The sequence below is a fragment of the Vulcanisaeta sp. EB80 genome, assembly GCF_002078205.2.
The window spans coordinates 1-55,579 of record NZ_LCWN02000006.1; the positions used below are offsets into that span (position 1 = coordinate 1).

The 55,579-nt window shown below is 44.9% G+C and carries 55 protein-coding genes, 2 pseudogenes and 2 CRISPR repeat arrays; of the genes and pseudogenes, 31 read left to right on the forward strand and 26 right to left on the reverse strand.

All coding sequences use genetic code 11. The annotated features are described in order from the left end of the window. The 3 genes from B7L70_RS02030 to B7L70_RS02040 all read left to right on the forward strand — a co-directional run. Nucleotides 1-215, forward strand: a 215-nt coding sequence (locus B7L70_RS02030; protein WP_369907330.1) for an oligopeptide/dipeptide ABC transporter ATP-binding protein, incomplete at its 5' end; no start/stop codon positions are given. A 117-nt stretch (nucleotides 216-332) separates the two neighbouring features. Further along, nucleotides 333-1,013 (forward strand): AroM family protein, encoded by a 681-nt coding sequence (locus B7L70_RS02035; protein WP_081226236.1) that lies wholly within the window; start codon nucleotides 333-335, stop codon nucleotides 1,011-1,013. A gap of 33 nt (nucleotides 1,014-1,046) precedes the next feature. Further along, entirely contained in the window at nucleotides 1,047-1,997 is a 951-nt protein-coding gene (locus B7L70_RS02040) for a DUF1177 domain-containing protein (RefSeq protein WP_202908666.1), read from the forward strand. A gap of 6 nt (nucleotides 1,998-2,003) precedes the next feature. On the opposite strand, the gene B7L70_RS02045 is transcribed toward B7L70_RS02040, so the two are convergent. Beyond that, nucleotides 2,004-2,372 carry a hypothetical protein gene (locus tag B7L70_RS02045; protein WP_081226237.1) on the reverse strand — a complete coding sequence of 123 codons (369 nt, stop codon included), beginning with the start codon at nucleotides 2,370-2,372 and terminating at the stop codon, nucleotides 2,004-2,006. Then, nucleotides 2,369-3,727, reverse strand: a complete 1,359-nt coding sequence (locus tag B7L70_RS02050) for a cytosine permease (protein ID WP_081226238.1) — start codon at nucleotides 3,725-3,727, stop codon at nucleotides 2,369-2,371. The genes B7L70_RS02045 and B7L70_RS02050 overlap by 4 nt, the downstream gene beginning before the upstream one ends. Before the next feature lie 81 nt (nucleotides 3,728-3,808). Here B7L70_RS02050 and B7L70_RS02055 point away from each other — a divergent pair, with 81 nt between their 5' ends. Together B7L70_RS02055 and B7L70_RS02060 are read left to right on the forward strand one after the other, a co-directional pair. Beyond that, nucleotides 3,809-4,909 carry a DUF917 domain-containing protein gene (locus B7L70_RS02055; RefSeq protein ID WP_081226239.1) on the forward strand — a complete coding sequence of 367 codons (1,101 nt, stop codon included), beginning with the start codon at nucleotides 3,809-3,811 and terminating at the stop codon, nucleotides 4,907-4,909. Next, a complete protein-coding gene (locus B7L70_RS02060; RefSeq protein WP_081226240.1) occupies nucleotides 4,906-6,477 on the forward strand; it encodes a hydantoinase/oxoprolinase N-terminal domain-containing protein in 1,572 nt (523 codons plus the stop codon). Before B7L70_RS02055 ends, B7L70_RS02060 begins: the two co-directional genes overlap by 4 nt. A gap of 655 nt (nucleotides 6,478-7,132) precedes the next feature. Here B7L70_RS02060 and B7L70_RS02065 read toward each other — a convergent pair. Next, the gene (locus B7L70_RS02065) at nucleotides 7,133-7,345 is read right to left on the reverse strand and encodes a hypothetical protein (RefSeq protein WP_143701490.1); all 213 of its coding nucleotides are present in this window, start codon (nucleotides 7,343-7,345) and stop codon (nucleotides 7,133-7,135) included. 330 nt (nucleotides 7,346-7,675) lie between these two features. Then, entirely contained in the window at nucleotides 7,676-8,455 is a 780-nt protein-coding gene (locus B7L70_RS02070; protein ID WP_081226242.1) for a sulfite exporter TauE/SafE family protein, read from the reverse strand. Between the two features lie 210 nt (nucleotides 8,456-8,665). Here B7L70_RS02070 and B7L70_RS02075 point away from each other — a divergent pair, with 210 nt between their 5' ends. From B7L70_RS02075 to B7L70_RS13835, 6 genes are all read left to right on the forward strand, one after another. Next, the gene (locus B7L70_RS02075; RefSeq protein WP_081226243.1) at nucleotides 8,666-8,893 is read left to right on the forward strand and encodes a hypothetical protein; all 228 of its coding nucleotides are present in this window, start codon (nucleotides 8,666-8,668) and stop codon (nucleotides 8,891-8,893) included. A gap of 76 nt (nucleotides 8,894-8,969) precedes the next feature. After that, complete coding sequence (locus tag B7L70_RS02080) at nucleotides 8,970-9,326, forward strand: hypothetical protein (protein WP_081226244.1); 357 nt, start codon at nucleotides 8,970-8,972, stop codon at nucleotides 9,324-9,326. Between the two features lie 63 nt (nucleotides 9,327-9,389). Beyond that, nucleotides 9,390-9,518: a hypothetical protein gene (locus B7L70_RS14075; protein ID WP_255408828.1), complete on the forward strand. Its 129-nt coding sequence runs from the start codon at nucleotides 9,390-9,392 to the stop codon at nucleotides 9,516-9,518. A gap of 374 nt (nucleotides 9,519-9,892) precedes the next feature. Next, nucleotides 9,893-10,090 (forward strand): hypothetical protein, encoded by a 198-nt coding sequence (locus B7L70_RS02085; protein ID WP_081226245.1) that lies wholly within the window; start codon nucleotides 9,893-9,895, stop codon nucleotides 10,088-10,090. Nucleotides 10,091-10,752: 662 nt separating this feature from the next. Further along, entirely contained in the window at nucleotides 10,753-10,968 is a 216-nt protein-coding gene (locus B7L70_RS13830) for a hypothetical protein (protein ID WP_238376046.1), read from the forward strand. 152 nt (nucleotides 10,969-11,120) lie between these two features. Further along, nucleotides 11,121-11,303: a hypothetical protein gene (locus tag B7L70_RS13835; protein ID WP_238376047.1), complete on the forward strand. Its 183-nt coding sequence runs from the start codon at nucleotides 11,121-11,123 to the stop codon at nucleotides 11,301-11,303. Nucleotides 11,304-11,551: 248 nt separating this feature from the next. On the opposite strand, the gene B7L70_RS02095 is transcribed toward B7L70_RS13835, so the two are convergent. Continuing rightward, on the reverse strand, nucleotides 11,552-11,965 hold the full coding sequence (locus B7L70_RS02095; RefSeq protein ID WP_143701491.1) for a hypothetical protein: 414 nt from the start codon (nucleotides 11,963-11,965) through the stop codon (nucleotides 11,552-11,554). Nucleotides 11,966-12,045: 80 nt separating this feature from the next. Here B7L70_RS02095 and B7L70_RS02100 point away from each other — a divergent pair, with 80 nt between their 5' ends. Next, a complete protein-coding gene (locus B7L70_RS02100) occupies nucleotides 12,046-13,389 on the forward strand; it encodes a hypothetical protein (RefSeq protein WP_081226247.1) in 1,344 nt (447 codons plus the stop codon). An 8-nt stretch (nucleotides 13,390-13,397) separates the two neighbouring features. Here B7L70_RS02100 and B7L70_RS02105 read toward each other — a convergent pair whose 3' ends face one another. The 11 genes from B7L70_RS02105 to B7L70_RS02160 all read right to left on the reverse strand — a co-directional run bounded on the left by B7L70_RS02105 (nucleotide 13,398) and on the right by B7L70_RS02160 (nucleotide 25,122). Then, nucleotides 13,398-15,278, reverse strand: coding sequence for a restriction endonuclease (locus B7L70_RS02105; RefSeq protein WP_162009071.1), 1,881 nt, complete (start codon nucleotides 15,276-15,278; stop codon nucleotides 13,398-13,400). A gap of 99 nt (nucleotides 15,279-15,377) precedes the next feature. Continuing rightward, nucleotides 15,378-15,584, reverse strand: coding sequence for a hypothetical protein (locus tag B7L70_RS02110; protein ID WP_143701492.1), 207 nt, complete (start codon nucleotides 15,582-15,584; stop codon nucleotides 15,378-15,380). Nucleotides 15,585-15,669: 85 nt separating this feature from the next. After that, entirely contained in the window at nucleotides 15,670-16,821 is a 1,152-nt protein-coding gene (locus B7L70_RS02115) for a hypothetical protein (protein WP_081226250.1), read from the reverse strand. After that, nucleotides 16,809-18,089, reverse strand: coding sequence for a DUF4129 domain-containing protein (locus B7L70_RS02120; RefSeq protein WP_143701494.1), 1,281 nt, complete (start codon nucleotides 18,087-18,089; stop codon nucleotides 16,809-16,811). Before B7L70_RS02120 ends, B7L70_RS02115 begins: the two co-directional genes overlap by 13 nt. After that, a complete protein-coding gene (locus B7L70_RS02130; RefSeq protein ID WP_081226253.1) occupies nucleotides 18,086-18,853 on the reverse strand; it encodes a hypothetical protein in 768 nt (255 codons plus the stop codon). The genes B7L70_RS02120 and B7L70_RS02130 overlap by 4 nt, the downstream gene beginning before the upstream one ends. 23 nt (nucleotides 18,854-18,876) lie before the next feature. Further along, nucleotides 18,877-19,470, reverse strand: a complete 594-nt coding sequence (locus B7L70_RS02135) for a hypothetical protein (protein ID WP_081226254.1) — start codon at nucleotides 19,468-19,470, stop codon at nucleotides 18,877-18,879. Then, nucleotides 19,467-20,819, reverse strand: coding sequence for a DUF58 domain-containing protein (locus tag B7L70_RS02140; protein ID WP_081226255.1), 1,353 nt, complete (start codon nucleotides 20,817-20,819; stop codon nucleotides 19,467-19,469). The genes B7L70_RS02135 and B7L70_RS02140 overlap by 4 nt, the downstream gene beginning before the upstream one ends. Before the next feature lie 5 nt (nucleotides 20,820-20,824). Then, entirely contained in the window at nucleotides 20,825-21,787 is a 963-nt protein-coding gene (locus B7L70_RS02145) for a MoxR family ATPase (RefSeq protein WP_081226256.1), read from the reverse strand. Nucleotides 21,788-22,102: 315 nt separating this feature from the next. After that, nucleotides 22,103-24,574 (reverse strand): hypothetical protein, encoded by a 2,472-nt coding sequence (locus B7L70_RS02150; protein ID WP_101940212.1) that lies wholly within the window; start codon nucleotides 24,572-24,574, stop codon nucleotides 22,103-22,105. Then, a complete protein-coding gene (locus tag B7L70_RS02155) occupies nucleotides 24,549-24,776 on the reverse strand; it encodes a hypothetical protein (RefSeq protein WP_081226258.1) in 228 nt (75 codons plus the stop codon). The genes B7L70_RS02150 and B7L70_RS02155 overlap by 26 nt, the downstream gene beginning before the upstream one ends. 112 nt (nucleotides 24,777-24,888) lie before the next feature. Further along, nucleotides 24,889-25,122 (reverse strand): hypothetical protein, encoded by a 234-nt coding sequence (locus B7L70_RS02160; RefSeq protein WP_081226259.1) that lies wholly within the window; start codon nucleotides 25,120-25,122, stop codon nucleotides 24,889-24,891. A gap of 63 nt (nucleotides 25,123-25,185) precedes the next feature. Here B7L70_RS02160 and B7L70_RS02165 point away from each other — a divergent pair, with 63 nt between their 5' ends. Continuing rightward, nucleotides 25,186-25,677 carry a hypothetical protein gene (locus B7L70_RS02165; RefSeq protein WP_081226260.1) on the forward strand — a complete coding sequence of 164 codons (492 nt, stop codon included), beginning with the start codon at nucleotides 25,186-25,188 and terminating at the stop codon, nucleotides 25,675-25,677. 386 nt (nucleotides 25,678-26,063) lie between these two features. Beyond that, a CRISPR array of direct repeats spans nucleotides 26,064-26,863; the repeat unit is 25 nt; unit sequence CCTTCTACTCCCTTTAGGGAGATTC. A gap of 157 nt (nucleotides 26,864-27,020) precedes the next feature. Here B7L70_RS02165 and B7L70_RS02170 read toward each other — a convergent pair. Next, nucleotides 27,021-27,833 carry a CopY family transcriptional regulator gene (locus tag B7L70_RS02170; RefSeq protein ID WP_238376048.1) on the reverse strand — a complete coding sequence of 271 codons (813 nt, stop codon included), beginning with the start codon at nucleotides 27,831-27,833 and terminating at the stop codon, nucleotides 27,021-27,023. A 56-nt stretch (nucleotides 27,834-27,889) separates the two neighbouring features. Here B7L70_RS02170 and B7L70_RS02175 point away from each other — a divergent pair, with 56 nt between their 5' ends. The 11 genes from B7L70_RS02175 (at nucleotide 27,890) to cas4 (ending at nucleotide 37,096) form a co-directional block, all read left to right on the forward strand. Continuing rightward, on the forward strand, nucleotides 27,890-28,234 hold the full coding sequence (locus B7L70_RS02175; protein WP_081226261.1) for a hypothetical protein: 345 nt from the start codon (nucleotides 27,890-27,892) through the stop codon (nucleotides 28,232-28,234). Nucleotides 28,235-28,244: 10 nt separating this feature from the next. After that, nucleotides 28,245-29,240, forward strand: a complete 996-nt coding sequence (locus B7L70_RS02180; RefSeq protein WP_143701495.1) for a DevR family CRISPR-associated autoregulator — start codon at nucleotides 28,245-28,247, stop codon at nucleotides 29,238-29,240. A 21-nt stretch (nucleotides 29,241-29,261) separates the two neighbouring features. Then, nucleotides 29,262-30,134: a type I-A CRISPR-associated protein Cas5a gene (gene cas5a / locus B7L70_RS02185; protein WP_143701496.1), complete on the forward strand. Its 873-nt coding sequence runs from the start codon at nucleotides 29,262-29,264 to the stop codon at nucleotides 30,132-30,134. After that, on the forward strand, nucleotides 30,134-31,270 hold the full coding sequence (locus B7L70_RS02190; protein ID WP_143701497.1) for a hypothetical protein: 1,137 nt from the start codon (nucleotides 30,134-30,136) through the stop codon (nucleotides 31,268-31,270). The genes cas5a and B7L70_RS02190 overlap by 1 nt, the downstream gene beginning before the upstream one ends. Beyond that, nucleotides 31,249-32,853, forward strand: coding sequence for a CRISPR-associated helicase Cas3' (cas3, locus tag B7L70_RS02195; RefSeq protein ID WP_081226265.1), 1,605 nt, complete (start codon nucleotides 31,249-31,251; stop codon nucleotides 32,851-32,853). Before B7L70_RS02190 ends, cas3 begins: the two co-directional genes overlap by 22 nt. A gap of 20 nt (nucleotides 32,854-32,873) precedes the next feature. Then, on the forward strand, nucleotides 32,874-33,548 hold the full coding sequence (locus tag B7L70_RS02200; RefSeq protein WP_162009072.1) for a CRISPR-associated endonuclease Cas3'': 675 nt from the start codon (nucleotides 32,874-32,876) through the stop codon (nucleotides 33,546-33,548). Between the two features lie 5 nt (nucleotides 33,549-33,553). Beyond that, nucleotides 33,554-34,366, forward strand: a complete 813-nt coding sequence (gene cas6 / locus B7L70_RS02205) for a CRISPR system precrRNA processing endoribonuclease RAMP protein Cas6 (RefSeq protein WP_081226267.1) — start codon at nucleotides 33,554-33,556, stop codon at nucleotides 34,364-34,366. 89 nt (nucleotides 34,367-34,455) lie between these two features. Then, complete coding sequence (gene cas4a, locus B7L70_RS02210) at nucleotides 34,456-35,259, forward strand: type I-A CRISPR-associated protein Cas4/Csa1 (RefSeq protein ID WP_081226268.1); 804 nt, start codon at nucleotides 34,456-34,458, stop codon at nucleotides 35,257-35,259. Then, complete coding sequence (gene cas1 / locus B7L70_RS02215) at nucleotides 35,252-36,247, forward strand: CRISPR-associated endonuclease Cas1 (protein WP_081226288.1); 996 nt, start codon at nucleotides 35,252-35,254, stop codon at nucleotides 36,245-36,247. Before cas4a ends, cas1 begins: the two co-directional genes overlap by 8 nt. Next, complete coding sequence (gene cas2, locus B7L70_RS02220) at nucleotides 36,248-36,523, forward strand: CRISPR-associated endonuclease Cas2 (protein WP_081226269.1); 276 nt, start codon at nucleotides 36,248-36,250, stop codon at nucleotides 36,521-36,523. Then, nucleotides 36,524-37,096: a CRISPR-associated protein Cas4 gene (gene cas4 / locus B7L70_RS02225; protein ID WP_081226270.1), complete on the forward strand. Its 573-nt coding sequence runs from the start codon at nucleotides 36,524-36,526 to the stop codon at nucleotides 37,094-37,096. Nucleotides 37,097-37,470: 374 nt separating this feature from the next. Further along, nucleotides 37,471-38,264: a CRISPR direct-repeat array (repeat unit 25 nt; unit sequence GAATCTCCCTAAAGGGAGTAGAAGG). A 21-nt stretch (nucleotides 38,265-38,285) separates the two neighbouring features. On the opposite strand, the gene B7L70_RS02230 is transcribed toward cas4, so the two are convergent. From B7L70_RS02230 to B7L70_RS02245, 4 genes are all read right to left on the reverse strand, one after another. After that, nucleotides 38,286-38,603, reverse strand: a complete 318-nt coding sequence (locus tag B7L70_RS02230) for a hypothetical protein (protein WP_081226271.1) — start codon at nucleotides 38,601-38,603, stop codon at nucleotides 38,286-38,288. A 324-nt stretch (nucleotides 38,604-38,927) separates the two neighbouring features. Further along, entirely contained in the window at nucleotides 38,928-40,472 is a 1,545-nt protein-coding gene (locus B7L70_RS02235) for a hypothetical protein (RefSeq protein ID WP_143701499.1), read from the reverse strand. Nucleotides 40,473-40,484: 12 nt separating this feature from the next. Further along, nucleotides 40,485-42,236, reverse strand: coding sequence for an AAA family ATPase (locus B7L70_RS02240; RefSeq protein ID WP_081226273.1), 1,752 nt, complete (start codon nucleotides 42,234-42,236; stop codon nucleotides 40,485-40,487). 196 nt (nucleotides 42,237-42,432) lie between these two features. After that, the gene (locus B7L70_RS02245; RefSeq protein WP_081226274.1) at nucleotides 42,433-43,398 is read right to left on the reverse strand and encodes a phospholipase D-like domain-containing protein; all 966 of its coding nucleotides are present in this window, start codon (nucleotides 43,396-43,398) and stop codon (nucleotides 42,433-42,435) included. A 298-nt stretch (nucleotides 43,399-43,696) separates the two neighbouring features. Between B7L70_RS02245 and B7L70_RS13175 the strand changes: the two genes are divergently transcribed. After that, on the forward strand, nucleotides 43,697-43,948 hold the full coding sequence (locus tag B7L70_RS13175) for a hypothetical protein (protein ID WP_162009073.1): 252 nt from the start codon (nucleotides 43,697-43,699) through the stop codon (nucleotides 43,946-43,948). A 443-nt stretch (nucleotides 43,949-44,391) separates the two neighbouring features. Continuing rightward, a complete protein-coding gene (locus B7L70_RS02255; protein WP_081226276.1) occupies nucleotides 44,392-45,138 on the forward strand; it encodes a hypothetical protein in 747 nt (248 codons plus the stop codon). A gap of 875 nt (nucleotides 45,139-46,013) precedes the next feature. On the opposite strand, the gene B7L70_RS12950 is transcribed toward B7L70_RS02255, so the two are convergent. The 5 genes from B7L70_RS12950 to B7L70_RS02280 all read right to left on the reverse strand — a co-directional run bounded on the left by B7L70_RS12950 (nucleotide 46,014) and on the right by B7L70_RS02280 (nucleotide 50,520). Beyond that, nucleotides 46,014-46,295 (reverse strand): hypothetical protein, encoded by a 282-nt coding sequence (locus B7L70_RS12950; protein ID WP_143701501.1) that lies wholly within the window; start codon nucleotides 46,293-46,295, stop codon nucleotides 46,014-46,016. 445 nt (nucleotides 46,296-46,740) lie between these two features. After that, the gene (locus B7L70_RS02265; protein WP_143701502.1) at nucleotides 46,741-47,493 is read right to left on the reverse strand and encodes a hypothetical protein; all 753 of its coding nucleotides are present in this window, start codon (nucleotides 47,491-47,493) and stop codon (nucleotides 46,741-46,743) included. 316 nt (nucleotides 47,494-47,809) lie between these two features. Then, complete coding sequence (locus tag B7L70_RS02270) at nucleotides 47,810-48,001, reverse strand: hypothetical protein (RefSeq protein ID WP_081226279.1); 192 nt, start codon at nucleotides 47,999-48,001, stop codon at nucleotides 47,810-47,812. A 294-nt stretch (nucleotides 48,002-48,295) separates the two neighbouring features. Next, on the reverse strand, nucleotides 48,296-48,889 hold the full coding sequence (locus B7L70_RS02275; protein ID WP_081226280.1) for a sulfite oxidase-like oxidoreductase: 594 nt from the start codon (nucleotides 48,887-48,889) through the stop codon (nucleotides 48,296-48,298). A 152-nt stretch (nucleotides 48,890-49,041) separates the two neighbouring features. Beyond that, complete coding sequence (locus tag B7L70_RS02280) at nucleotides 49,042-50,520, reverse strand: 4-hydroxyphenylacetate 3-hydroxylase N-terminal domain-containing protein (RefSeq protein ID WP_081226281.1); 1,479 nt, start codon at nucleotides 50,518-50,520, stop codon at nucleotides 49,042-49,044. Nucleotides 50,521-50,616: 96 nt separating this feature from the next. Between B7L70_RS02280 and B7L70_RS02285 the strand changes: the two genes are divergently transcribed. The 5 genes and pseudogenes from B7L70_RS02285 to B7L70_RS14245 form a co-directional block, all read left to right on the forward strand. Next, nucleotides 50,617-52,389 (forward strand): long-chain-fatty-acid--CoA ligase, encoded by a 1,773-nt coding sequence (locus B7L70_RS02285; protein ID WP_081226282.1) that lies wholly within the window; start codon nucleotides 50,617-50,619, stop codon nucleotides 52,387-52,389. After that, complete coding sequence (locus B7L70_RS02290) at nucleotides 52,389-53,345, forward strand: phosphotriesterase (RefSeq protein ID WP_238376049.1); 957 nt, start codon at nucleotides 52,389-52,391, stop codon at nucleotides 53,343-53,345. Before B7L70_RS02285 ends, B7L70_RS02290 begins: the two co-directional genes overlap by 1 nt. A gap of 296 nt (nucleotides 53,346-53,641) precedes the next feature. Then, the gene (locus B7L70_RS02295) at nucleotides 53,642-53,824 is read left to right on the forward strand and encodes a hypothetical protein (RefSeq protein ID WP_081226283.1); all 183 of its coding nucleotides are present in this window, start codon (nucleotides 53,642-53,644) and stop codon (nucleotides 53,822-53,824) included. Nucleotides 53,825-54,752: 928 nt separating this feature from the next. After that, nucleotides 54,753-54,947: pseudogene (locus B7L70_RS14240) on the forward strand (hypothetical protein); the annotation flags it as partial. A 312-nt stretch (nucleotides 54,948-55,259) separates the two neighbouring features. Further along, a pseudogene (locus B7L70_RS14245) lies at nucleotides 55,260-55,579 on the forward strand (family 1 glycosylhydrolase); the annotation flags it as partial.

Sequence of the window (55,579 nt, forward strand, 5' to 3'; positions counted from 1 at the left end):
ACCCATACACCCAGGCCCTGCTTTCGGCAATACCTGAGGTTGGGAGGAGAGGGTTACCAAAGATCATAGGTGGTGAAGTACCAAGCGCCATCAACATACCGAAGGGATGCCCATTCTGGCCAAGGTGTCCCTACACAATGGATAAATGCCGGGTAGAACTACCAAAGGAGGTTCACATTAACAATAGAACAATAATGTGTCACCTCTATAGTTAAGTCCATGAAGGTAAACTTTAGTAATCAGAGGATGAGGATACTGAGGTAGTAAGGCAGGTTTACGATATGGTCGGCACCACATCGTAAGGAATAAAAACCTCCATGGTTAATACTCATATGAAATCAAGTAAGAAGATTGTTGGATTTATAACGATAGGTGAGTCGCCCAGGACTGATATTACAAGCGAGATTAAGCCTTTACTTGGTGCTAATATTGAAATCATGGAATGCGGCGCATTAGATGGTTTAGGTAAAGATGAGATTAAGGACTTAGCGACTAAGCCTGGTGATTATGTACTCGTTACTAGGCTTAGGGATGGCACCGCGGTAAAACTTAGTAGGGATAAGATTGTTAGTAGGATGCAGAGGTGCATAAACAACCTTGAAACCCATGTTGATGTAATTGGTTTATTATGTACAGGTGACTTTCCCGAACTTTCATCAAGAAAGATTATGATAGAACCCTCAAGATTAATCATGAACGTTGTATCATCACTCAGTAACATAAAGAGACTTGGTGTAATCGTCCACGATAAGGAGCAGGTACGCATGGAAGAGGAGAGGTGGGGGCGAATTATCAATGACGTGATTGTTGTACCCGTATCGGCATACCTAAGTACTGAAGATGACTTTAGAAGGGCTGCTGAGTATCTACGTGATAGTGATGTTGATTTAGTAATCCTTGACTCCCTGGGTTATAATATAAAAATGAAAAATATAGTTAGGGAGGTCTCAGGAAAGCCTGTAATACTACCTAGAACAGTTATGGCTGAAATAATTAGGGAATTAACCGCATAATGTATTTAAGGAAGAAAACCTTGAAGTAATGATATGTCGATGCTTAAGTACCTAATAGAAATAATAGATCTGCTCGATAACCCAAATGTCGATGGTGATTCTGTTCGGAAATTCTTCATCACTAAGGGTCTCGATAAATACCTAACAATGAGTATTGAGCGTGTTAGTGGTGAGAAGGGAGCCACAGATTTTGTAAAAATTATAGTTCCAGGAAAACGCGGTAAGTACAATGGTGGTGATGCGCCAACTCTTGGCGTTATTGGTAGGCTTGGTGGTGTTGGTGCAAGGCCGTTGATAAAGGGCTTGGTATCCGATGCTGATGGTGCCATAATAGCCTTAGCCGTTGCCTACAAGCTTGCCGAAATGAGTATGAGGGGTGATGTTCTTGATGGAGATGTAATAATAACTACAAACATATGCCCCAATGCTGTGGTAACACCCCATAAACCAGCACCAATGATGGCAAGTCCAGCGAGTATATTCGAGCTTTTAAAGAGGGAAGTTGATCCGCAGATGGATGCCATACTAAGTATTGACGCAACGAAGGCTAACCTGGTCGTTAAGGGTAGTGGCTTCGCAATAACCCCCACTATTAAGGATGGGTGGATACTCAAGGTCAGTGATGATTTAATAAACATATACATGTGGGTAACTGGAAGGTTACCGATTATAGTGCCAATAACGATGCAAGACTTACTACCATTCTCAACACCAATATATCATATAAACAGTATTGTACAACCCTGGCTTTACACGCACTCTCCAGTGGTTGGTGTGGCTACGATAACAGAAACCGTAGTACCCGGTTCAGCAAGTGGTGTCACAAATATTAATACTCTTGATGAGACATCGAGATTTGTGATAGAGGTCGCTAAAGGATTCACTGCAGGAAGTGTTAAGTTTTATGATGAAAAGGAATGGGAAATTATAATGAGACTACATGGAGAAATAAGGCATATTTTAACGAGAACGTTGCCAACTTAACGCAATTTAAAGCTTCAATATTGGTAATTTCATCCTCCACGCAAGGTATAAATCAACTATCCATATGACTGTCACAATGCTTGTTAACGCTATTTCAAGGGGTTTCATAGGGCTATTGAAAAATGGCGAAACATTTATTGCTATATATGCTGTCACTATTGATATAACTAACCAAGCATCAGCGACTATGCGACTACCCTGCCCCTTCCATGAGAAGTATATGCCCATTGCCGCTGTTAGTAGCATGAACAGGGAAATGGCCAATGTATGGTACATCGCGTATGTATTTGAATTAAATGGTAGTGCACCAAGAAGTATTATTGAGAATACTAACTGTATCGCGAAGAAGTATAGACTTAATCTATAGAAGTTCATCTAACCACCCCACCCCTGTACACGTACTTACCAAACTCGTATTTAATGTGCGCCTTTTTGAATACGTATGCCAATATTATATGGACAAAGAAGGCCACCAATATGGCATTTATTGCGGCAATACCTGGGACAAAGAAGCCGGCCAAGGCGCCTGCTGCGAATGATAGTATACCAACAAGGTTTACCTCAGAATACTCCTTACCAGGCTCGAGCTTAAACCTCTGGTATGGATCCTTAATACCATCGAAGTACCTCCTAACTATGTAGAACTCCGCAAACACAGACCCGCCAGCGGCAGGTAACAATGAACCAAGGAGGGATATGAAGCTTTCGAAGGGTGCCAACGAAGCACCTGCTGTATATCCCCAATAGGCGGCTAATAATGTACCTATGATACCAACTATTATTGAGGATATGTCCCTCCTAATTGGTATTGCATTTGTAAAGCTTAGACTACCGCTATATAGATTAACCGTATTTATTATCCACTGCCCCAGTACAATTATTAATAGAACACCAACACCCATACCGAGCTTTAGCATATCCTCTGTAATTATTACACTACCTGTTAGTAACACTATCGCCACAGCACCAAGTATTAGGAATGGGTAAAACACGTACATATGTAGCACCCAAGCAATGACAGCATCCTTTGCCCTTTTAGCGAACCTGGTGATGTCCGGTGCTATTAAGGACCCGGCTATGTATAAGCCCACCGTATCCGTTATGGCCTCAGTAAGCGTCATGTGGGACTTAGGTACTGCCGTAAGAACAGCACCCCACCCACCATGTAACGAGATGGCAAGTAATAATCCAACAGCAACAAGCCAAACGTGCTGTGGTAGAATGAAGTAACTAAGGAACGATAGCGCCCTATAGCCTATGTAGGTGGATAATATCATGAGAGCCCCGCCCCAGAGTGCGGCTGCCCATACGGAGAAAAATGGATTATTCGGGTAAATCTCACTCATGACGACACCAAAGAACCAGCTCTCGACAGCAAACCAACCAATACCCGTTGTTAATGTTATCAATGCGAACCCAAGAATCTTACCGCCAGCCCTGCCAAAGGGGAACCTCCAACCAACATATGTTGATAAGCCCGAGTATGCACCAATCGCGCCGCTAAGCGCGCCTATTATTGCAAGTACAGTGGTGCCTCCTGTGAATACAGCTATTGTAGCGTCAACAAAGTTAAGTCCTCCACCGAGAACGCCGCCAGCGAAAAGGACAGCTATTGCTCCAAACGCCGCGCTTAACGTGAGAAATAGGTTATATAAACCGTACCTCTCAACTGACGGTACCTCTTCAAGTGAGTAATCGTCAAAGAAAAACCTACCTCGCTTTTCCTTCATACGGTATGAATTTAGGCTATTGATTTTTAAGTATTATCTTACATAAATTTTATAAATTTCTAAAAATGAAATCGATCTGACATGGCACGTTATTACTTATCTAAGACCGACGTTGAGGACTTAGTTGTTGGTGCTGCAATCCTGGGTACCGGCGGTGGCGGAGATCCGTACATTGGTAAGTTAATGGTTCTTCAGGAGCTTGAGAGGGGTAGGAAAATTGAAATTGTTAGTGTTGATGAGGTTGATAATGATGCTTTCGTCGTACCTGTTGCGGCCATGGGCACGCCTGTGGTACTTATTGAGAAGATTCCAAGTGGTAAGGAGGCATTATTCTCACTTAGGTTGCTCGAGAATTACTTTAATAGGAAGGTTGATTTCATATCACCAATAGAGGCTGGTGGCATAAACTCGACAATACCACTGGTTGTTGGTGCCGAAAGGGGGTTACCTGTGATAGACGCTGATGGTATGGGTAGGGCATTTCCAGAATTACAGATGGTAACGCTTCACATACATGGTATTAAGGCTACACCCATGGCAATATCTGATGAGAGGGGTAATGCAGCTATTCTAGATACTATCGATAATTATTGGGCGGAGAGGATTGCTAGAGTCATCACCGTTAGGTATGGCGGCTCAGCGTGGATAGCCATATACCCAACCTTTGGAAAGCCCTATAAGGAGGCCGCGATTAGGGGCAGTATATCGTTAGTTATCGAGATTGGTAGGGCACTGAGGGAGGCCAAGTCCGCTGGTAAGAACCCAATCGATGCATTACTGGATGTTACTCACGGTTTTGAATTATTCAGGGGCAAGATAGTTGATGTGCAGAGGTTTAATATCGGTGGGTTTGCGCGCGGCGAAGCTGTAATCGATGGTCTCGATGATTATAAGGGCTCAAAACTAATCATAAGATTCCAAAACGAGAACCTGGTCGCTATTAGGGATAATGAAATAATAGCCTCAGTACCTGACCTAATAACCGTGCTAGATAGCGAATCCGGGAGACCAATAACCACTGAGCGACTTAGGTACGGGCTTAGGGTTCTCGTGATCGGCATACCGTGTAATGAGAAGTGGAGGACCCCGAAAGGTCTTGAAACCGTTGGTCCTAGATACTTTGGGTATAATATCGACTATGTACCAATAGAGGTAAGGATTAAGGGGGTGAGCAAGCCATGACGAAGTATAAGATCGGTATTGATGTCGGTAGTACACACACGGATGCGGTAATACTTGATGAGAACAATAACTTAATCCATGCTGAGAAGACTATGACAACGCCCGACGTAACCAGTGGTATAATCAACGCGTTAAGGCTTGTCCTTGAGAGATCTAAGGTAAGTAAGGATGATGTTGTTGCGGTTATGTTCGGTACAACACACATAATAAATGCAATAGTTCAACGCAAAAATTTGGGTAAGGTTGGCATTATTAGGATTGGGTTACCGGCAACCGAGGCTATCGAACCAACGCTTGACTGGCCCGTTGACCTTAAGGAAGCGGTTAATGCTGGGATAGCGATGATTAGAGGTGGACATGATTATACAGGTGAGCCAATAACCTCGTTCGATGAGGACGCCGTGAAAAAGGCACTTAAGTCTTTTCGTGAAAAGAAGGTTGATGCGATTGCCGTAACGTCTGTCTGGTCGGTTGTGAATCCTGAGCATGAGGTTAAGGTTAGGGAGTTGGCTAATGATTTATTGCCAGGCGTGCCCGTGGTTTTATCCCACGAAATAAGTTCAATAGGGCTCCTTGAGAGGGAGAATGCCACAATACTTAATGCGGCAACGATAAAGGTTATGATAAATGCAATAAATGCCTTAAGGGAGGCATTAAGGAGCATGGGCCTTGAGCATGCTAAGATGTTCTTTGCGCAAAATGATGGAACTACGGCATCCGCAGAGTACATAGTCAAGTTCCCTATATTCACGGTGATAGCACCAATATCCAACAGCATCAGGGGCGCCTATGTCCTAACTGGAATACCCAATGCCATAGTTGCTGACACTGGTGGTACGACAACGAACATAGGTGCACTGGTTAATGGTTACCCCAGGGAGGCCCTTGAGGTTGAGATTGGAGGTGTTAGGACAAACATTAGAGCGCCCGATGTAGTAGCTATAGGACTTGCCGGAGGTAGCATTGTTGAGACTAAGGATAGTGATGTTAAGGTTGGTCCCGTAAGCGTAGGTTATAGGTTGATCTATGATGGTATAGCGTGGGGTGGTAATGTCATTACAGCCACGGACATAGCGTTGGCTAAGGGTGTCATGTTTATTGACGACCCAAGATGCAACCCCGAGCTAGCTCGATCCAAAATACCGAGTTGGTTAGTCGAGAAGGCCTACGCAAAGATGGTTGAGATGCTCGAGGACGCCTTAGATAGAATAAAACTAAGGCCAGAACCCGAAACAGTAATACTGGTTGGTGGTGGATCAGCAATGTGGCCTAAGGTATTGAGAGGCGCCAAGGAGGTTATCAGACCTGAACACGCCCAATACGCAAACGCAATTGGCGCAGCCACAGCACTAGTTGGCGCCGTTGTTGAGAAGGCATACTCATACGAACAAGTATCCAGGGAGAAGGCCATCCAGGATGCATCTGAGGAGACTAAGAAAAGGGCCATTGAGGCCGGGGCAGACCCAGCAACCGTGGAGGTAGCCGAAGTCGAGGAAATAGCAATGCCATACCTACCAGGCAACGCAGTAAAGGTAAGGGTAAAGGCAGTCGGAAAACTAAGACTTTGATTCCCACCTTACTCCATAGGCGATAATAAACCAAGACACAATACCACTTATGGTTCATATGATGAAAATTGTTTATAACGTGATTGATTATGAAGAACGTGAGCTTTATTGCGGATTCCGAGCAAATAACTTTACTCTATGAAACATACCATCTTACTCACAATGTTGAAAACGCCACCAAATGCGAATTAATAGCTAAACCACGAAGGATTTCCCAATAAATCCTTACTAAACATCCTCACCAACACTCCTCCCATGGCAAGCCCAACCCACCTAAACATAATAATAGGAATAGCAGCACTGGCGATAGTACTCGGTAGCCACGTAATAATAGCCGTTAATTAGTCACAAACAACAACGCCTAGCTACGCTATCTCAATAGTGAGCAGTTCAACCGCCAACTGCACCTAATCCTCACTTATCAATCCAACACCGGGCGACCTCTACGTGTAAATTCTCGGCAACATCTACCTCCTTCTACTCCCTTTAGGAAGATTCGCTCTTACTTAACACGTTTGTATCAATAATCAATGCCGTGGGCGTGGATCACAACCGGCATAGGCATAATAACGGCTAGGAGGTGGATTACTAGGTACGTTAGGGGTGAGTGATTAATTAATGATGAGCCCATCCTTAAAACCGTTGGTAAAAATCGTTATTCCTTATGCTCCCTCGTTACTAACCGCCTCATTGATTGCATCAACCCCTCAACCCTAGCCTTAATCACATCCTCACTCCTCCCCCTCCTCACTGATGCTACTATGTACTTGGATGCGTCATGCTCAATGATCTCGAAGGCCTTCACACCGTGCTCCTGAGCCCTCAACCCCACAGCGTCCATCAGTTTACAGTGGAGCCAGAAGTTCACAATGAACTCGTTGTCTCATACCGTGTTACGTTGAGAGGGTAGCTCAAGCATCGCCAAGGCGCCAAGTTCGTGAAGCGCCTTCACCAGGTAGGAAGCGAAGTTGCGGTAGATGTGAAACAGCCTGGTCGCCAACTTCCTTGAAAAATTATGCCTCGGCGATCCTACCTTCGAAGTAGAAGTAGTCCTCCTCGGTCTCAATGCCTTTGTAAAGCAAACGAGTGCCGTCGCTGACAAGGAGGTCTAGTGGCCATCAAAGGAATCGTGACTCTAAGTATTGTTAAGGCTTGCAAAACCCTCGAGGCTGGGTTAACTTAACACCGTGCAAGTCTATCACACAAGTCCCATCATCTTCAACATTTCCATCACGCCCAAGGCGATGAAAATGACCCCCATCGAAAGGTATACCTTCTTTTCCGACACCTCATTGGCGAACCTGGAAAAGAAGTAACCGGAAACCAAGGAGGTTAAACCGATCAAGACCGCGTAGGCGTAATCCACCCTGCCAAAGTAAGCGTAACCAGCCACCCCACTGAGCGCGGAGAGAATCATGGCAAGCGTGGCCGTCCCGACAATACCCTGCGCGCTAAGGGGAAAGAGGAGGGCCGTTATCCCCGTGAAAATTGCACCACCACTCGCGCCCAGCGTGCCAGTCAGTATGCCCACGGGTACGCTGATCGCGAACGCAACCGGCACCGTCCACTTCCCAAGGTTTATCGTGTTTCCCCTCACGAGTGGTCTTGGGTTCCTGCTCCTTCTGAACATCTCGACGGCGAGCACCAATACGAACACAACGAAACCCAATTCAAGAGGCCCTTGTGGCAAGCTTATCGCCAGGTGAGTCCCTATCTGGGCCCCTAGCAGTGCCCCAAGGCCCATGGAAATACCGTTTTTCACTGATACGTTTCCATGTTTCAGGTAGACGTATAGGACCACTGACGTGGTTATGACGTCGACCAGCAGGCTCGACCCGACTGAATCTTGAAAGGAGAGCCCGATTATGCTCAACACGGGCACGACCACGACCACTCCACTGCTACCAGTGATCCCCGTGAGGGCACCTACCGCAACCCCCGTTATTAAGAGGACTACGATCATGTAGAGGGAGAGCATGACGGTCACTGGAAAGTGGGTCTCTGCCTTTTAATGACTTTGTCCTCAAAATTTCGAAAATGTGATCCCAGCTAACTATTTCCCCTGCCTAGTTATTAGCCTCGTTGTTTGCATCATCTTCTCAACCCTAGCCTTAATCACATCCTTACTTCTTCCTCTTCTTAGTAAAATCGCTATGTACTTCGCGGCTTTGGTGGGCCTAGGCTTGAGATGTTTAGGAGGTTAAGGCCTGTTTTTAGAGAGGTTGATTCGGTGGTTATGGAGTTGCTGGGTATTGAGGTTGATGTTGATGCGTTGTGGGATCAGGCTTGGGAGATGATGGAGAGGAGGGTTAAGGGTGCGGAGAGGGTGGCTAGGCCTGGCGCCCACCCATGGCTGAGGAGAAACCGCGTGGGCGTGGTGGGAGGCGTAGGAGGGGTGGTGGGTCGGCATCAATAACATCATTCCTCTAGGTAGTATTATTGCCCATCTTTAATCAATAGTTTTTAAATAGACGTATACGTTTAATTAAGCGATGGATTGGATGGATGATTGGGATTACTGGAACGATGTTGACGCCTTAATTCGCATTGGCGTATTGTTTATGCTAATGTTTGTTGTTGATTACTTCGCAGGATTCATAAGCACGTACGTACTCGCAACGCTATACAATGCACTAAGTACAGTCTTGAATACTTTGCTTACGTACTATCCAGTTTTGGCATTTACGATTAATCTAGTGATTATTGCTACAGTAAATACTACGTTGATTGAATTAACCAAGATATATGACACCTTAAGGCACGCCGATGATTACATGAGGATGATGTTCGTAATAATTACGATAATCACGACATTGACCACCTCAATCCTCTGGGTCTTAACCTTATAAGACATGAAGAACAATAAGTAAGCAATGCCCTGGTTCATGTAGAGGGACGACCTATTCATCCCCATGGATATCAAGGCACTAACAATTAATGAAGCCCTCAGTGCTGGCCTGCCCATCGCTAGGGATTTGCTTGGTAGTGTCGATAAGTACTGCTTGTACGAGGTTGGTGGCGAAGTAATTATTGAGTATTAGAGGGATAAGGAATTGTCGGTAAAGCTCATTTACGCCAACGACCCAGCGAGGGCATTGAAAACTAGGTACACACCATTGAGGACTATGCCAGAATTCCTCTACTCCCTTTAGGGAAGTTCAGGACTTCTACTAGTTTCCGTGTCTCACGGCATTTGAACAGAGGTTCAACGTCATGTCCAACCTCCACGAATCAGTGGTGTGGTTGCTCATCACCACACAATAAGCAATAATGGGCTAATAAGGCACTAGAACCATCATTACTCGATGATCGAACTAGTGTTTCCGAAACCTATCACCAAGCAGTGCTCAGGAGGGAGTACGCTAAAAAGAAGCCCACAAGGCTTAAAGCCTTTTAACCAAGCCTACTCTACACAATGCCCGGTGGTAGTATGCCGAGTAGTAGGGAGTGGTGGGTAATTGGCTTAGGCATTGTCTTCATAATCGTGGGCCTCAGATTCCTACCAGACGCGTTCACATCAACAATCAATGCCGTAGGCGTTACACTCTGGATCGCGACGGGTGTGGGGATTATAGTGACTAGGAAATGGATCGCCAAGTACGTTGGGGAGTAACGCTGTTCATAAACTACGAAACCCAAAACCAACATTACTCCCTTGGTCCACCGACCTAAACGTGGTATTAGGTATGGTCTCACCGGGGTCCTTGATAAGCATCGCTGTGCACATTATTGTATTTGTATTAGTTACATACGTAACCTGAGCATCCAAATACGCATTAATGACACAGTAGCTCTTGGCCAAACCTTAGGCTCATCACTCGTTGTTGATCGCAACAATGATCATTAACGTGATCCTAATCGTAATAATTCGCCTAGCGCTTGTGGAGGTGGGCTGAATAGCGGTTAGGCCATGTGTTTTCTAAACGTAATTGCTATATTTTGGCGGTTCCTTACCTAGTAATTGCTGTGAACCTGACCTAAGCATGCACCTCAATACTAATGAACCTTGGCGGCATTTATGGTTTCGATGGTTATCGGCTAGGTGACACCGTTGGTTTACGTCCATGAATAGGTGTAGGGTGGCTGTGAATGAGAGCTGTACCTCTTGTTGCTATTATGCCTTCAGCGCGGTAGTAACTTGTGAGAGCTTGAAAGCCGTGGATTCTGCTAAGTCGAGTAAGGATGAAGAGCTGATTGATTCGGTACGATCTTCGTAATCATGAAGTAATGAATACCTTAAAAATATTTAAATAAAAAATATTTTTATAGTACTTAATGGTTGAGTCGCTGCAGGAGGGTATGGTTAGGCACTGGGTTTTTGTAACAACGCCAGATAACCTCGTCGTTTGCCTTAAGCACGGTGTTTTCGGCGTTGACCCGAGTAAGTACGGAATCACCGCTCAAAGCCTTGTTCGTGTCGATGATTTATTCTTCTTCTACGTGAGGTCGCAAAGAGGCAAAAAAAAACCTCATTGCAAGGTTGCAGTTTAACATTTATTGGACCATTTATCGTTAAGTCACAAGGCTCTAATAATCCTAATCACCCAGCGGTTAATCAGTGGACACCCCAGGGCAAGTTCACCGTAATTATCGAATTTAATCACATAGCCAATGAACCGGTCGGCGCCATTCATGTAGATAAAGTGCGTAACAACTTACTCTTCATAACCAATAAGGCTAGGACTGGCCGAGGTGGTTGGCAGGACCATATGCAATTCTCAATAATATCAATTAGGGAGGAGGACTACGAACTACTCAGGACAAATAAACAACCTAACCACCCATGCATTAATCAATTAAGGAAGTTAGGAGTGCTGAAAATCTAAGTTATAACGAGGCAGTAAAACAATTGGCTTAGTCTGACATTGCCCCATGATCGGTATACCCAGCAGCGAGGGATTGTTAGTTAAGTATGGTCTTCATAATTGTGGATCTTAAAATTCCTGCCCAATGCGCTTACATTAATAATTAACGCGATAGGTTCTGCCCTTTAGATGGCGATGGGCATGGACGCATAATGGCTAGGAAATAGGTACAAAGTACGTTAAGGGAATAAGCTCTTTATTTCATTGGTTTAGACGTGGTATAGGTATAACTTCGCCAGTGCTAGCCTATAGTTATCATCACTCTTATCGCAACACGTGTTGTAAAGCTCCCGGAATAGCCTGGCCTGCAGCTTGGTGTTTGACTCGGCTATACCCATGAGTGCGTGTGCCCTGGCTAGGTCGTGCCATCCCTCCACCAGAGCATGCATTATCGCAGCTAAGCGACCAATTGCAGACCTAGGGACCATTAGGTGGGTGAGCGATTTCTTATCGAGGCTGTTTATCAACCCCATGAATTCATTGAGTAATTCACTGGCATTAATGCCTAATTCGTTAAGCACCCTACCCTCAATACCCTCCCTAAACCTAGACACCACACCATCAACATCAACAAGCACAGAGAAATAAAAGCAAAGGAAACAAAACCAAACCCTACCAGACAACCCAGGCACACCACAAAACAGATACGCCTCGATAAAGCGAAATAGAAAATATTATTAAGGAAATTGCATTAACTTACTAAATGAGCACTGACATTAAAGATACAATACTAAAAATAATACTCAACCATGCCAGGGATAGGCTTGACGGCCAGGACGTGAAGATAGTAATAGAATTCCTGAAGGCAATGATTAAAGACAATAAAATAGCACCAAGAAACCCAGAGGACGTCATTAATAAATTCACCAAAGCAATAAACAGAAAACCCGAAACTACACGACATAATTATACGTTTTCTACGGATGATAGAAGAATCAGAATAGATGCTTTTTCAGATGACGTAAGGTTAGTTATATCTTGCGCACGTGGTTCAACGATATTTGATATTACCTCAAAATATTTAGTTAATGAGTTATTAAAACACGGCATTCTCAGACGCGATAACATTAACGAAACATCCATAATAAACACCGAAAAATTCCTAAAATCCCTAGACGAACTCGAAAACGAACTCTCAGACAAAATAATAATAGCACAACAAATAGCTCACGATACCACATCATACTACTTCTTAAAGAAAGACAACACATTAACCCGACTTGACAAATTCGGAAAAACCATAAACGTCTACACAAAGAAATACCTAATCATACCAAAGAACGTAATCACACAACACGAATTAGTACTTTACATAAAAATAGCGATAAACACAATAACAGATATTCAAGAAAGCAGGGCATCCTTAGGAAACAAACAAACCAAGAACGTTATCGTTACTTTATCATTCAGATGGGTTGATCCACAAACATTCATAGACCCATGCAAATACATCAGCACTGAAGCGCATCCCGAAGAATTGGCATATTACCACGTCGAACCAGAAGATAAAATAAGGCTTGACAAGAACGCTCTTGAACTAATACGTAAAGCGAACGATAACCGCATACTCGATACACTACGACTACTGAATAACATATTCGAATTACCACACATTGAGGAACCAAGCAAAGAGCCCAGCCTTCATAAGGAGCTACAGGAAATACTCGTTGAACTAGGAAATGCACTAGGACTAGAACCTATCATGGAGTTCGACGTTGGCAGCTTCAGAATAGATGTGGCCTGGCTCGACGAAGGAAAGCTGATCTACGCATTCGAGATCGTGATCGGCGGTAGCGTATTAGAAGCCCTATATAGGCTTGAGCATGTGGAGGCAGAAAATAAGGTGCTCGTGATCAGTGATGAAAGATTAGGTGAGGTCGAAGGAAAGGTTAGTGAGGATATAAAGGTTATACCAGCCTCAGCAATAATCAACAAAAAACGAAGAGAAATAATAAAACAAATATTCTGCAACCCACAGAAGAAGCTTCATGAATTAATCAATACCACAAACCTCCTAAACAGCGTATACGAACACTTCGGGAGGTAAATTACAAATTACTTCGTTAGTTCCTCTAGGTCCTTCATTATTGCTTCTAGCCTCTTTATTATGTCCCTGACCTTGTCCGGTGCTATGCCTAGGAATAACTCCCTGAATCTTTTGTAAACGATGTTGCATATCTCCTTGGCATTCTCCGTAGATGCCTTCTCACCAAGCTCTATTACGAAGAATCCATCATCCAAAGCGGCCTTCCTGGCAGGATCCGTTAGGCTCTTAACAACCAAAACCCTCAGATGCGGCATGTTATCGAGCTGTAAAACTCTACCGAACTCTTGATCAACAACCTGCCTATCAACATCCCTATCCCAATTCTTACAGGACACATAGACCCTAAACACTAAATCACCAACCCTCTTCTCAGCCCAATCATCAACCTCAATCTCACCTCCTTTGGCCTTAAGCTTCACGTCGGTTTGAACATTAAACCCCAAATCCTCCAATACCCTGGCAACAATACCCTCAAGAACCTCCCTAGTCGGCTTAACACCAACAAAGGTGCTAGCCGCACTTACACCCTGTTGTCCAACAGGCTGTATGGGAGGCTGTTGGGTTGCAGTAACCTCCTTCGTAACCGAACCAAGGAACTCCACATTAAACCCACCCCTCTTAAGAATATCAATGACCTCCCTATGGTTGTCCTCTTTATACGTGGTTGGGATAACGACGACTCTGTTCTTATGAGTAAATAACCAAAGAGTCTTCTCATCGCGGTCCTCAAAGTACTTGAGAATTAATTGCGAGGGCATACCCTGCACAACAGCAACACTAACACATCCAAGTACGGTGCACTTAGACGATGCCTCACTACCAACATTAGGATCAGGCCATGGTGAGAAGCACATATAGACCGGTCTCGCCGAATCCTTAGTAAATGCACAGCAATTATCTATACAGAGAGAGTTATACCCAGCCTTCTCAAAGATACCCTTAAACGTCCTCATCAATTCGCCTAAGGCCTTGTTACGAAGCACCTTTATAGTTTCTTTAACATAGCCATAAACGAGCGGGTTTACGAAGCAATTAATGTATATACCCTCAATCGCAGCACTGTTACAAAGCATACGTTCATCTGGTATACCGCTAAAATGCATTAGAAATTTCAAGAGCCACCAATTATCATAGGGAGCCGATACGTGGAAGATTAGAGATAGCTTTAGGAAATCGCCATTCCTATAAAGCTCATTCAGTTTCCCATCAACCTCACTCTTATCGGGAATTTTAACGTAATTCCTAACCTCAGACGCCAACCACTCAATGTATGACTCAGCAAATGGGTATATCCTTAGCGAATAAGAGGTATGCCTACGTGATTCCCAATCGCAATTGAAGCCTAAGAGGTACTTGTAGAAGAGAGGTCTAATATTGATTTCAAAGCCTAGGAGTGACGAGACCACGTCAGAGAAGTACTCATGATCCGTAGAATTCACAGATAAACCATACTCATCCATCCTAACGTAGAGTGCTGGGTAATCCTTATCCTTAACTGCATTAATTATGGCGGAAGCAATTGAGAGCACCTTCCTCTCATCATCAGACATTGAGTTAAAGCGCTTCCCAATCTCCTCAAGTAAACCTTGATATGTGTGTTCATTAAGTATGTATTTCCGAAGATAATCTATTAAGTATACTTCTGAATCTCCAATCTTCACTGTAGTGTATAGGCTTATACCCTTAAATGCTTCAGCAATTTCTGAACTTACCTTCTCAGCAACCACCCTCCCAAAGGCTGGTTCAAGGGTTGATATAATACTGTACGTCTCGGGACTACAAAGGTATGAATAAAGCCCAACCACATAGGCAACCCCCTTACTAATAAATCCATCAATAATCCCCCTAACCCTATCGACTAACAACGAAGTCTCAGACGAACCACTCAAGTTAAGACACCCTAGTACAGAGTACAATAAATTATTTAAGTATTGCATGAGAATCACGGGTCACGAATTAATTAAAACACCATTTTATAGATAGCCAAATCATGCCTTCCAAATCATCTCACCCATCGTCTGCATAACCAGGCATTTTAGACTACATGGCGGCTCCTCCTTCCCGCTCCACGTCACTATTAGTTTACTGCCTTCGCATCGCGCCTCATCAGCGCCGAGCTTGATTGCCTCCCTGACCAACTCCTCGTTGCACGTCCTTATTATCATTATGCAGCTGCATTGACTATGCAACCCCACCACCTGCCCACCCCTCACCTCCCTTTCTCATCACTATGTTGTTTAATATGGTTGCGTAATCCATGGTTTACTTAAAGAAGGCAAGTCACCTTTGGGTGGGTGAGGTTGGGTTTTGTTCCTTGGTGTTGCGGCAGTTTGCAATCTCGCCCATGACGTTTCTTGCAATCGCCTGCCTCCTCGACATCTCCTCCCTCATGATCTCCTCAACCCTACCTGGGTTCCAGATCCACCTGGTGTTGGTGTTTAGGGTCTCCCTGTATTTGATTAATTCCCCCAGCGCATCCCTTATCTCGAGTAGGTCTTTGTCGCAGAGGGTTAACATGTGGGTTGCGTACATGATTAAATCCTCCTTATTGCCGTACTTGATGAAGTCGTCTAACGCACGCTGGAGCACCTCATCCTCCTGTGTTGCCTTCACATCCCTCTGTCTCTCATGCTCAGCGTAGACCCTCTCACGTATCCCCTCCAAGCTCGTGCTGTGCGCCCTATAAACCCTATACGCCGTCTCACCCGTAAGTCCCAGCATCGCCACTAAGCCGGCTAGGTCTATGTAGCCTGAGTAACTGGCTAGGCTGGGTATGCTGCTTAGGGCTAGGGTGAGGGCTATGATGAAGATTATAGCATTAACCCTGTTGAATAGGGGCTTCAACTCAAGCACCTGCGGGTTACGTAAACCACCCAGCATCGCCAGTGAGGTGGCGGCCACCGTGAGGGATAAGACCTCGAAGGGCATGGCCAGCGGACTTGATGCCAGGTAGATTAACCCAGCGAAGCCGTAGATGAACACCGCAACCCCAACACCAGACACCGCATCGCTAACCGCACCACCCAGGTCATTCTTGCCGAACCTCCTAATCATTAGGCCGAGTGCCAACATGTAGAGTGCCGTTAAAGCCGGGGTTAAGTAGGTGGGTGGCTTAACGAACTGCGCTATGGAGGAGGCTAGGTTGCTGAAGCCGATGTATAGGCCGGCGGCTGGGGCTGCCAGGTCCATTAGCGCTAGGCCTATTAATCCTAAGCCCTTGCCAACGGCTTTTTCGGCAATTAGGTTGCCGATGGTTTTGATGGCGTAGTAAAGTATTAATGGTAGCAGTATTACGCCGTTAATGAAGGCTACGAGCCTTAAGAGGGCTGGTGCCTGTACTCTCAGTGCCAGGGCGTTGAGCAGTATGTAGATTACCGCTATGACTGCCGCCCTTACTGCATAACCCCTCCAGCTCGCCTTCAAGCGCACCACCTCACGTAAGACTCCCTCAACCTATAAAGCCCTCTCACGAACTCCTCATACCTAGCCCTATCCATCGCGTACCCACCGTACTTGGCATCCTCAAAGACCCTTAAGCTACTCCACGATAGGCAATCCCCATCGCCCAACAACCCCCTCCTACCCAACTCCCTACAAATCTCCCTGGGCGTCATCACCCTATGATCAACATCACCCCTCAAAATGTTCCTCTCGAAAACCTCCACCACCTCCCTAGTGTAGTCGTCAACCACAAGTACCCTGTGCACCTCAGCCTCATTACCAAGCCTAGCAGACACCTCATGGCAACCAACACCCCTAAAGATAACATAACCACCCCCAACCTCCCCCTCAGGGCTTACTGAAACGGCGACGCCTGGGGCTACCTCAATGGGTAGTGGCTCATTAACCCTCCACACCAGTGGTAGGTCTACATCAATGCCGAACTTAATCAGCTTACCACCACCCCAACCCCTAAGCGGCACGAAGACACCGCCCAAGTTGGGTTGCTGGTACTCCTCACCCACGGTACTCGTGGGCTTCCCCTCAACCTTAACCAACGGCTTCTCCACAACCCTCCTACCCTTAGCCTCTTCACTGGTCTCCTCCTTCACGGTTGCCCTAGCTCCACCCATGTTCCTCAGAGTGGTTATTAGCGAGAATGCGATTAAAATGGCGATAATGGCTATGAGTAGGTAAATCAACCACTGCATGGTTATGCTGACAACATGCACGGTGGTCACCTTAACCGTGGTACCCTGGCTAGCCGCGGCACCTTGACCAACCGCACCTGAACCTGAACCCGACCCACCCCCTCCCCCACCTCCTCCGCCTCCTAGCAGCACGTGTATTCCCGGTAATTGTATTATTGGTAATGTGATTGTTAGGCCCGTGAAGGGCATACCCACATTAGCCTTGGGCATAGTCATATTAACATTAGGCATGGTCACATTAACTTTAGGCATAGCCACGTTTATTATCGGTAGCGCAATGGTTAAGCCCGTGAAGGGCAAGCTGAAGCCGAATCCACGTAGCCCATGCCCAAACCCGGACAAACCTGAACCGAACCCAAACCGCCCAATTCCAATGCCAACCCAACCCATCCCGAAGCCCCTCAAACCCAAGCCCTTACCCAGGCCCAGGTTAGCGGAGCCGCTGGAGCCGCTGGGCGTCACCACCAGGAGGTGTATCGAGTTCATTAGGACCCAGGTTATGAGCAAGGCCACTATTAGAAAGAGCACCGGTAGGTAACTTCTTCTCATGGTCCAACCCCCACCAGGCTCAGTATAGCTGAGCCGATTGTGGCTATTAGGAAACCGAACAGCGGGTTTGCGAAGGCATATACGGAGCCTCCCGTGAGCAGTAGTGCACCTATTGTTGATAGGGCACCACGTCCCGCGAAGCCACCCCGCCTAAGCCTTAGCAGTAACGTAGCTGTGACCACAATGCCCAACACCACAACACCCACTAGCCAAAGCTCGTAACCCAGCACCATGGTCCAAGGCAGGGGTAGCGTGAGAGTTGCCATTCCCGAACTCAACGTAAACCTAACGCCCGACGTTACAATGGGCTTAACGTTAGCGAATAGCGGCAACACCAACCCACCAATAGCCAACGCCGGTCCCCCAATCATTAATGCTGCTGAGCCGAGCAGCGGCATACTAGCCACCCTATCAACCCTAATGAGCTGTAATGAGCCCCTCAGGTCCTCAACGCCGGCCAGTAGCATTAGTGTGAGTATGAAAAGCAGCGTGAGCACTATGACTAGGTACACCAACACCGATTCAATAGGGGGAACGAGCCCTCTGGTTATTTGCGTTAAACCAAGCGGGTTAGTCATAATTAGGGCCACGTAGTAGGCGATTTTAAGTGAATACTGGTTTACGAGTCCTTGCAGTTGATTAATATTCCCGATCCTTAAGAGGTAGCCCACGAATTTATTCACTATTATTGTCAATATTAAGAACGCCACGAATAACACGGCTAGAGCCCTGGTTAGTGATGAAAAACTAAGCATTCTCAGCATTACCTAAAAGGGTACTCGGTATTTTAAGCTTTGCCTCTAATGGATTGGGAATGCACCATGGCTATGACCATCAACACCAGGTAAACCACGATAAACACGGCCACCGCCAGCATTGGGGATAGCTCAAACACCCTCGCAACCCTCATAAGTGCGTATAGGGCTAGTGAAAACGCCAGGAGGACCCCACCCACAGCAATGGCCCAGGCATTCATTGCGTCAAGCTCCCTGGCCTCCCTCGGGTCATGACCATAACTCCTCATTGCCGCCTCAAACCTCTTAGACACCTCGTAGGCATTCCCAAGGAAGTGGGCGCATAGGCTGGCTGCAATGGACACCCCTAGGTACGGTAATGCGGAGTACTTTATGACGCCTAGAGTGAAGTGGGTGAAGTAAGGTATGTAACCCATGCTCAATACCACTAGGAGGCTTGAGATCAATGCCGAGACCAAACCAGCGTAACCAACCCCCTTACCTCTAACCAGGCCCACTACACCCACTAGGGCCACTATCACGAGCCCCACGTATACAACGAGGCTTGGGTACTTCGCCAGGAACTGGAGTGCTAGGAATGGTGTTAACGGTAGTAGTAGGGCTAGGGCTAGTGAGGCGATCCTCATGACAACCACCTAATCCTAGGCATCAACCTAGCCACCAGACCCCCAACACCCTCGCAGAGCGGGTCCCAGGTAACAACCTGGGTCCACCTTGGCAGTGCCCTATACAGCCTAGCCCTACTTGGGGCGATTCCGAGGCATGGGGTTTCCATGTACTTGCTCAGCAACTCCCTGTGGGTTATTGAACTGTGGACTACATCTATTATTAAGACCCTGCCCAAGCCCCTGCACCTACCCTCATCACCCCGGCATAGGTAACTCCTCAACCTGCGCACGGACTGCCCGTCGGCCATGTTGGTTAGGAGTATCAGTATTGGCTTAGACTCGGCAATAATCCTCAACAACCCAGGGTCCAGGTAATCCTCAGGTTCAGATTCCCTAATCCCCTCAATGATCAGCAGCGCGTTTAGTAGCCTGTAGAACTGTGTCTGACCAGACGAGGGCATTACGTAGATGTCCGTGTCGGGCAGGGTCCATAGGCCTACGTTGTAGCCGTACCTGATCAGGGCCTTGGCTAGGGAGAGTATTAGGTAGATTGAGTATTCGAGTGGGTTCTCGTGGGGTAGCCCATACCTCATGTTCTCTGAGACGTCGACCAGGAAAACCACCGTCCTAAGCCCCTCCCTCTCATACTCATTGGACAGCAACTTACCCTGAGTAGACCTGGCCGAGGCCTTCCAGTTGATGAACTTGAACGGGTCGCCTGGCACATACTCCCTAACCTCAATGAAGTCCGTGGAATGGGGACCTAGCCTTATTGGTGTGACCCTGGGCGTGACGAGGGATGGCTTAATCCTACCCACACCCCTCCTAATTATCCTGTACCTCGGGAGCACAGTTAACCTAAGCCCCTTATCCCACGAATCCTCAATAACCCTCATGCCGAACATGTGGTGGTAGGTGTACCTAACAAGCCCAAGCTCAAACCTACCCCTCCTAAGTGCCTTGATCCTCACCACGTACTCCCTCTCGAGATTCCTAAAGCCCTTGAAGACCACGTGCACAGAGTTACCCCTAGTCACCTCTAGGCTCTCGGTGTACCTCGCGTAGTCCCTGCTATCCCTGTACGAGGCTGGTGGTAGGGCTATGGATAATAGCCCGAAGCCACCCTTAACCCTAACCCTAGCCCTAACCTCAACCTCATCACCCACGAAGACCCTATCCCTACTTAAAGCCAGCTCAATGTAAACCTGGGGCTCATCATCCCCCGTGTACAGTGCGAGGGCGACCATGAGCACGGAGAATATGACGGGTATTAGGAGCTCCTTCACCGTGCCTATGAAGGCTAGCACGGAGAGTACTATTGGTATTGCGAGCAATGTAAAGTATGACTTGGCGACTTCCTTAACCATTTGAATCACTTGGGCACGGGTAGCTTATTAACGTACTCTAGAACCACGTCCCTACCACTTACCTCACCCTCCAGGGCTAACTCGGGTTTGAGCACGACCCTATGCCCAAGGACGTCCGGCGCCATGAACTTTATGTCGTCGGGTATGACGTAGTCCCTGCCCTCAATAACCGCAACAGCCCTGGCAATCCTCATTAACGAGAGCAGCCCCCTTGGGCTTGGGCCAGCCATAACCCTATCATCATCCCTAATACTCCTAAATGAGAGAATGTACTTGATCACCTCCCCATCAACCCTCACCCTACCCTCAATGAACTGCCTAATGGCCAGTAACTCATCGGCGTTCATCACGGTTGTGGCGTAGCCCGTTGGGTCATCGGTCATCCACTTAATCCTCCTGTTGAGTAACTCCTCCTCCTCACCCTCATCGGGGTAACCGAGACTCAGCTTAACCATGAACCTGTCAAGCTGAGCCTCTGGGAGTGGGTAGGTTCCCTCATACTCAATGGGGTTTTGGGTGGCTATCACTATGAATGGTTGAGGGAGTTTATGTGTCTCACCCTCAATCGTGACCTGAAGCTCCTCCATAGCCTCAAGCAAGGCAGCCTGAGTCTTGGGTGGAGCCCTATTAATCTCATCAGCCAGCACGAAGTTTGCGAACACCGGGCCCCTAATGGTTTCAAACCTACCCTCGGCAGGCCTCCAAACCTTAGTACCTACTATGTCGCTCGGTAGGAGGTCTGGGGTGAATTGAATCCTACTAAAGCTTAACCCAAGAACCTTAGCCATGAGCTTGGCTAGGAAGGTCTTCCCAACACCCGGCTTATCCTCAAGGAGCACATGCCCACCGGCTAAGATAGCCGCCAGGATCTTCACCACAACCTCCTCCTTACCCGAATAGAACCTAAGCACCTCATCAAGCACAGCCTTAACCCTATCCCTAACAAAACCAATATCAACAACACCCATAAACAAAGACCACAGAACCACACACCCTTTAAAGCATTGCGTCCAACACAACCCACATTTTTGAAAGAAAACAAGTGAGACTAACCTGCATGTAAAGATCGAAACCGGCTTAAGAGTTAGGGGATTGAGATTCAGCTTACGCCCTCTGCGCAGTATCACCGAATAACTCAAGACATCTGGCGCCCATGAAGACCATCCCCGACAAGTATCATGGATTACTTAAACCATTCTACGGTAACCCTGCCCACAACCCTCAGGAACATCACGACCACATCGTACACGCCCGAGATCGACCTAACCCCTTTCACAAACTCCCTATGGTTCAAAACCAGGCACCGGACACTGAGTATTATTAACTGGATTAGGCCAACTAACCACACCACCACATGAGCCGTCCGTGTAGATGTAGGCGTGGTTAACAGCCTCCCCAGTGGCGTATTGTCCTGCAAGCGTGACTGGGGCTGGCGCCCAACCGGTGCCGTTCCAGTAGTAGAGAGATAGGTAGACGAGGGTGTCTCCGCTTAGCTGAGTCTCTTCACCATTGCCTGAGCCTAGGGCGATGTTTGTGTAACCAAGCATTGTTGGTACTATATAGCTAGCGTTCACGGGGTATGAGTCATACCAATTAATGCTTCTACCATCGAGGGAGTAGCCGAAGTATACAACCCCGTTTCTAAGGGCGGTGATGAGCCAGGCGCACGGCGCATTCACTATATCGTTGCCTGGGTTATTCCCATGAATGAGCTGTGGGCTTGCACCCATTGACCACACACTATCGCTTAATGCCGTGTATGTAACCCACGGACCGCCATTGACGGACTCCTCAACAAACGTGCCGTATGAGTTCTGCACCAGCACACCATTACTCAACATGGCGCTTAACTGTATCGAGTACCCATTACTCGTGTTAATATCCTCAATGCAGTAGTAACCAGCCAATGCCGTCGTTGGCGGTCCCACGTACTCAATACCCGCTGGGGCGTTGGTAACCAATTTGGTAACCGATAACGGGTGAGATTGTGACTTATAGAAACAATTAACTGTAAATGTGTAATAACTGCCGTTCCGCACAATCACGCTTGATGGGCTTATTGTACATTCGTACAAACTCGTACTATTTACTGACGCTGTCAATATATCCACCGGACCAATAATTCGCAACTTTGCATTATACACGTTAGAATTACTCCCATACCCCTCATTCGAAGAACTCACCTGCCAGTACACACCAACCGTGTCATTCACGACCGTTATATAAACATAGAATTTATTATTATACAATGAGGGTAGCGAGGACGGTATTTGCAATGAAGGCATCGGACAAATAGGCTCAAGCCCTGTTGGCAGAGCTGGCACGCTTGGATTCGTGCTGTTCCACCCAAACCAGGCGGCATAGCCGCTGCAGGTACCATTCGTGAAGACCCACGCGTGGTTCACAGTCTCCGCGGTAGAAGTGAGATTCTCCGCACCGTACAGCGTGAGGACACGCACCGGCGCCGGCACCCAACCAGCCCCATTCCAGTAATACAGTGCCAAGTAGACTAGCGTACCACGGCCCAATTGTGCTTGTGCTCCATTCCCATAACCAGCCAGCACTAGTTCTGTACCGACACCGGGCTCAATCACCGTATCCTTCACTGGGTACTCATCATACCAGATGATATCCTTACCATTGAGACTGAAGCCGAAATATGCATTACCATCCCTTATCGCCATGACCAACCAGGCACATGAAGCGTTAATATAGTTCGTGCCCTTAGCATGACTCAATTCCGAATACGTAGCCTCGCTCTTCCACACGTTAGTATCAAAAATTGTCAGTGATGTACTACTATTACTTTCCGTTCCATACACATCCTGTATCCACAACCCATTGTTCAACTCAGCATTTAATTGGATCGAGAACCCATTGCTTGAGTTCAAACCAACAATGCAGTAGTAGCCGGCCAATGCGGTCGTGCCTGGCCCGTTGTAGGCTAAACCAGCTGGTTGGTTTGCGACGAGGATTGGCTGTGGTCGTGGCTGTGGTGTGAAGCTCGGTGGTGCAGGGCATTGGGTATTATTAAGTGGGTTTGGCCATGAGACAATGCCACTACATTCGCCGCTCGTGTAGACATACGCATGATTCACGGCTCCCGTGTAGATAATAGTTCCTGAAGCGCTCGTCGTGTAGGTGCTTACTGGTGCTGGTGTCCAATCAGTCCCGTTCCAGTAGTAGAGGGCTAGCCTGACTAGCGTCGTCCCATTACCCAACTGGGCTAGCGTCTCATTACCTGTTCCCACCAGGACAATATCTGTGGATGGGGATGCTATTATGTACGTGGTATTCACGGGGTATGAGTCATACCAAACAACGTGCCTACCATCGAGACTGTAACCAAAGTAGGCAGTTCCATTCCTCAGGGCAATGATTAACCAGGCACAAGGCGTATTAATAGTATGAAGATTATTAAGATACAAGAGTGTGTTCGACCATACATCATTAGAGAAGACGGATGGCTTATACGTGCTCTGAACCCACAGTTCATTGCTAAGCATGGCGTTTAACTGGATTGAGTACCCACCGCTTGAGTTAATGCCCTCTATGCAGTAGTAACCAGCAAGTGCAGTCGTATTTGGGCCGTTGTAAGCTAAACCAGCTGGTTGGCTCATGATTAACTGGGGCTTTAGCCGACTCATTTGGCTCACGTAGTATAGGTACCCCACAAACCCTAGGAGCAATAAGATGGCGAATAAGGCAATGAATGCGTACGCAATCGCCTTAGCGATCGTCCTCAACACACCCATGCCTCACCACCACTCCTGTGGGTATCGCCCTTACCGCGACCCAGAGGGTGCACATTGGGGCTATTGAGTTGGTGATATAAGCGTTAATGTTGCCGATAATTAAGGCTTTGATCATGCCCAAGAATGCCCTGCCAATCTTAATATAATACGGTAACGAGGCTTGGATTAATGGCATGTCTGCGAGCACCTCGTCAGGCGTCATGGGACACCACCCCCGCTCCTAAGGAGGGCTTTTGAGCCGTGGATCACTAGCCTGACCTGCTTCACTATCACGTCAATCATGCTAGTGATTAATCACTCGAGTGTTTATAAGACTAACCATCGCGGTCTTCGCCACAACAGCCAGTGAGGAGTGTTGGGTCGAGTGGCGTTAGTTTCGCCGTGCTTCCCACAGACCATCCCACGTATCGCCCTACGTAGTAAAGCACCAACCATGCGTTCCCCACCTTACCAGCATGCTCACTGCAGAACTTCTTTGCCAACCTCTCGAACTCGTCAGTGTCCCGTGTCTTATGCGGTGCATTAACTAGCGCCTGCGTCGAATACACGATGGTCTTTATCGAGGCATTGGTTTTTAAAGCAGGGCGTAACACCTAAACTGGGTATTCCGCATGGACTATGGTCTCATCGAGTTCCTAGTGGGGATCGTCACCATAGTTGGCTTCATGTACAAGTTCGAGAAAGACACCAGGAGTGAATTAAAGAGCGAGATGAGGAGCGGATTCAATAGGCTCGCCGATGCTATTGACAGTGTTGGTGAGGCTATTGTTGATTACCTCGGCGTGAAGGGCGTCCTAGACCCAAACGAGGCAAGGTTCCTAAGGGCTGTAATCAAGAGCTTAGCCTCAACCATAACCGCAACCAACCCACTCACGGAAGCTGAGCGGAAGAGGCTCCTTGAGCTCGTTGATAAGGACGACCTAACAATCGAGGAAGCCGAGGAACTCTATAGGCTTGCTAGGAAGCTCTATAGGGAGTACATCGACAAGACACCAGACGCATTCGCGGCTTTGCTCTACGCCGCATACAAACGCAAAGAAGCATACATGAAGCATTGGCAAACAACCCAAACCACAAACACCCAATCCCAACCACCACAATAGCCAGCACAGGACACACAGTACCAAAAACCACACCTATGGTGACTAACGCCGACCCCTACAGGAGGAAAACCCAGCCTGTGAATGACCAACCACGGCACCCTTCACGCCGGCTTACATGGGCATGTACCACACCGCCTACCACCACTACGAGCACTACACTCAACTCGCTAAACTCTACAACAGCCCCACGAGGAACTACACAGCAAGTACATAACAACACACAACCACCACCCAAACGAGACAAACCAACCCCTAAACACCACAACAAACACCCCGACACAAACAACCAAATCACGGCTAGCCAACACCACAGGCAGCGACTGACGCTGTAGTCGGCATCGCACTCGTTAACCCAATAACCACGCCACACACCATTAAAGTTTACATATTCTACTCCCTTTAGGGAGATTCCTCTGCATTAGGGTATAGTAATGATGTGTAAGCATCATGCATTTCAGCAAAGTCCTTCTACTCCCTTTAGGGAGATTCACTCAATCTTAAAGAATGCATACGACAACGCAAAGTACCAAGTGGCAATCTCCTTCTACTCCCTTTAGGGAGATTCTGGGATCGGTAAGTCATCACTCAATAGGTACATAATATGTCCGTTGTTCCTTCTACTCCCTTTAGGGAGATTCGTTGATTTCATCATCTTTAAAAGCCACCTTATACCTAACATCCCTTCTACTCCCTTTAGGGAGATTCTTGTCCTACGGCTATTCCACAAACTCGGTTGGATAATTTCGTTACCTTCTACTCCCTTTAGGGAGATTCGTGCAAACAAGGTTTACTGAGGTACAGTCAGTTGCCGTATCCACCTTCTACTCCCTTTAGGGAGATTCCACGGCAAAAAGACTGGTTAGGAATAGTGAGGTTGCTGAAAACGAAAACTCCTTCTACTCCCTTTAGGGAGATTCTCCTAGACCTGGACGATGTTGATGCTGCAAACGAGGTTTTGAGCACCTTCTACTCCCTTTAGGGAGATTCCACCGTTGTCAGCAGGTATAATCACCACGCCTTGGTACGGAAGAGACACCTTCTACTCCCTTTAGGGAGATTCTGCCCTTGATGTTAGACCAATTCTCCACGGCGTACTGCCCTTCTACTCCCTTTAGGGAGATTCTGCCCTTGATGTTAGACCAATTCTCCACGGCGTACTGCCCTTCTACTCCCTTTAGGGAGATTCTGAGTCATTAATTTATAAACTTCTTTATAAGGTTTTCTGGTTCCGTTTGTTGGTCTTCGTTAGAGGGTTTATTCCCTTAGTCGATGCACGACTCGTAAAGCCTCTGACGATCTCACGACTACGATGCACGAAAAACTCTGACGAACAATTCAATTCCTCAATAACGTAGAGACTCTGACGGTTTTTCTACGAGTAGTTGTCCCATGGGTGTTAAGTGCCATCTGTAGGCTTTGCCTGTCGGTTCATAATTCACGAGCCCCTTCCTCCTCAGCTTGATGAGTACCCTCTCTATCGTTGGTAGTGAGATACACTCCTTCCTGCCCTGGCAGTACCTCGCGTTATACTCCTCCTTAATCCTCTTTGCCTTGTTTATGCCATCACCCACGAGTCTCAACACCCTGTACTCCTCCTCCGTCAACTCCGCCATCACGGGCACGAAGGGCCACTCAACAATCCTCTCCACACCCCTAAACAAGGCCCTAATACTCGGGCTCTCCTCCTCAAGCATCGTGAACACCCTATCAACCCTAACACCAACGAACCCACCAACCGTATTCAGGGCAACCGCGAGGAACATGAGGGCCGAGGACAACCACCTAAGCCCACCAGCCATGGCAATGACGACATCGCAAGGAGCATAACTTTCAATGATGCTCCTCAGCATAGCCACGTTAGCCACAAGTCCGAGCTTCGGGTCCAACCACGCATCCCTAACCTCGATACTCAAGCCCTCGAAAGCCTCACCCACGAACTTATGCAATGACTCCATGGTCTCCGTGGGCTGCCTCCTCCTACCCCTAATCACGTTCTCAGGAACAACCCTGGGCTCACTATTCACAAGAATAACCATATCACCATCATAAAGCCCAACACTCACCAACGCAACCTTCGCATTACCCGGATACAAACCAACACTAATCACAACACACCTCCTATTCAACTTCTCCAAAGACGGAGAAGAAACAACCATAATCGGATATGTGAATCCAAGTGAAGTTTAAAAACATAAGCGGGTTAATCACTTGTATGGAAGAAGAGGAGAAGAAACAACAGGAGAGTAAGGAGTTTCTTGGTAATATAATTGACATGTTGGCTAGGCTTGCTTCTGACAAGATGTATGGACCCCTTGATGTTTTAGCAACTACTCCAGATATTTCGGTGGCCCTAGGCTCATTATATAATGCCATTAGATATGCCAAGAGCCAGGGATACACAATACCTAGTGAGGAGGAATTCAATACTTTCGTGGCTATTGCAAAGAAGAATCCCGAGGTCATGAGGGAAATAGCTATCAAGGCTTTAATTAGGGCGGAAAAGATGAAGCAACCACAGCAACAGACACATCAGCCCGAGAAGGGGGAAGGCAAGTAAGGTGATTGACATGGTCTTCGTGTCCTTCGGCTTTAGGTTTAGGGTTAATGTGGAGGCCATGAACATGGTCGAGAGCGTAGGCAACTACGCACGTCACAGGACCGCTCCAATCATTAGGCAAGTGCTTGAGGATGGCAATGTTAGGTATGAGGTACAATTCCTACCCGTAGTAAGCGGGCAATCAGTGGCTAATGCGTATATGAGGGCTTTGACGGATCTCGCCGTTAGTAGGAACATACCAGTTTGTGATATGTGTAGAAGCTACATGGAGTTAGGTGGCTTCCCGAAGAGACCCAATGAGTTGAAGGATGTTGGTGCGAGGATTCAAGAGTGTGCAGTTGAGGACATAACAGGTTTCATGGCTGCACCTCCTGGCGGGGGCCAAGCGGTCAGGAGAACCTCACGTGTCCAATTCAGTTACTTAATTCCCGACGCTGACAGTGCACGCCATGTATCACCAATGCCGCAGTTTCACGTTAGGTATGGAAAAGAGGAGCAGATGATATTTAATGTCGAGAGCGGGTCGGCCATTTATACCTTAATTACTAATATAGACGTTGATGGGATAGGGAGAGTAGATAGTAATAAAATAGTCGTAAATAATAGAAAGGATAGAATCACCTTAGCAATTGAAGCACTCGCATTAATGATCAACGGCGGTTACGTAGGTGCTAAGAAGAGTAGGTACTTCCCACAAATGGAACCTCTGGGCGCGGTAGCTGTAGTTTCACACCCGTACCCATTCGTCGTATCTCCACCTAAGGTAAGACAGGATAGTAACGGCGCATTAGCGCCATGGTATTTAGAAGATACCGTGACGAGAGCCCTCAGATTCAAGCAAATGTTTAACGCAACGGTGAAGATATTCTATCTAGATAATGAATTCAACTGGGTGCCTCAATCCGATGAAGCTAAGAAAATTATTGAACGGGTTAATGACATAAATTCCCTAATAGATAAAGTAAAGAATGAAGTATTAGGGCAAACGAAGGATGGAACTGCCTAAGCATTATTCAAGGTGCTAATCATGCCTGTTAAAAATGAAAACTTATACGTCGTACTAGTAAAGACCGACATCCTCACGTTCTCTGTTTTACCGCCTTACGTATTGTCATCGCAAGCCGTGCCTGTACCTAGCCCATTAACGCTCATAGGCGCCCTGATGTATCCCATTAAGAGGTTTGTAGAAAACGTAATTAGTGAGGAAATATCGATTCAAGACTTAGTTAAAGAGGCATACGAGAGGTGGGGTGTTAGATATGCATTGTTCTGGGTACCACCATACACTGAAGCAACAACCCTCGAGAGAGACCTCGGACTTACGTATCAAAGACCACAACGAGCAAGGTGGCTAACTGAGGAAAATGTCGTAAAGTGCCTAGATTACATAAGTAAAAGAAACAGTGGTATCAAAGTTGAGGATATCGATATAGCATGTAAGAGTTTATACGACGAAGCGTTACAAAATATGTGGGGCGTAAGTTCAAGGTCAATGACCTTTTTCGTAACCCCATCTTACTTACTATACATTACGGATAACAAAAATATAAGCAGATATACGTGGTTAATAACTAGGATTGGGCGTAAAGAGGATATAGCAATTATATATGATGTGGAAATGTACGAATTACAAAAAATGATCATTAATACCTACGATAAATGTGAAACACGATTTTACATACCAGCCAGGTTAATGAAAGGGCGTCCAGAAAATACCACGTCATGGATTTTAAACAATGTAATCAATGGTAATCTCATAAAAGAGGAATTCATAATACCAATACCAATATACAGTGATAAAATACAGTACCATCCCGATCTCGATAATGCAATCATTATTAACCTCCCGATTAACGGATCAAACGAGTGCGTAGTAACACCCAAGGAGGTGATCTTATAATGAGTAAAGATCGTAGGAGAATCTCGAGAAGAGGCTCTGAGTCGAGCGCCGTACTCCTCGATTTAAATAACCTTATGGAATTCAGGCATCTCTCATTTGCGCGGTTTGTTCGATTCGCGATTGTGTATGCGACCGGTGAAGATCCATTTAATAAGCCAATTGATAATCCATTACCAATCCTGGATGATGTTAAAGGGCTTGTCGATAGTTTAATGAGTGATGTAGAGAAGAGATACGAGAAAGTCGGCAATTCCAGGTTGAAAAAAGCAGTCGAAGCTGAAAAAGAGGAGCTCGAGGAAATTCTTACGAAAATAAGTAGTGATCAGGAAGAAAAATTGAATACAAGCTTCTTCATGGATTATGAATTTAAGGAGTATGTAAGGATTTGGGGCGGGCGTGGAAGGGTGGTTCGTGATATCCTTAAAGCACGAAGCTACGTGCTGGGTCTTTACGAACTCGGTATGTATTTAACAAGAATTGCTAGGGGTGAGAATGCATTCCTTCTGGTAGAGCCCAATTACTATCTGCACTATTATAATAAAGTGTTAGATATTGATGGCTTTAGGAAGTTTTATCTCGGTATTCGTGATTTTATGAAATATCATGAGGAAATTCAACGCCAAGGCGGAAATCATAAGTTGGGCGAAACCGCCTTTTTAACGCTCTTGAGTGGACTTGCCATTGATAAATTATTTGAGTTATTAAGAGGTAAACATGGGTACGACCAAATTTATAGCGAAATTATGGATTTAGTAAATAATGGTGCCTTGGTTCTTCATAGGGTTAGTGAAAGTGGAGTTACGACTTATGATTTGACTAACCTAGCTAAAGTAGTTCTAAAAATGAGAGTTGCAGATGCGCTGGCTGACATAGCTAAATCACTTCAAACGTATCATTCTGGTGGTAGGCACGATGTTGAAAATTACGTAGCTAATTTAGCGAACATTATTGGAGGTAACATATTTGCTTACGCAATAGGTAAGGATTTACGCCATATATACTACACGGTTAGGTCGATAGTTGCTGGCTCATTTGATGAAGATATGAATAAAGCCTTAGGTGCTGAAGGGTGGGCTAAGTTAAAATCCAAGTTGTTAAGCATGAAGGTGGTTGCATGGCAGAAAGAATTGCAATAACTGAGGTAATTAATTTATTCGAGAAGGGTAAAAAACACCTTATAATCGAGTTACCAACGGGTTATGGTAAAAGTACGGCGGGTATAAGGTTATACGAGTTAATTAAGAAACTTGGACCTGAGGATAGGATCATTCACGTATTGCCTCTCCGCGCTATAGTTGAGGATTTGGCAAAGAGGTTTAATGGCAAGATTAATGGGACGGTTGCGTACCAAGCAGGTATTCGAATCCTCAATATTAGGAAGGAGCCATTCTTTGATGCAGATTATACGATCACCACCATGGATTCCTTTGCCCATAATTTCTTCAAGTTCCCAATAACGGAGCTTTATAACGAGAAGAAGCACTACTATATTCCATTTACTCGGATTTACGTTTCGAGCGTGATATTTGATGAGGCTCATTTATTCGCCTCTGAGGAGAAGGTTGGTAGTGTATTCCTGACAAGCATTGAGCTTCTTGGGAAGATGGGTAACCCGCTCATAGTAATGAGCGCTACGATTCCACAGAATATTAAGCAAGAGTTGGTCAAGGCCGTTAATGATTTCGTTATTGTTAGGCTTGGGAAAAAGGCTGGGAGTAACGTAAGTAGGGGTAGAGAAATTGTTGTGGAGGATGATGACTTCGTGGAGAAGGTAACTAGAATAAAATACACGCTTGAGTTCATAGAGTATCGGCTTGATTCTATTGTGAAAAAAGCCACCGATCTATTGCAGAATGTAGGTCTAAAACGTGTACTTATTATCCTTGATAATATTAATGCGGTGATGCAGGTTTACCGCATGCTTCGTGAGAGAGGTTTTAACATTGGCGTTATTCACTCAATGCGAACTAGGAGGGAGAGACTGGAAATAATTGATAACCTGCGTAAATATGAGATACTTGTTGGTACTAGCGCGATTGAGGCTGGTGTTGATGTGTCGTTTGATGCATTAATAACTACACCGACTGATGCCCTTGCACTTATACAGCGTATGGGTAGGGTCTGTAGGGATATTAATAAGGAGTGCGAGGGTAAGGTTATTTTAGTAGATGGTTTCGAAAAGAACAATAGGAATTTAGTGGATTATTTGAGGAGGAATAGTAATATTTGTTGGCGAGTACCGTTTGATTTGGATGGGTGTATTGGATATGAGGAATTGATGAAGGACGTTTTTATCAAGCCAATCGAATTAGATAGGAAGTACCAGCAACAGTTATGGAACATATTTAACTTCGTATTTATACCTAGTAACATCTTGGACGCGTTCTTCGAGAGTAAGGACTTTTCACTTGTTAGGGAACCTATTGTTGAGGTTTATACAAAAGGTTTGTCAAACTTTATTAGCGATGCTTATGAAAATATAATCCTTGATTCATTCACAAGCGATCTCGGAAATCTTCAAAGAATAAGTAAGTGCGTAGAAGGGTTGGGCTATATTAAGGTAAGGCGTGATGAGATATTCAGGGAGCAAGTTAACGATAACGACTTAATAAGGGGCTTTATTAATGGGGATGAGAAATCATACAGCAGTTTTATCAAAAAATACAAGGCAGGCCCTATCATAATTTTGAGAGAGAATTGTCTCGGTGAGACTCTATGACTTGTTATGCATATTATCCAATGAAGAATGAGGAAAAGCCTGAAGAGTTTAGTAGGCACTCAATAGACATTGCTGAATATATATTTAAAGACTCGGCATACCTTACGAACTCCGTCATTAATACAATCAGTGCAAGGCTTGGTGCGAGTAAGGACTTGGTGCACGATGCGATCTTACTAGCTGGTTTACTTCATGATCTAGGTAAGGTAGATAAACAATACCAGGAAATGCCAAGCCATGGCTTTAGCAGACATGAAGTTCTCTCAGCAACCGCAATACGCAATATCGCGTTTAAGCTAATTAAGAAAGACGGCATTGAAAATCTTTTTCTTGATTTATTGACGTTTCCAATACTTCTTCATCATTATGCACAGGCTGATCCTTACAAGCACGCTCATTATATTATAAACATGAAAAAGGAGAGGATTGATGTATATAAAGATTGTATTGATCAATTAAACGAGGTTATTAACTATGGGCTTACTCATGTACAAAGTGATCTTGGCAAGAAAATAATGCACGAATTAAAAAATAAATTAAGTAAATTTGAAATCGAAATATTTTTAGATAAAGAACTCAAGAATTTCTTACTCAGTAATGTATTCTATCCACATAAGCCGGCAATAATGGCAATAGCCGGTTTGTTGAACGAGGCAGATGGTACGGTAGCTAATAAAAACAGAAATATACGGTGACTATAGTGCTTGGTGTTGGTTTGGTTGTTAGGTTTGGCGTTGATTGGGAGGTTGTTTTTGGTTCTTGGTGTGGTCGGTTTCTTAGTAGGCTTGTTGGTGAGGTTCTTGAGGGTGTTGGTGTCAGGGTTCCTCATGGTGCTGTGAAGCCTTTCTCGGTTAGTCCCATATTCGATGTTGGTGGTCGTGTTGTGAATAGGCTTGTCCCTGGTTCTGCTTATTGGTTTAGGGTTTCGTTTGTGTGTGGTTTGGTTGATTGTGGTAGGGTGGTTAATGCCTTTGTTCGTGATATGTATGTGCTTAGTAGTGGTGAGGTTGTTAGGGTTTTTGGTGTAGAGGTTCATGAGCTTAAGCTTAATAACGATGTTGGCGGTAGGGCTGTTGTTAATTGGGGTGTTGAGTTCTGGCCCACTGTTTTCACCTTCAGGAGTCGTTACATAACTTGGCCGAGTCCTGCTAGGTTTTTGTCTTCGGCTGCTCGTTCCTTGGTTGGTCTTGTTCGTGGTAGTGAGGTTGTTTTTGATAGGGGTGGTGATTGGCTTGGTGGTGTGATTAATAATGTTGATGTTAAGGGTTTTGTTAGGGATGTTGTGTTTAATACGGAGGTTGTTGGTTTTAGGGTTAGGAGGTTGAGGGTTGGTTTGGGTGGTGGTAGGGTTATGCCGGCTTTCCGCGGTGTTGCGGAGTACGTGACTTACACGGAGAATGTTGGTTTGTTCAATGCCTTGCTCAATGTTGCGGAGTTCTTCGGTGTTGGTAAGAATAGGGCCCTCGGCTTCGGTTTCATTAAGATCGTTCACCGCGATGTTAAGCCCCTGTAGTTTGTTCTCATTCTTTTGATTTTCTTCTCAATTTATTGATTTGTTTATCTAGATTGAGAATAAAAGTTTGCTTGCCTTCATTGTTTTGTATGGTCTTGCCTAGGTGGGTTTGGGATTATGTGAGGGTTACGATGGAGGGTGGTTCGTATGCGGAGGTTAGGGGTTGGTTTAGGGATGCTGTTGCGCCTAGGCATGGTGTTAGACCTAGTGTTTCCGAGGTTACGTCACCCTGTTCCACAAAGCGTGATGTTTACCTTAGGCGTGTCGCTAAGGTAAACATTTCGAGTAGCGATATCTTGGTCTTTGGTAGGCTTGTTCATGAGGTCTTTCTGGCTCCGTTTAGGTACGGCTTCTCCTCGTTTTCCGAGCTTGATTCATTATTTAACAAAGTAATTAATGATTATGGTGATGTTGGTGCTAGGCATAGGGATGCGTTGTATGAGGTTTTCATGAAAGCTGTGGGTTTGGCGTTGCAGGTGCGTGAGGAGGGTGTGCCGGTTAGTGTCGAGCCGTTGATACCTGGTGCGTTAATTGGATTCTCCGACTTCGTGAGGCCTGACCTTCTCGTTGGTTTTATACCTGTTGAGATTGTGAGTTCGTTGCCGGGTAATGACGATTCGTCAATGGGTAGGAAGGATCTGGCGATCGCTGCTTACGCGCTCGCTGTTGAGGCTTGGGTTGGGCATCCGGTGGATATTGGTGTTGTGCTTCACATAGGCGTTAATGGTGGTGTTAGGTTTGTGTGGAGGGTTGTTAGGGTTGATGATGGGTTGAGGAGGGCTGTTCTTGACCTTAGGGATTACGTTGCTAGGATAATTGAGCATGGCGATGACCCAGGCGTGGCTGGTAATTGCCCGAAGACGTGTCCATTCTACGGTGTTTGCCATGGTTGAGGTGTTATATGTAGTCGAGCCTGGGACGAGGATTGGCGTTAGGAAAGGCTCTGTGATAATTGTTGGTAGGGATGGTAAGGTTGGGGTTGCACCACCCAATATCGAGTCCGTAATCATAGCCTCATCGAGAGTTTCGATATCGTCAAAGGCAATTAGGCTGCTTGCATCCAGGGGGATCAATGTGACCTTCCTGGACCCAATGGGCCACCCAATCGCGATGCTCTTCCCACCTGTCGTTAATAAGACTGTGCTCACTAGGGTTAGGCAGTACGAACTGTTCCTAAGTAAGGAGGTTAGGCTTGAGTTGGCTAGGAGGATCGTTGGTTGCAAGATTGAGAACCAAGCCAGGTTAGTTAGGTACTTGGCTAGGAATCGCAGTGAGACCTCGCTTAACGAGGTCTCATACATGCTCTCGTCAATGGCTGCACAGTTGATGAATGCTAAAATCCAGGACTTAACCACAGACGCAATAATGAGTGTTGAGGCTCAAGCCGCAAACAAGTACTGGGACGCCATAGCAGTATTCCTACCGCAAAACCTCGGGTTCCATGGTAGAAACCCTGACTCTGTAGATTCCATGAACGTTGCCCTCAATTACGGTTATGGAATTCTCTACTCAGCGGCCGAGAAGTATCTACTCATGGCTGGTCTCGACCCATACCTCGGTGTATTACATAGTTTAAAGAGCGGTAAGCCATCCCTGGTCTTCGACTTTGTCGAACCCTTTAGGCCAATTGCTGTTGATAAGCCCTTGGTCATGGGCATTGATGGTTTAGGTATTAAGCTGATCAATGGGCTCCTCGATTACGATAGTAGGAGGGTTATTGCGAAACTCGTGCTTAATAACCTAGATAGGGAGTACGTGAGCCAAAGGACACGTAGAAAGGCCCCCTTAATTGAACATATAAAACATGAGACTTGGTACCTCGCATCAATAATTAGGGAGGGCTCCATAAGCGATTACAAGTGCTTCACCTGGGTGTTCTAGATGTTCGTCATTGTATCCTACGACATAACCGATGACAGGAGGAGGATTGAGATAATGAATAGGCTCAAGTCCATGGGCTTCGTGAGAGTGCAGAGGAGTTTATACGTCGCAAGGGGCGGGAGAGCTCTAGCGAAGGATGCCGCTAGGGCGATAAGTAGGTTGATGGGTAGGGAGGATTCCGTGGTAATACTCGTGGTGGACAACCAAACCCTGAGCAGCGCAATAAAGTTAGGCACGGCACAACTAAACATACCCAATGAACCACTGGTGATTTAAATGGACTACATACCAATAATCCTCGTTAAGGAATATGCGTACTGCCCAAGGCAGGCATACCTAAAGGCATTAACCATGTGGGAACCACCGACGGAGTCCATGAGGTACGCAAAGGATAAGGCAAGCACTGAGAAGCTTCAGGAGATCCTGAGGAGTAGTGGGTTTGATGGTGAGATAATCACCGAGGTCCCCGTTAAGTCTAGAAAACTCGGTATAGTGGGTAGAGTGGATGCCGTGCTGATTAAGAGGGGCCACGCATTCATTATTGAGTCTAAAATCTCAACCGTGAGTAGGAGGGGATTGTTCACGAGGTATAATCACGTATTAATACAGGCCGCGGCCTACGCATTGGCTGTTGAGGAAACCATGAAGATGACGGTGGACGGCGTAATAATCGTAAACCCAGAACAGGGCAAAGCAATTGCCATTAAAGTCACACCCAACCTAAGAACCCAAGTTGTGAAGTTAATCATGGAACTAAGAAGGCACCTAGAAGAACAAAGAATGCCCACGAAAACAACGAACAAGGCCAAGTGTAAGGCGTGCTATTATAGTAAAAACTGCCCAGACTAAGCCCTTCCAAAGAACCAAGTACCTAGCTGGATTCTAAAACCTCAAACTATACCTATTATTTTCACTTAACTCACAAACAACGCAAAAAGCAACGTTTTTGATTAATCCTAGTGAAATTCACACAAATAGCCTAAACATCACATAACTACGTCATTAATAACGACATCATTTAGAAAAACTGAACGCAAAACTACCGTCAGAGGCTCTACGATATTGAGGAATTGAATTGTTCGTTAGAGACTTACGAGTATCGTGATCGTCAGACCGTTAGAGGCTTAACGAGTCGTAACACGATTAAGCGGATAAACCCTCTGATGAAGGTCCGTAAACGGGTATGGAAAAGCTTATAAGGAAATTTATAAATTAATGACTCGGAATCTCCCTAAAGGGAGTAGAAGGATTACCGAACGATTGTAATTGCTGTGCAAGCCATGATTCCAATTGTGAATCTCCCTAAAGGGAGTAGAAGGATCACGAAGAACGTGAGGGGTGGTTTGTGATGGTTGGGGCCAGGAATCTCCCTAAAGGGAGTAGAAGGCAGTTACACGTTGATTGACTTGTTAATTCCAACAATGCCCTAACATAACGAATCTCCCTAAAGGGAGTAGAAGGAGGGAGAAGCCACTAACCGTTACAACGTATGAGGGAAATGCAAAGGAATCTCCCTAAAGGGAGTAGAAGGACGCAATACCCAAACAATTCTGATCGTACTTAGACAGGCAGTTGGAATCTCCCTAAAGGGAGTAGAAGGCGTGCGATAACAGTCCAATGCCCAGACCCACAGAAGTGCCTCCAGAATCTCCCTAAAGGGAGTAGAAGGTTGATTAGCAATTGTATTTGGGCGTCGGGTGATACAGTGCTTAATGTGGAATCTCCCTAAAGGGAGTAGAAGGACAACCACTTTTCAAGCCCAGGTGGCGTGTACTCAGTCCAAGCACCAGAATCTCCCTAAAGGGAGTAGAAGGATCCCAACACTGCTTGGGATCCACACACATGTACCTACCGTTCACCTGAATCTCCCTAAAGGGAGTAGAAGGCTTTTGTGTCTTTAGGTCTGTACGAACCGGCGAATAGTGGAATCTCCCTAAAGGGAGTAGAAGGAAGAATGGACAGCAAAGGTATGCAAAATGGCAAGCCAAGTATGAATCTCCCTAAAGGGAGTGGGTAGGTTGTGGGTTTCTGTGGGGTGTTAGCATGTTATTTTTCTTTCGTATCTGTTTCTCTTGAATATGCCTGTTATGTTGCAGTTTCTTAGTAGGGCTAGGGTTAGTGGTAGTGTTGCGGCGCCTATTTTTCGTTCAATTACCTGCCCTCTGTACTCTCTATCGTTCTGAACCCTACCTAATTCCTGCATTATGAAGTTTATTACGTCGTTCTTCACGCCTCTTCTTTTTCTGGCTAGGTTTAGTGAGTTTGTTAGTACGTCTTCGTAGAAGCTAATGCCTGTTCTATAGCTCCTCCCACCACTACCTAGTTGGTAAGCTACGTAAAGCATTATGCATGGCACGCCCAGGAACCACTCGGAAGGTACTTCGCCACATAGTTTGCCTATATCCCCGGTGAATGCCTCGCGTTTTGCTAAGTCTCTGATGGTAGAGTTAAGGCGTGCCTGTGTTATTTATAATGCGGTAACTTAAAGCATAGGATCTCCTTAGTATGCTTGGCATGCTTTCCAGGGCTAGTCTTCATTATCTACGCAAATTGGTTCCGCCTTGCTAAATACATCGTCGAACCTAATCACGCAGTGTTTAACTGCATTGCTACTTAACTCATTAATAATTTTTATTAATAAAATCCTGATGTCACCGTTAGCATTGCCATAATCAGAAATTTACATAAGGAATGGTTTAGTGAAGGCGTTGAGGTGCGTCTCTAAGGATCTTGAGATTACCTCATGAAAAGCAACTTTTAAACTGGCAACGCTTTTGTCAGGGTTTCCAGGTTTGACTTTAATAACCCATAACTCAACCTCTCCCAACAATCCACCTCGGCTAATGAACCTATATATTTTTGGTTCATCATTGTTTGATAGCATTATAAACATACCAATCGCTTTTACGTCACTACTTAGTTGCGGCGCGATCCCGACAATGTACGCCATCATCCTCTCAACATCGCTCATATCCAATTTAAATTTATATTTAGCATCAACCACAAGCCTTGTCCGACCAAGCTCAATTACGTAATCCGGCCTAAGGCCATCCCTCCTTAGAATCTTTTGATTCGTTAATTGCCTTATCAAATCATTGCGATGGGTTATGTTGTAGTGGATCCTAACATTATTTCCATTTCCCAGCCCTATTGATACACCGCCGGGCTCGGAATGCAAAATTTCGATATTGTTAGCATTTACATCGAATGCCCTAAGTAATAGGCTCAATACCCAAAGCTCAAACACCTTACTCGTAGGTACCAATAAGACGGAACCCCACGACAACGACTTAATCCCAGCCAACCTAGCAATGTACGCCCTATACAACTCGGCAAGGGTTCTAAGCCACGTATTACCACCACTAAATCTCTCGGTCTCACTTATTATTTCTTCATCGTCAATGCCTACTCTCAGCGCGTGATCTATATACATTGCTAATGGCTCAATGCTTAAGATGGCCCTATGGCTTCTTATCAATTCATCAATTCTACTAATCGATGTTATACTACTTATTAACCCCCGCAAATCGGTATCCTCCACACCACTTAATAATTCCCTGAGTCTCATCAACCTAGTAAGAAGTTTGTAATGAAACCTCACCAACATTATTATTGGCGGTAAGGCATGGATAAGAGTAGCCTTTTTAGATGCAATCAACGGTTTGCCCATTAATCGCAACGCGGCGGTCCTAGCTACATCAACCTTCCCAAATTGTCCCTGACTAATTATTAGCCTGTACTCAATAATCCCTGGTAAAGGTTCGGAGAGGGCCGCCTCGGTATACTTAATGACTAATGGGCTGTATAGCAGATCTATCACGTAATCCTCAATATTGGGTAATAGATTTCTTAAGCCAAAGGCTACGAGCTCGAGATTACGCAGGGTTTCGAGGAGTTGTACGACTTCCTGAACCATCTTATTAAAGCCGTCCCAACCGACCTTGGGTTTAGTAATGATAAGGATCTCGTGTTGGTCGCACTTCCACTTAAATGGGATAATCCACTGCCCTACATGCACATGATCATTAACTACTAATGGAGGGGGAGACTCTATCCTAAACCTCTCCCTTATATATTCAATTACTGGTTCAATATTGATGATGGAGTTCTTAAACTCGTCGTATACAGGCTTTACGCACTCCCTGCTAATATTTTGACTTTGAAACATACTTCTAAGGTCATTCAGGCTGTAACGTTTATCTTCATCTAGGGCCACCGAGATCATAACCTCAACCCTTCACGGAACATCCTCACCCCTAGCCAACCTCTCAAACAATTCTGACGTCCTTCTCAAGCCCATATCCCTGAATTCTTTAGATAGCGCGTTTAATGCATCGCTTATCTTTTCACCCTTACCCTCAATCACCTCAATACCCATCTTCTCAGCCCTAACCCTATTAACCAAAACACCTAATTGAGGTATAACATATGATGCTATAGCTTCATCAATTAACGAAACAACGTGCTTAAGCGCCCAATCCCCATCGAGTAGTAAAGCCGCAACAAGAAACTTGATGGCGTCAGAGGCAGGGCCCTCGGTAACCTCCACACCAAAATCGTGCAATCTATTATTGATTATGCACACAATACTTAACAATAAATCATACAGATCGAGATCGCCCACCTTCAATACATCATCAAGCGACTTATCCTTCAATGTCGAATGAATCGTCCGATCAATTACTGCAAAATCCCCTTGACCCTCCCGAGATAGCTTAAGGCTATTTTCAATAATTTGCCTGTTGATACTTTCCTTAAGGTCGCAATTAGGATTAAATTTCTTTTCATTTATAAACTCCCTTATTTTATTTATATTATTCGAACCCTCCTCGAATTTCAAATCTCTCCTCATTTCTACTATGGCGAACCTCCTAAGTAATGCATAGCCCAGCTTAAACAATAATGCCCTATCGTAACTATTCATGGTGGCAAGAACCCTAAACGAGAAAGGCACAAACAACCCATCTTCAATCAAAACATCCTTGAACCGCTCCGGCAATTCATCGCCTCTCAATAACGGTGTATCACGCCTATGCTCAACATCAAGCAATGTGAAAAACTGTACAAAGGCCAAGTCAACATTAGCTCTGTTTAACTCATCAATGATCAGAAATACAGGACGCCCGAAACTCCTAATCTCACGCCAGGACCTAATTATCGCATTAGTTACAAAACCAGGTCTGAACTCACCTCTCACGGTAACACCACCAATCGTATCGAACGAAGTCCACTCGGGATTACCCGTGTACAGGTCATACTTAACTCCAACATCATCGCAGAACCTCTTAACCATGGTCGTCTTACCAGAGCCAGGAGGACCAATCACAATAACATTCTTACCAGCCACCAGGTGAATAAGCATAAGAGCCTTAAGGTGACCGTAAGGATCAGACCCATTAACTAACCTATTAAACGTCTCCAATAAATCCACACAACTAACTTCACCCACTGAGCCTGCACTTCCACCGCCAATCTTAATGCACCTCTCTTCAAGGAACCTATGCAATTCATTATATGTATTCTCATCTATGGGCTTTATTGAGCCGGAAAATGGTTTGTATGGCAAATCTTTCCTGAAATTCTGGTAATATTGGCCCCAAGCCTCGCATTTTTCTCTACTTCCACCAGCACATCCCTCAATGTTATCCCATACCTGGGTATTATTCTTCTCCACGCATAAATACTCAACCTCTATTTTCACCCTAAGCGGCCAATAATCACGATAATCATTCTTCTCATAATCTATAGGCCAGAATCTTTCATTACTAACGTATTTTTCACGAACAAAGCCCCCAAGCACCATCGCACTAACGGGTCTCGTTACATAAAGAAAGGCGTAATCACCCCTATCAATATCACAATAATCTCTCTCCAACCTCTTATCATTTCCATGAAAACCCCATATGAAGTATCCACTTTTGCCCTCCCTAAACTTAATTAATGAAGATGCCACATTAACGGCATCACCCTGAAACACATAGTATTTCATGCTAATTCTACGTACATCTAAGCCAATATTTAAAAGTGTCCCTTAGCATATTCTCAATTTAATAAAATAAAAAGCGCAAACAAATAAGGCAGGATAATAAAGTAAGATAATATAAGGGCTAAAAGTAAATTGATTCAAAACAAATAGGCAACATTGCGGTTAAATATGCTGTGATTATTGAGGTTATTGTAAGCCTTTAGGGATGGATAATTTGTTCCTTATATTCTTTATCGTTTTTAATTTTAGCTAGTTCTTGTTCTATGAAATTGGTTGCATTTTCAATCTCCTTAATCTTTCTAGTCTTATTGAGGGATTCCTCAAGCACGTCTTCGTAAAAGCTTATACCGCTATTGTATGTCCTCTTCTCAAGGCCTAGTTCGTAAGCTGTATAGATCATTATACAGGGTATCCCAAGGAACCATTCGGATGGGGCTTCATGGCATAATTTGCCTAGTTTCTCAATATGTGCGTTCTTGCTTATTTCTGTTCTAAATGCTTGTTCTGGGAGTGTGTTGCCTTGGGTGAGTCTCCTTAGTTTGTTGTAGATTGTGTTTATGCATTGTTTTCTATCTTCCTTATCTGTGCTCTTGCATTTAATCAATGCGTCCTTATTTATGCCTAGTAGTTTGAGTGCTTGGTGTTCGATGTGTATTATTTCGTTCCTAGTTATGGTTACTTTAACGTTTTTATTTATTGATTGGAGGAGTGCTAGGTCGTTTTGCGTTATTGGTCTTGATGCGTTCCATATTGTGTTGAATATCTTGAGCAACTGCTCGTAATAGCTATCCGTTACCTCGCCCTTGAGCATTACGTCAACCTCGAAATTAACCGTGAGTCCTCTCTTCGTTAGGTTTGAGGAGCCTATTAGTGCTATGTAGGCATTATTGTTGTGCATTATGTATAGCTTTGCGTGTAAATCGTCGTAGAGTCTAGGTTCTATCCTGTGATTTACTAACCAGTTATACGCCTTCTTCGTGATGTTGCTGGTGACTAGGTAGGACTTGTCGCTATTGGTTAATGGGTCCTTTATGATCATTAATCCGTTACTGTTTACGAATGCTGTTGCTATGTCGACCTCGAATCCTCTGGTTTTGAATAAGTTGTGAACTTCCTTAATTAGAATTGATGGTATATCATCATCTCTAGTTAAAATTCTTATCACACCATACCACAATATGAACCTCTTATAAAATTAAAGGATACATGAACCAGAAAAAACCATAAAACATACAACCAACACACAGAGACACCACAGGAAGAAGTACGTACACTGCTTATTCAATTTCCTATTTTAGATTTTCAATCACAACTTTATTCACTCCTTATAAAGACACTAGGACTGAGACTTCGAGGCGCTTTCCGTCCCTTCTTTAGCTCCCTGATCCCTAGCTTCGCCTTCGGAATTCGCGGATCTGCTGAGTGCGTCCATTAGTGCGTGCATTATAACTAGGGTCTGCGCCATGGTTATGGTTAAGCCGAGGGATATGGCTAAGAAACATGTGGCGAAGGGTGTTTGCCGCGTCACGAGGAGGTCTGCTACTGATAGTAGGGAGAGGAATACGGCGACGAATATGAAAAGTAAAGCCCTCCTAGTAGCCTTAATAATGGCTATGAGCCTCCCATTCCCCCTATCACGCCTCGATATAACCCAATTACCCAGAGTAAACATGATCGAGATCGAGGATAATATCGCGGTAAACAACATGGAATAAAGAGTAAACAACGTATTCACTCCTATATTTTTCAACACTTGATAAAACAGAATATTCAACAAACCCCATAATGATAATATTAGGTATGACGAAACTAATAGCATGAAATCACGGAAGTTATTCCCATCCATAAGGCATGTATCCCTCTCAAAGTCAATCTTATCCATGAGATTCACGAGAAACTGTACATAGAAAAGCCATGACAAAACTAACATAAATAATAATACCCCTGAAATATTTGGATTTATAATAACGATCATAAAATTAGGGAGTGTGAATACGGAACCAATTAACGCAAGCCCAATCGCTATACAGTAGTAAGGCCAAAGCAAACGCCATAAACACCGCTTAGGCAAGTATCGCCTAATTAATTTAAGCAATGGCAAATCCATTGCTGAGGAATTGTAATTAAATTATTTAAATCAAATGGATTATTTGCTGCAGTGCGTCTTGGGTTTGTTGTTGCTTCCCTACTCGCCGTGTTGCTGACCTACACCGCCCTTTACTGGGCTTCGCTAGCCATAGTACCGAAACCGCTCATTGCCTACTGGGCGTCGGTGAACACCACCGGGCTTAAGCCGGTCCTCAACATGCCCATGCTAATCATCTACCTAACCTCGCCATTCAATGCCTACGAGGCATTGATGTTCCACTACCCACCCTGGCTCTACTTCATTGAGTCCGTGGTCGTGCCCACGGCAATACTCGCCACAGAGGTCATAATTGCACTGTGGACATCGGAGTACGTGTTGGGTAGGGTAGTCCTTAGTGAGTCGTTTTTAATTCAATCCTTCGCCTTAGCATTTGTTGCGTCGTACATGACATCGCTCATTGCCTGGGTTGGTGGTGGTAAACCGAGCATTGGCACATCGATATACACGGAGTACGTGTTTGCGGCAACCGTTTACGTCGCCATAATGTCCACGCGGGACTTGCCCAGGCGGTTGGTGGTTTCGAGGAATACGCTCGCTAGGGTGTACGTGGGTGCCGTGATCACTGCAATCGCCATGCCTGCGTTGGTGGCTGCCTACCTAGCCGCCGAGCTCCTATTCAAACCACCAATACCAACAACACACATAGCAGGACTAATACCCACAGTAACACTATTAGTGATATACCACAAACTCGCAACCACGAGTAAGGCACAGAAACACCGAGGAACAAGCCAGACCCATGAAGGCCTAGAATAAATAATCAAAACCCACAAAAAGCAAGTAAAGGGAAGAAACAACGTGGCAGAGCAAGGCAAAGTAGGAAATCGAGAAAACATTTTGGGATTTAGGTCATGGATCAGAAGAAATTGGGACGTACTTGTGCTATTACTCATACTACTGGCGTCTTCGGTTTATTTTACTTATTTGACAATAGAGATTTTCCTATATTTACCTCAGAAATTAGTAATAATAATGGTTTTAATTGTGATTTCCGAGTTTTCGCTCGCTATTTATGAAACGATTTTTATAATACGAAAGATAAAAAATAAAAAAGTGATTCACATAACGCAAAAAATAAGGAGAATTATATTAATAATAATAGTATTGTTACTTTACTTTGCTTCTTTCGTTATAATTTTCTTTCAATCAAGATTCGTTATTTTTCCTATTTTCATACTTGGCTCATTTCTAATAAAGATTTTTCCCTCAGCGTACTGGCTTCAGCATTGTTATGGAATTAATTATTACTGGTTTTGGATTAATTTCGCGAACGTAACCGAGATCCGTGAAATACTTGTACAAGAGTTCAATCAAATGAATATACCATTTAATGAAACTACGATCAATGTAACAATAGAGTGGATACGTAACCTTACAAATTATGCACAAGAATTTTCGGGAATATCCGTTGCTTCTACCTCTGTAGTGGGCTTCATAGGGCTTTACCTCATACTTTCTTTCTCCCCTTCACTTATAGCTAATTATTTCCTATCAAGGAGACTCGTATGCGATAATAATGATGTTAAGAATGATGTTAAGAACGATTTATGCATTAACGTGTTGAATCAGTTCTTCTTGGTTCACTTTTTTAGATGGTTTTTACTTTATATGGTTACCTTTAGTTTAATCATTTACTTCTCGCTTATTTTCCTCATTACTTCCGAGTACATCTCGCTTGTTTTGATGATTGTTACTACGTTCTTGGTGATTATTGTTGAATTTTTCGTATCCCGTGAGGATACGGCTTCCCGTGAGAATATGGCTCGCGGACCCTTTGTGGGTCCTCTCGTTGCAAGTATCATAGCGGCACCTTTCTTTGCATTGATGGTTTTTATGATAGCCAATGTCTTCTTACCAAGTACCTGCTTCGCCATTGTTTCTAACACAAACATAGGCTCTTTAATGAACTCCATCGCTTCCTCTTATGCATTATTGTTAATTCTTGCCGCTATTTTTGGCGCCATCCCCTATGCATCTACGTTATGGGCTATTCAGTACCACTATGAGTGCTCATGCCCACCTGCTAAGAAGCAGGGTAAGCAGCGGAGTAGTGCTGGTGGTTCGAAACTTCTTGAAGAGATGTAGTTTCTACGTGTTGTAAAGATGAGTCCCGTCAGGTCGTATGGGATATGCCCGAAGGCCTGGAGGCACGCCTTTGATTGATAATACGGAGAGTCCAGTGTCAACTAGTGCGTTTTACTTAAAAATACGTTCATAACGTCTAAAATTAAAATCTTAAACATCACAACAGTAATAATGAATAATGGATTAATCGAGCTCATTAACCCTCGGACTAACGACACACCTTGCAATAATCTAAACATGAGTCCTAGCCCCGAAGCCTTAACTCTACGGGCTTTAGTTTTCTCCTTGGTTGTTTCTTGCTAGTTGCATGTAGTCGAGTACTGCGGAGGCCAGTATTACGTAAACGGTGATGCTTATGATCAATGCAGTGATTACGGGTACCGTGATAATGATGGCTATGATCGGCGGTACCTTCACTGATATTATGATCAGAGATATTATGATCAGAAACACCGCGACTACGAACCACTCAAGAACCGTAAACTTCACGTCGTAGACGAAACGCAGGGTATTTACATCAAACCTGGCCTGGTTGCTGAAGAGGAAGAGGCCTATGACTATGGAGAGGATGGTGCCGAGAACCCATAAGGCGACATCAACAACAGTCTTGGTAATTGCACTTTTAATGCCTGTTATCAATATCGATATCAATATCGATGTCGATGGTATCTTTAATCCTAATAGATAATGTAGATAATGTAGAATTATTAGAATTGGTATTAAAAATAATATTACTAAAAATGGCACTGATGATAATAAGATTGAATCAAGCCACATTAGGATGAAGATACTTTGGCTAATCCTACTAAGCGCCTTAGCGGCATTACCTCTGAAGCGTTCCATGCATGGGTAATTCTGGATGTATTTCTGGGCGTCCTCCTCAATATCCTTGGGGAGTTTGCCTTTAAGTTCGTCGATCAGGGCTGGTAGTATCCTAACTAACCTCCTAAATCTAAATATTAGAATGATGTATTCAATTGCATATTTAATTGCATACTTAATAGATGTAATTGCGATCGTGATCACAAGTATAATTGCAAGTAAAGCTATTATTATTAATGTTATTGGTATTAATTTAGGAAAAAGGATCGTGATAATATAAATAGCAGAAAGCAATAGAAGGGTGACCATTGGTAGTTTATATGGTTTTAAGGCATATTTTACCGAGCTTAATGATGGGGCTTTCCAGCTCTTTTCTGGGATGCCCGTTAAGTAACTCCGTAAACAATCCTCGGAGCTCAATTTATGCCTGGCTTTCGGGTTTTTGTTGTCTCTTTTTGGTGGGGCTTCTTTGGTGTTTTGGGGGCTACCCTGGCTTTCTGGCATTGGTTGTGTGGTGTTGTTAATTGGCTTTAAACCCGATTAGTTGAAGATAATGTTGGGGTTCATCCTTGCATTTAATACCAAGTTTCTCTAATAAATCCTTAATCTTCCTGGCCATGCCCCTCACCTCCTCCTCAGTCACCGTCGCGTTCCCATCCCTATTGAGCCTTATTTCGTAGTCCCATAGCCGAATGAATAGGCCCTTACCCATGCATTTAATCCATGAGGAATATGTTTCAAAGCATATTGGGACTCTGCTTGGTGTGGTCTCCGTAATTACCTGTTCTGCCTTCTCACGACCATAAGCTCCACTTATTACGGGAATGCCAAACTCGACCTTACCTCCCTTTGTTACTGATTCAATGTTCGTCGTCTTGGTAACCGTGTTTAGAATTTCAAATAGATCAACAACCTGCCCATTGGAAAGCAGTATATGCCATGGATTTAGTACTCCAGTAATAACGAGAGTTTTAGCTAGTGGTATTAATCCATGGTAATGGTTTGCTTAGTCTATGACTCTCCTTGTTTTTCCTGTGTGGGTTCCTCCTGTGCCTTTGAATCTTTCTTCTAGGTATGCGTTGCCTCTTTCGTGGTATCCCATGGCTTCCCAGTATCCGTCTCTGTATTGTTTTGCGAATTCTATGGTGGTTAGCCATTTGGCGCTTTTCCAGCCGTAGAGGTGTGGTATGAGTGGTCTTGCTGGGTATCCTGACTTGATGTCGAGTGGTTTTCCGTTCATTCTTAGTGCTATTATTGCGTCTTCGCTCATCGCATCCTCTATGGGTACGATGCTGTCATATCCGTCTGCGGATTGAAATATGACCCACTCTGCCGTGTCCTTCACGCCGGCCATCTTAGCCAGGTCTTTGATCTTGACGCCTTCCCACTCCACGTCCTTGACCGACCAACCCGTTACGCAGTGGAAATCCCTGACATACCTCACGTTGATCATTGATAGTAGCTCGTTGTATGTCAGCTCGATGGGTCTCTCCACCTCGCCTGTGATCCTCAGTCTCCATTTTTCTATGTCTATTTTTGGTGTGCCTAGGGCTGCGTAGTGTATGAATTTCTTTATGTAGTGTTGGTTTGGTGGGTTCATTAATTATCGATCTTCTTGCCTTATTTAAACCGAATTCGTATGCTTCTTTGAGTTTAGTAACTGGGTTTGGTTTTCCTGCTAGAGAGACTATGTAGCGAGACCTGTTAGCGAGAATGAATTTAAGAGGGAGGGGCCTGTGTTGATTTAGTTTCTCACCACCATTCAAGTAATTTCTTTATGTCATCCGTCTTCGCCATGTCTGCGTTCAGGAGTGCTGCTGTTTTGCTTATATCATAGTTGTATGATCTGTAGAGCTCTATTACGCTTGCTTCTATTGATCCTTCTGCGTGTATCATCCCTACGGATAGTAATGCACCGAGGGCTGATAGGAATTCACGGGCTACTTGGAACAGCCTTATCCTAGTTCTCGCGTCTGTGCCCTTCTTACCGACTAGGTATTTGACCATGTACTTTTCTTCGGTTGGGTTGCTTAGTTCGCTTGTTGATGGTATGTCGGCTAGGAGGCCGCCGGCGACGTCGATCATGTCCTTGACTGCGTCTAGGTACTTGGAGTTGGCTGTTAGTTTTCCGACGTTTGTGTATATTGGGTTTGGTATACATATGCCGGTGGTGTTATCTTTAATGCATTTCTCGGCCGCTGCTATGGCGCTTGACACTAGGTATTCCTTATACGTTATTATATCTACAATATCCCTCCTAATGTGTGACGCCCCCTCGATATTGTTATACTCGGCGAATAATTTGGCGTAACCTAGTACTATGTCTGCCAGGGCGGCTCTGTATGATATTGCTGTGAATCTATGGTATAGCGCGAAGGTTAACCCATATGCTGCGGCGAACTCGTACTCACCAGCCAAGAACACCCTCTCATTTGGTACCTTTACATCATCAAATATGGTTAGCGTTTCAACCTCAACATTTGTTTTACCCATTGGGAACTCATCACCCAGCATGTTTATTTCAACTTCCCTAAGGGGTCTTGGTATTAGGGTAATACCCTTGGTATTTACCGGGATTGCAAATGCAACAGCGTAATCTGCGTCCTCCTTAACCATATTTCTATATGGTAGTACTATTAGTTCGTTTGCGGCTATGGATTGTGTGGTGTGCACCTTGGCCCCTCTAACAACTATACCATCAGGTTCTCTCCTGGTAATGTGGACATAGAGGTCCGGATCGGCTTGCTGGTGTGGTCTTAGCATTCTGTCGCCCTTAACGTCGGTTTGTGCTACGGCTATTGTTACGTCATTTTTAATAACGTACTCGTAGTACTTCATGACCTTACTATAGTAATCCGTACCCCTTAACGAGTCGAGTTGTTTAGATGCTATCATTAAACCGAAAAGTGCGTCTGAGCCTATTGTCTTCATTATATTAAACATGCCCTTACCGAGTAATGTCGTGTTGTATATTAGCTTGAATCTCTCAATTAAGTCGCTTGGGCTTTTTGGTACCTTGTAAAATCTACTTATTGCTCCGTATTGAGGATCTTCATAGAGTAAATATCTCCTTAATTCGGGATCGCTTTGCCACTTATATAGTTCCATTGCGTGATTGATGGCCACCCGTAAAACTTCATGCGTAGTTACATCGGTCACCAACTTACCCCTGTAATAAATAACCCTACCGTCACGTAGGCTATTGAGGTATTCCTCAGGAGTTCTAACCATACGGTTTATAAAATGATTTAATTATTTTAAATGTTCATTATATATAGTTTATTTATTAGCTATACTTATTAATTTTTACATAAGTAAATAAGCATTATGAGTAAGATAAAAAGTGAGATAGAGTTGGTTACGAAACAGGTTGGTGATGTTGAGGTTCAGGTAATTCCTGAAAAGGATTATGTATGTGAATCACCCGGCGACAGACCCTGGTATAGGTATTGGCCTCCTAGAATATTAAGGACCAATGATTATCCCAAGGTTCCTCTCTTCGATATGGTTGAGACCTCTGCGCGTAGGTATCCTGATAAGGATGCAGTTATTTATTATGGTTTTAGGATTAGGTATTCTGAGTTGTGGAACTCAATACTTAGTCTTTCGGCGTTTCTAAGTGATCTAGGTATTGAGAAGGGAGATAGGGTTGCGATATATATGCCAAACACCCCGCATTGGTTAATTGCCTTATTTGGCATACTCAGGGCAAACGCCGTTGCCGTGCCAATAAACCCATTGGCGGCACCTGACATACTCGAGTATATACTGAACGAAACGGGTGCCAAGGCTATAGTTACATTATCGCAGTTATTACTGAGACTCCTTAGCATTAAGGATAAGGTTCCCTCGTTAAAGTACGTGATCGTTGGTAGATATGGTGATTACTTGCCAGAAAAACCTGAATTGAAATTACCGCAATTAATGCTTACAGACCCAGCTGTTCCGCAGGGTGTTATCAATTGGAGGAATGCTGTTTCGTTTAATGGAAATCCGCCATCCGTTAAGGTTACGTATGAGGATATTGCTGCAATACCATATACTTCGGGGACCACGGGTATTCCGAAGGGTGTTATGCACACCCACGCAACCATGTGGGCATCGCCTCTTAACGCTGCCGTTTGGTATAATGCAGCACCATCGGCTATTGTTTTAACAGTGCTCCCAATATTTCACGTAACAGGTCTCGTACATTCTGTACTTGTGCCATTGTATATAGGCGCAACAATGGTATTACTGACAACTTGGGATAGGGAAACAGCCGTAGATGCCATTGAAAAGTATAGGATAACTCACTGGACTAGTATATCAACAATGATAGTTGATTTGCTCGCAATGCCAGGCATTGAAAAAAGAAATCTCTCATCATTAGCATTGGCTGGCGGTGGTGGCGCTCCAATGCCTGAGGCTGTTGCCAAGAGGTTTAAGGAATTGACGGGGCTTGATTATCTTGCGGGTTATGGCTTAACGGAAACCTTTTCCCAAACGCACGTGAATCCACCGCATAGGGTTAAGATAGGTAGTGACTTGGGTATACCACAACCCTGCACCGATGCCCTTGTGATAGACCCCGACACGGGGGAAATACTGCCTGAAAATAAGACGGGAGAGCTTGTGGTTAGGGGTCCTAATGTCTTTAAGGGTTATTGGAAGAAGCCTGAGGAGACCAAGGAAGCCTTCGTTATAATTGATGGTAAGTTGTACTTCAGAACTGGGGATGTTGTTTACATGGATGATGAGGCCTACTTCTTCTATGTGGATAGGATTAAGAGAATGATTAATAGGGCAGGTTATAAGGTGTGGCCATATAGGGTTGAGAATATACTATACACGCACCCAGCAATTCTAGAGGTTGCTGTTGTGGCAATACCAGATCCTAGGGTTGGTGAGGAGGTTAAGGCGTACGTAGTTTTAAAGCCAGAGTACAGGGGTAAGGTTAAGGCTGAGGATATCATTCAATGGGCTAAGGAAAGAATGTCAGCCTATGAATACCCAAGGATCGTAGAGTTCGTAGAATCCTTACCCAAGACAGCTACAGGTAAAATAGATTGGAGATTATTACAAGAGCAGGAGAAGAAGAGGAAGGCTGGTGGTGCGTGATGAGTCATGGTATGGCGAAAATACCCACCGTTACGGGTGAGATAAGCCCTGACGAGATGGGCGTAACGTTATTTCACGAGCATCTAAGACTGATTACGGAGGTTGTTCGTTGGAATTGGCCCCATCTATACAATGAAGATGAGGAGTTTAGGCGGGCTGTGGATGCGGTGAACGCTGCCAAGAGGTACGGCGTTAGGACCATTATTGACCTTACCGTTGCTGGTATTGGTAGGGATGTTAAGTTTAATGAAAGGGTTGCCAGGGCAACGGGTATTAATATAATCATGGGTACGGGATTTTACACATACACGGAGATACCCTTCTACTTCAAGAATAGGGGTATTGATAGTCTGGTTGATGCATTTGTTCACGATATAACCGTTGGTATACAGGGCACAAATGTGAGGGCTGCCTTCGTTAAGGCTGTTATTGATGCACCAGGTCTCACTAAGGATGTGGAGTTTGCGATAAGGGCTGCCGCTAAGGCGCACATAAAGACTGGCGTGCCTATCATAACGCATACGTTTGTTGGTAATAAATCAAGCCTTGAGCTAATTAGGATATTCAAAGAAGAAGGTGTTGATCTAGCGAGGACAGTTATAGGGCATGTCGGTGATACGGACGACATATCCTTCATAGAGCAGATACTCAAAACCGGCGCATTCATAGGACTAGATAGGTTTGGTCTCGATATATACTTACCACTTGAAAAGAGAACCAAAACATTGATAGAACTTATTAAGCGAGGATGGATAGACCAAATACTCCTATCACATGATTATTGCCCAACAATAGACTGGTATCCACACGAAGAGGTTGTAAAGTTGGTTCCTAATTGGTCGATGACATTGATATTCGAGAAAGTGATACCCACGTTAAGGAGCGAGGGAATAACGGAGGAGCAAATAAATAAAATACTCATAGAAAACCAAAGGAAATTATTTACTGGTAAGTAATTATTTGGGTTTTTAAATAGAAGGTTCAATTCCAGCATTATTAATTAAGATATCCAGCCATAATTCTTTACTGTTTCCTTAATCGTATTTTCACAATCGGAAGCATCATTGTTGGCAGCTCCAGGATTAACACATCAAGTGTAATTCTCCTTTTCTCCACGTTAATTCAATGTTTCTTTATAATCAAATCCGTCGCTTTCAATAAATGTAATACTTCGCCGTCGCCGTTGCGTGACCCATTGCTGGCCTTAATTTTTATGTTGATGTTTAAAAATTAGTTGTTTTATTGATTGGCGATGGGTGTTGCCTTTCTTAAGTTCTTTCGTTTTGGTTGGTCTCAGGCTGGTTTTCAGTTTGAGATGGGTGTTCCTGGTGATGAGGATCCCAATAGTAATAGCGTGCTAATGACAAGCCTCGTCCCTTCTTGTCGTGGGTGGTTTTTAAGTCTGGTTGCTGCTTTTCTTGTGGATGTTGCGTAGGGCTGTGGCTGTCGAGCTTGAGACTACTAAGGAGCTCAACAAGCTACTTTGTTCTGTCGAGACTGCGTATCTCGGTATTGTTAGGGAGGTTGCCATGTATGCCGTTGCGAATAATGTTACGAGTGCAACCCAGCTCCATAGGCTGTTCTACAGCAAGTATAGGAGTGAGTACCCAGGTTTGCACGCACACCTAATCATCCAAGCAATTAGGCAGGCATCTGAAATCGCCAAGTCATTCATGGAGAGGAGGAGGAAGGGCTTGGCGAGAAAGCCCTACCCCGAGATTAAGGCTGTGTCCATTAGGTTTGACGAAACTGCTTGGGGCTATGAACAGTTCATTAAATCAATAGCCCCAGTCAGGCTTAGCTTATCACTGCTCGGCGGGAGGAGGGAGGTTTGGATAAAGCCGCACAAGCGCTTCTGGCAATACTGGTGGAGGGTACTAACTGGAGAAGCAGAACTAGCCAGTACGCTAGTTGTTAAGAGAAAGGCTAACAGGTGGTATGCGGTCTTCATCTTCGAGATAAAGCCGAGGCAAGAGGTACCACAAAGCGTGGTAGCATTCGACATCAACGAGAACACCGTTGCGGTGGGTAAGATCGACATCAAAACCACCATAAGCAAGGTGACTGATTGGAATAGACAGTACCTAATGCCTGAGCTTTACTCGATTAGGACTGATTTTGGTAGACTAGCCAGGAGGTATGGGAGGATTAGGAGGAAAATCATTGAGAAACTAAAACCGCACTTCGCGTTACCGAATGGTAAATACTTGAATGTCACGAACACGAGGGAGTTTAGGAGGCAAGTGAGGATGTTGCGTGAGGAGGTTAGGAAGGTTGGTAGGGTTAGGCAAATCGCCAACGAACTAACAAAGACACCAGCAATAATCATAACCGAGGAACTTGGCGAGAATCCTCAAGACGAGATGATTAATGGCGTGAGCAAGGGTGAGCTCAGGCATAGGATTAAGCAAACACCATTCAAGAACATTGAGAGAGCTGTGGAGGATAAGGCTTTGGAGAGGGGTTCGAGGATATTCCACGTATCATCCTATAGGAACAGTAGGGTTTGCCCAATTCATTTTACGAGACTTGAGGGCACTGGTGATTGGCATACATTGCAATGCTCATTTGGGCATTACGTGCATAGGGATTATACATCCGTGATGAATATGACGTGGAAAACAACGCCAGAAGCGTGGACAAAGGGTGTTTGGTGGGACTTGAGAAAAAAGATGGGCTGGAGAGAGTACGAAGGCAAATCAAACCCGATAATACCATACACCACCGTACAGTACCTACATGCAATACTCAAGGAATTCAAGGCCAGCGAACAAAGCCCCGCAGTGCTGGCCCGGGGCAAACCCATGAACCCAGCCGGAGGGGCCGATGAAGGCAGGGCGAGGAAACCTCCCAAAAAGGGAGGAGGCCAGTTCGGTTGGGAGTTCTACCCTGAGGGTCTCTATGATGTGTTGGTTAAGTACTGGAGGCGCTATCACCTACCCATCTACGTCACGGAGAATGGCATTGCCGATGCTGCGGACTACCTCAGGCCGTACTACCTCGTTAGTCACATCTACCAGGTCTATAGGGCGTTGGGTGATGGTGTGGATGTTAGGGGTTACTTGCATTGGTCCTTGACTGATAATTATGAGTGGGCGTCTGGGTTTAGGATGAGGTTTGGTTTGTTGCATGTTGATTACTCCACGAAGAAGCAGTACTGGAGACCCTCGGCATATGTTTATAGGGAGAT

Coding starts and splice junctions, on each gene's coding strand:
- B7L70_RS02150 (WP_101940212.1), bottom strand. CDS start 24,574: ATGGGTGTGTTGAGGACGATCGCTAAGGCGATTGCGTACGCATTCATT.
- B7L70_RS02275 (WP_081226280.1), bottom strand. CDS start 48,889: ATGAACCCACCAAACCAACACTACATAAAGAAATTCATACACTACGCA.
- B7L70_RS02180 (WP_143701495.1), top strand. CDS start 28,245: ATGGTCTTCGTGTCCTTCGGCTTTAGGTTTAGGGTTAATGTGGAGGCC.
- B7L70_RS02070 (WP_081226242.1), bottom strand. CDS start 8,455: ATGCTCTCCCTCTACATGATCGTAGTCCTCTTAATAACGGGGGTTGCG.
- B7L70_RS02120 (WP_143701494.1), bottom strand. CDS start 18,089: ATGAGAAGAAGTTACCTACCGGTGCTCTTTCTAATAGTGGCCTTGCTC.
- cas5a (WP_143701496.1), top strand. CDS start 29,262: ATGCCTGTTAAAAATGAAAACTTATACGTCGTACTAGTAAAGACCGAC.
- B7L70_RS02165 (WP_081226260.1), top strand. CDS start 25,186: ATGGACTATGGTCTCATCGAGTTCCTAGTGGGGATCGTCACCATAGTT.
- B7L70_RS02035 (WP_081226236.1), top strand. CDS start 333: ATGAAATCAAGTAAGAAGATTGTTGGATTTATAACGATAGGTGAGTCG.
- B7L70_RS02075 (WP_081226243.1), top strand. CDS start 8,666: ATGTTTAGGAGGTTAAGGCCTGTTTTTAGAGAGGTTGATTCGGTGGTT.
- B7L70_RS02050 (WP_081226238.1), bottom strand. CDS start 3,727: ATGAAGGAAAAGCGAGGTAGGTTTTTCTTTGACGATTACTCACTTGAA.
- cas3 (WP_081226265.1), top strand. CDS start 31,249: ATGGCAGAAAGAATTGCAATAACTGAGGTAATTAATTTATTCGAGAAG.
- B7L70_RS02140 (WP_081226255.1), bottom strand. CDS start 20,819: ATGGTTAAGGAAGTCGCCAAGTCATACTTTACATTGCTCGCAATACCA.
- B7L70_RS02060 (WP_081226240.1), top strand. CDS start 4,906: ATGACGAAGTATAAGATCGGTATTGATGTCGGTAGTACACACACGGAT.
- B7L70_RS02135 (WP_081226254.1), bottom strand. CDS start 19,470: ATGAGGATCGCCTCACTAGCCCTAGCCCTACTACTACCGTTAACACCA.
- cas2 (WP_081226269.1), top strand. CDS start 36,248: ATGTTCGTCATTGTATCCTACGACATAACCGATGACAGGAGGAGGATT.
- cas4 (WP_081226270.1), top strand. CDS start 36,524: ATGGACTACATACCAATAATCCTCGTTAAGGAATATGCGTACTGCCCA.
- B7L70_RS02295 (WP_081226283.1), top strand. CDS start 53,642: ATGGGTGTTGCCTTTCTTAAGTTCTTTCGTTTTGGTTGGTCTCAGGCT.
- B7L70_RS13175 (WP_162009073.1), top strand. CDS start 43,697: ATGGTTATGGTTAAGCCGAGGGATATGGCTAAGAAACATGTGGCGAAG.
- B7L70_RS12950 (WP_143701501.1), bottom strand. CDS start 46,295: ATGGAGTTCATTAAAGAGCCTATGTTTGTGTTAGAAACAATGGCGAAG.
- B7L70_RS02270 (WP_081226279.1), bottom strand. CDS start 48,001: ATGGGTAAGGGCCTATTCATTCGGCTATGGGACTACGAAATAAGGCTC.
- B7L70_RS02200 (WP_162009072.1), top strand. CDS start 32,874: ATGAAGAATGAGGAAAAGCCTGAAGAGTTTAGTAGGCACTCAATAGAC.
- B7L70_RS02130 (WP_081226253.1), bottom strand. CDS start 18,853: ATGCTGAGAATGCTTAGTTTTTCATCACTAACCAGGGCTCTAGCCGTG.
- B7L70_RS02170 (WP_238376048.1), bottom strand. CDS start 27,833: ATGGTTGTTTCTTCTCCGTCTTTGGAGAAGTTGAATAGGAGGTGTGTT.
- B7L70_RS02290 (WP_238376049.1), top strand. CDS start 52,389: ATGAGTCATGGTATGGCGAAAATACCCACCGTTACGGGTGAGATAAGC.
- B7L70_RS13830 (WP_238376046.1), top strand. CDS start 10,753: ATGGTTGAGTCGCTGCAGGAGGGTATGGTTAGGCACTGGGTTTTTGTA.
- B7L70_RS02080 (WP_081226244.1), top strand. CDS start 8,970: ATGGATTGGATGGATGATTGGGATTACTGGAACGATGTTGACGCCTTA.
- B7L70_RS02145 (WP_081226256.1), bottom strand. CDS start 21,787: ATGGGTGTTGTTGATATTGGTTTTGTTAGGGATAGGGTTAAGGCTGTG.
- B7L70_RS02235 (WP_143701499.1), bottom strand. CDS start 40,472: ATGATCTCGGTGGCCCTAGATGAAGATAAACGTTACAGCCTGAATGAC.
- B7L70_RS02280 (WP_081226281.1), bottom strand. CDS start 50,520: ATGGTTAGAACTCCTGAGGAATACCTCAATAGCCTACGTGACGGTAGG.
- B7L70_RS02045 (WP_081226237.1), bottom strand. CDS start 2,372: ATGAACTTCTATAGATTAAGTCTATACTTCTTCGCGATACAGTTAGTA.
- B7L70_RS02190 (WP_143701497.1), top strand. CDS start 30,134: ATGAGTAAAGATCGTAGGAGAATCTCGAGAAGAGGCTCTGAGTCGAGC.
- B7L70_RS02100 (WP_081226247.1), top strand. CDS start 12,046: ATGAGCACTGACATTAAAGATACAATACTAAAAATAATACTCAACCAT.
- B7L70_RS02240 (WP_081226273.1), bottom strand. CDS start 42,236: ATGAAATACTATGTGTTTCAGGGTGATGCCGTTAATGTGGCATCTTCA.
- cas4a (WP_081226268.1), top strand. CDS start 34,456: ATGGTCTTGCCTAGGTGGGTTTGGGATTATGTGAGGGTTACGATGGAG.
- B7L70_RS02285 (WP_081226282.1), top strand. CDS start 50,617: ATGAGTAAGATAAAAAGTGAGATAGAGTTGGTTACGAAACAGGTTGGT.
- cas1 (WP_081226288.1), top strand. CDS start 35,252: ATGGTTGAGGTGTTATATGTAGTCGAGCCTGGGACGAGGATTGGCGTT.
- B7L70_RS02040 (WP_202908666.1), top strand. CDS start 1,047: ATGTCGATGCTTAAGTACCTAATAGAAATAATAGATCTGCTCGATAAC.
- B7L70_RS14075 (WP_255408828.1), top strand. CDS start 9,390: ATGGATATCAAGGCACTAACAATTAATGAAGCCCTCAGTGCTGGCCTG.
- B7L70_RS02175 (WP_081226261.1), top strand. CDS start 27,890: ATGGAAGAAGAGGAGAAGAAACAACAGGAGAGTAAGGAGTTTCTTGGT.
- B7L70_RS02055 (WP_081226239.1), top strand. CDS start 3,809: ATGGCACGTTATTACTTATCTAAGACCGACGTTGAGGACTTAGTTGTT.
- B7L70_RS02085 (WP_081226245.1), top strand. CDS start 9,893: ATGCCCGGTGGTAGTATGCCGAGTAGTAGGGAGTGGTGGGTAATTGGC.
- B7L70_RS02155 (WP_081226258.1), bottom strand. CDS start 24,776: ATGACGCCTGACGAGGTGCTCGCAGACATGCCATTAATCCAAGCCTCG.